51 protein-coding genes (2 of these 51 running past the window's edge) are annotated in these 56,613 nt (G+C 72.5%); 22 read left to right on the plus strand and 29 right to left on the minus strand.

Translation table 11 applies throughout. From position 1 onward, the window contains the following. Positions 1 to 484, minus strand: the beginning of a protein-coding gene (locus tag BMW99_RS01890; RefSeq protein WP_245791133.1) for an endonuclease/exonuclease/phosphatase family protein. 716 nt of this gene lie to the left of the window's left edge; 484 of the gene's 1,200 nt are visible here — the first part of the coding sequence; it begins with the start codon at positions 482 to 484; its stop codon lies beyond the left edge, outside the window. Positions 485 to 571: 87 nt separating this feature from the next. On the opposite strand from BMW99_RS01890, the gene BMW99_RS01895 reads away from it, so the two are divergent. Together BMW99_RS01895 and BMW99_RS01900 are read left to right on the plus strand one after the other, a co-directional pair. Continuing rightward, positions 572 to 1,261 carry a response regulator transcription factor gene (locus BMW99_RS01895; protein ID WP_069466906.1) on the plus strand — a complete coding sequence of 230 codons (690 nt, stop codon included), beginning with the start codon at positions 572 to 574 and terminating at the stop codon, positions 1,259 to 1,261. After that, positions 1,254 to 2,375 (plus strand): sensor histidine kinase, encoded by a 1,122-nt coding sequence (locus BMW99_RS01900; RefSeq protein ID WP_069466905.1) that lies wholly within the window; start codon positions 1,254 to 1,256, stop codon positions 2,373 to 2,375. Before BMW99_RS01895 ends, BMW99_RS01900 begins: the two co-directional genes overlap by 8 nt. A gap of 38 nt (positions 2,376 to 2,413) precedes the next feature. Here the strand turns inward: BMW99_RS01900 and BMW99_RS01905 are convergent, their stop codons facing one another. The 3 genes from BMW99_RS01905 to BMW99_RS01915 all read right to left on the minus strand — a co-directional run bounded on the left by BMW99_RS01905 (position 2,414) and on the right by BMW99_RS01915 (position 5,330). After that, a complete protein-coding gene (locus BMW99_RS01905; RefSeq protein ID WP_075016116.1) occupies positions 2,414 to 3,490 on the minus strand; it encodes an ABC transporter substrate-binding protein in 1,077 nt (358 codons plus the stop codon). Between the two features lie 107 nt (positions 3,491 to 3,597). Further along, a complete protein-coding gene (locus BMW99_RS01910; RefSeq protein WP_075016117.1) occupies positions 3,598 to 4,473 on the minus strand; it encodes an ABC transporter permease in 876 nt (291 codons plus the stop codon). After that, on the minus strand, positions 4,470 to 5,330 hold the full coding sequence (locus BMW99_RS01915) for an ABC transporter ATP-binding protein (protein ID WP_079138187.1): 861 nt from the start codon (positions 5,328 to 5,330) through the stop codon (positions 4,470 to 4,472). The genes BMW99_RS01910 and BMW99_RS01915 overlap by 4 nt, the downstream gene beginning before the upstream one ends. A 315-nt stretch (positions 5,331 to 5,645) precedes the next feature. Between BMW99_RS01915 and BMW99_RS01920 the strand changes: the two genes are divergently transcribed. From BMW99_RS01920 to BMW99_RS01930, 3 genes are all read left to right on the plus strand, one after another. After that, positions 5,646 to 7,313 (plus strand): ATP-binding protein, encoded by a 1,668-nt coding sequence (locus BMW99_RS01920; protein WP_069462061.1) that lies wholly within the window; start codon positions 5,646 to 5,648, stop codon positions 7,311 to 7,313. Continuing rightward, positions 7,310 to 7,999, plus strand: coding sequence for a response regulator (locus tag BMW99_RS01925; RefSeq protein ID WP_069462060.1), 690 nt, complete (start codon positions 7,310 to 7,312; stop codon positions 7,997 to 7,999). Before BMW99_RS01920 ends, BMW99_RS01925 begins: the two co-directional genes overlap by 4 nt. A 168-nt stretch (positions 8,000 to 8,167) precedes the next feature. Beyond that, positions 8,168 to 9,391: a chitinase gene (locus tag BMW99_RS01930; protein WP_069462059.1), complete on the plus strand. Its 1,224-nt coding sequence runs from the start codon at positions 8,168 to 8,170 to the stop codon at positions 9,389 to 9,391. Positions 9,392 to 9,514: 123 nt separating this feature from the next. Here BMW99_RS01930 and BMW99_RS01935 read toward each other — a convergent pair whose 3' ends face one another. The 3 genes from BMW99_RS01935 to BMW99_RS01945 are packed head-to-tail and all read right to left on the minus strand — an operon-like array spanning position 9,515 to position 12,064. After that, positions 9,515 to 10,693, minus strand: coding sequence for a GDSL-type esterase/lipase family protein (locus BMW99_RS01935; RefSeq protein ID WP_075016118.1), 1,179 nt, complete (start codon positions 10,691 to 10,693; stop codon positions 9,515 to 9,517). A gap of 58 nt (positions 10,694 to 10,751) precedes the next feature. Next, positions 10,752 to 11,321, minus strand: a complete 570-nt coding sequence (locus tag BMW99_RS01940) for a TetR/AcrR family transcriptional regulator (protein WP_069467090.1) — start codon at positions 11,319 to 11,321, stop codon at positions 10,752 to 10,754. A gap of 26 nt (positions 11,322 to 11,347) precedes the next feature. Then, complete coding sequence (locus BMW99_RS01945) at positions 11,348 to 12,064, minus strand: AraC family transcriptional regulator (RefSeq protein ID WP_075016176.1); 717 nt, start codon at positions 12,062 to 12,064, stop codon at positions 11,348 to 11,350. 230 nt (positions 12,065 to 12,294) lie between these two features. Between BMW99_RS01945 and BMW99_RS01950 the strand changes: the two genes are divergently transcribed. Both BMW99_RS01950 and BMW99_RS41100 read left to right on the plus strand, forming a co-directional pair. Then, entirely contained in the window at positions 12,295 to 12,963 is a 669-nt protein-coding gene (locus BMW99_RS01950) for an alpha/beta fold hydrolase (protein ID WP_069466184.1), read from the plus strand. Positions 12,964 to 13,098: 135 nt separating this feature from the next. Further along, positions 13,099 to 13,275: a hypothetical protein gene (locus BMW99_RS41100; RefSeq protein WP_176735639.1), complete on the plus strand. Its 177-nt coding sequence runs from the start codon at positions 13,099 to 13,101 to the stop codon at positions 13,273 to 13,275. Between the two features lie 48 nt (positions 13,276 to 13,323). Here BMW99_RS41100 and BMW99_RS01955 read toward each other — a convergent pair whose 3' ends face one another. Continuing rightward, positions 13,324 to 16,770: a ricin-type beta-trefoil lectin domain protein gene (locus BMW99_RS01955; protein ID WP_245791134.1), complete on the minus strand. Its 3,447-nt coding sequence runs from the start codon at positions 16,768 to 16,770 to the stop codon at positions 13,324 to 13,326. Between the two features lie 497 nt (positions 16,771 to 17,267). Between BMW99_RS01955 and BMW99_RS01960 the strand changes: the two genes are divergently transcribed. Further along, positions 17,268 to 18,035, plus strand: coding sequence for a DUF4097 family beta strand repeat-containing protein (locus BMW99_RS01960; RefSeq protein ID WP_075016119.1), 768 nt, complete (start codon positions 17,268 to 17,270; stop codon positions 18,033 to 18,035). Between the two features lie 91 nt (positions 18,036 to 18,126). Then, positions 18,127 to 18,741 (plus strand): dihydrofolate reductase family protein, encoded by a 615-nt coding sequence (locus tag BMW99_RS01965; RefSeq protein WP_075016120.1) that lies wholly within the window; start codon positions 18,127 to 18,129, stop codon positions 18,739 to 18,741. On the opposite strand, the gene BMW99_RS01970 is transcribed toward BMW99_RS01965, so the two are convergent. From BMW99_RS01970 to BMW99_RS02015, 10 genes are all read right to left on the minus strand, one after another. Continuing rightward, the gene (locus tag BMW99_RS01970) at positions 18,726 to 19,538 is read right to left on the minus strand and encodes a nuclear transport factor 2 family protein (RefSeq protein ID WP_069463269.1); all 813 of its coding nucleotides are present in this window, start codon (positions 19,536 to 19,538) and stop codon (positions 18,726 to 18,728) included. The two genes, BMW99_RS01965 and BMW99_RS01970, sit on opposite strands and share 16 nt — an antisense overlap. 45 nt (positions 19,539 to 19,583) lie before the next feature. Next, positions 19,584 to 20,468: an aromatic prenyltransferase gene (locus BMW99_RS01975; RefSeq protein WP_069463268.1), complete on the minus strand. Its 885-nt coding sequence runs from the start codon at positions 20,466 to 20,468 to the stop codon at positions 19,584 to 19,586. 64 nt (positions 20,469 to 20,532) lie between these two features. Then, entirely contained in the window at positions 20,533 to 20,781 is a 249-nt protein-coding gene (locus BMW99_RS01980) for an acyl carrier protein (protein WP_069463262.1), read from the minus strand. A gap of 48 nt (positions 20,782 to 20,829) precedes the next feature. Further along, positions 20,830 to 21,840 (minus strand): beta-ketoacyl-ACP synthase III, encoded by a 1,011-nt coding sequence (locus BMW99_RS01985; protein WP_069463261.1) that lies wholly within the window; start codon positions 21,838 to 21,840, stop codon positions 20,830 to 20,832. Continuing rightward, entirely contained in the window at positions 21,837 to 22,949 is a 1,113-nt protein-coding gene (locus tag BMW99_RS01990) for an AvrD family protein (RefSeq protein ID WP_069463260.1), read from the minus strand. The genes BMW99_RS01985 and BMW99_RS01990 overlap by 4 nt, the downstream gene beginning before the upstream one ends. Positions 22,950 to 23,081: 132 nt before the next feature. Beyond that, complete coding sequence (locus BMW99_RS01995) at positions 23,082 to 23,687, minus strand: flavodoxin family protein (protein ID WP_069463259.1); 606 nt, start codon at positions 23,685 to 23,687, stop codon at positions 23,082 to 23,084. Between the two features lie 26 nt (positions 23,688 to 23,713). After that, positions 23,714 to 24,427 carry an AAA family ATPase gene (locus BMW99_RS02000; protein ID WP_075016121.1) on the minus strand — a complete coding sequence of 238 codons (714 nt, stop codon included), beginning with the start codon at positions 24,425 to 24,427 and terminating at the stop codon, positions 23,714 to 23,716. A gap of 603 nt (positions 24,428 to 25,030) precedes the next feature. Then, positions 25,031 to 25,651, minus strand: a complete 621-nt coding sequence (locus BMW99_RS02005; RefSeq protein ID WP_069463266.1) for an L-threonylcarbamoyladenylate synthase — start codon at positions 25,649 to 25,651, stop codon at positions 25,031 to 25,033. Positions 25,652 to 25,779: 128 nt separating this feature from the next. Beyond that, positions 25,780 to 26,415 carry a DUF1345 domain-containing protein gene (locus BMW99_RS02010; protein ID WP_069463258.1) on the minus strand — a complete coding sequence of 212 codons (636 nt, stop codon included), beginning with the start codon at positions 26,413 to 26,415 and terminating at the stop codon, positions 25,780 to 25,782. Between the two features lie 114 nt (positions 26,416 to 26,529). Beyond that, positions 26,530 to 28,002: an MFS transporter gene (locus BMW99_RS02015; protein WP_069463257.1), complete on the minus strand. Its 1,473-nt coding sequence runs from the start codon at positions 28,000 to 28,002 to the stop codon at positions 26,530 to 26,532. Positions 28,003 to 28,526: 524 nt separating this feature from the next. Between BMW99_RS02015 and BMW99_RS02025 the strand changes: the two genes are divergently transcribed. Continuing rightward, entirely contained in the window at positions 28,527 to 32,237 is a 3,711-nt protein-coding gene (locus BMW99_RS02025) for a S8 family serine peptidase (RefSeq protein WP_245791135.1), read from the plus strand. A 207-nt stretch (positions 32,238 to 32,444) separates the two neighbouring features. Here BMW99_RS02025 and BMW99_RS02030 read toward each other — a convergent pair whose 3' ends face one another. Continuing rightward, positions 32,445 to 32,984, minus strand: coding sequence for a GNAT family N-acetyltransferase (locus tag BMW99_RS02030; protein WP_069463256.1), 540 nt, complete (start codon positions 32,982 to 32,984; stop codon positions 32,445 to 32,447). Between the two features lie 254 nt (positions 32,985 to 33,238). Here BMW99_RS02030 and BMW99_RS02035 point away from each other — a divergent pair, with 254 nt between their 5' ends. The 4 genes from BMW99_RS02035 (at position 33,239) to BMW99_RS02050 (ending at position 37,935) form a co-directional block, all read left to right on the plus strand. Next, positions 33,239 to 36,472 carry a GH92 family glycosyl hydrolase gene (locus BMW99_RS02035; RefSeq protein WP_069463255.1) on the plus strand — a complete coding sequence of 1,078 codons (3,234 nt, stop codon included), beginning with the start codon at positions 33,239 to 33,241 and terminating at the stop codon, positions 36,470 to 36,472. Between the two features lie 13 nt (positions 36,473 to 36,485). Beyond that, positions 36,486 to 36,821, plus strand: coding sequence for a cupin domain-containing protein (locus BMW99_RS02040; RefSeq protein WP_245791136.1), 336 nt, complete (start codon positions 36,486 to 36,488; stop codon positions 36,819 to 36,821). Positions 36,822 to 36,901: 80 nt separating this feature from the next. After that, the gene (locus BMW99_RS02045; protein WP_069463254.1) at positions 36,902 to 37,288 is read left to right on the plus strand and encodes a hypothetical protein; all 387 of its coding nucleotides are present in this window, start codon (positions 36,902 to 36,904) and stop codon (positions 37,286 to 37,288) included. 209 nt (positions 37,289 to 37,497) lie between these two features. Continuing rightward, positions 37,498 to 37,935, plus strand: coding sequence for a lamin tail domain-containing protein (locus BMW99_RS02050; protein WP_245791137.1), 438 nt, complete (start codon positions 37,498 to 37,500; stop codon positions 37,933 to 37,935). Between the two features lie 61 nt (positions 37,936 to 37,996). On the opposite strand, the gene BMW99_RS02055 is transcribed toward BMW99_RS02050, so the two are convergent. The 6 genes from BMW99_RS02055 to BMW99_RS02080 all read right to left on the minus strand — a co-directional run bounded on the left by BMW99_RS02055 (position 37,997) and on the right by BMW99_RS02080 (position 42,693). Further along, entirely contained in the window at positions 37,997 to 38,695 is a 699-nt protein-coding gene (locus BMW99_RS02055) for a rhomboid family intramembrane serine protease (RefSeq protein ID WP_245791138.1), read from the minus strand. A 196-nt stretch (positions 38,696 to 38,891) separates the two neighbouring features. Next, positions 38,892 to 39,101: a hypothetical protein gene (locus BMW99_RS02060; protein WP_069463252.1), complete on the minus strand. Its 210-nt coding sequence runs from the start codon at positions 39,099 to 39,101 to the stop codon at positions 38,892 to 38,894. Positions 39,102 to 39,225: 124 nt separating this feature from the next. Next, positions 39,226 to 40,221, minus strand: a complete 996-nt coding sequence (gene dhaK, locus BMW99_RS02065) for a dihydroxyacetone kinase subunit DhaK (RefSeq protein WP_069465222.1) — start codon at positions 40,219 to 40,221, stop codon at positions 39,226 to 39,228. A gap of 85 nt (positions 40,222 to 40,306) precedes the next feature. Continuing rightward, the gene (gene dhaL / locus BMW99_RS02070) at positions 40,307 to 40,978 is read right to left on the minus strand and encodes a dihydroxyacetone kinase subunit DhaL (RefSeq protein WP_069465223.1); all 672 of its coding nucleotides are present in this window, start codon (positions 40,976 to 40,978) and stop codon (positions 40,307 to 40,309) included. Between the two features lie 23 nt (positions 40,979 to 41,001). After that, the gene (locus tag BMW99_RS02075; protein WP_075016122.1) at positions 41,002 to 41,829 is read right to left on the minus strand and encodes an HAD-IA family hydrolase; all 828 of its coding nucleotides are present in this window, start codon (positions 41,827 to 41,829) and stop codon (positions 41,002 to 41,004) included. A 3-nt stretch (positions 41,830 to 41,832) separates the two neighbouring features. Then, complete coding sequence (locus tag BMW99_RS02080; RefSeq protein WP_069463573.1) at positions 41,833 to 42,693, minus strand: class II fructose-bisphosphate aldolase; 861 nt, start codon at positions 42,691 to 42,693, stop codon at positions 41,833 to 41,835. A 240-nt stretch (positions 42,694 to 42,933) separates the two neighbouring features. Here BMW99_RS02080 and BMW99_RS02085 point away from each other — a divergent pair, with 240 nt between their 5' ends. Continuing rightward, positions 42,934 to 44,901 carry a potassium transporter Kup gene (locus BMW99_RS02085; protein ID WP_069463572.1) on the plus strand — a complete coding sequence of 656 codons (1,968 nt, stop codon included), beginning with the start codon at positions 42,934 to 42,936 and terminating at the stop codon, positions 44,899 to 44,901. Between the two features lie 26 nt (positions 44,902 to 44,927). On the opposite strand, the gene BMW99_RS02090 is transcribed toward BMW99_RS02085, so the two are convergent. After that, positions 44,928 to 45,695: a FadR/GntR family transcriptional regulator gene (locus BMW99_RS02090; protein WP_079138414.1), complete on the minus strand. Its 768-nt coding sequence runs from the start codon at positions 45,693 to 45,695 to the stop codon at positions 44,928 to 44,930. 183 nt (positions 45,696 to 45,878) lie between these two features. On the opposite strand from BMW99_RS02090, the gene BMW99_RS02095 reads away from it, so the two are divergent. The 5 genes from BMW99_RS02095 to BMW99_RS02115 are packed head-to-tail and all read left to right on the plus strand — an operon-like array spanning position 45,879 to position 51,730. Continuing rightward, positions 45,879 to 47,474: an amino acid permease gene (locus BMW99_RS02095; RefSeq protein WP_079138413.1), complete on the plus strand. Its 1,596-nt coding sequence runs from the start codon at positions 45,879 to 45,881 to the stop codon at positions 47,472 to 47,474. Then, complete coding sequence (locus BMW99_RS02100; RefSeq protein ID WP_069463571.1) at positions 47,471 to 48,844, plus strand: glutamine synthetase family protein; 1,374 nt, start codon at positions 47,471 to 47,473, stop codon at positions 48,842 to 48,844. The genes BMW99_RS02095 and BMW99_RS02100 overlap by 4 nt, the downstream gene beginning before the upstream one ends. Beyond that, complete coding sequence (locus BMW99_RS02105) at positions 48,841 to 49,593, plus strand: gamma-glutamyl-gamma-aminobutyrate hydrolase family protein (RefSeq protein WP_069463570.1); 753 nt, start codon at positions 48,841 to 48,843, stop codon at positions 49,591 to 49,593. The genes BMW99_RS02100 and BMW99_RS02105 overlap by 4 nt, the downstream gene beginning before the upstream one ends. After that, entirely contained in the window at positions 49,590 to 50,966 is a 1,377-nt protein-coding gene (locus BMW99_RS02110; RefSeq protein ID WP_069463569.1) for an aldehyde dehydrogenase family protein, read from the plus strand. The genes BMW99_RS02105 and BMW99_RS02110 overlap by 4 nt, the downstream gene beginning before the upstream one ends. Then, entirely contained in the window at positions 50,963 to 51,730 is a 768-nt protein-coding gene (locus BMW99_RS02115; RefSeq protein ID WP_075016123.1) for a 3-oxoacyl-ACP reductase, read from the plus strand. Before BMW99_RS02110 ends, BMW99_RS02115 begins: the two co-directional genes overlap by 4 nt. A gap of 35 nt (positions 51,731 to 51,765) precedes the next feature. Here BMW99_RS02115 and BMW99_RS02120 read toward each other — a convergent pair whose 3' ends face one another. Together BMW99_RS02120 and BMW99_RS02125 are read right to left on the minus strand one after the other, a co-directional pair. Further along, on the minus strand, positions 51,766 to 52,497 hold the full coding sequence (locus BMW99_RS02120) for a hypothetical protein (RefSeq protein WP_177226046.1): 732 nt from the start codon (positions 52,495 to 52,497) through the stop codon (positions 51,766 to 51,768). Positions 52,498 to 52,749: 252 nt separating this feature from the next. After that, positions 52,750 to 53,928, minus strand: coding sequence for a polysaccharide deacetylase family protein (locus tag BMW99_RS02125; RefSeq protein WP_069467161.1), 1,179 nt, complete (start codon positions 53,926 to 53,928; stop codon positions 52,750 to 52,752). A 277-nt stretch (positions 53,929 to 54,205) separates the two neighbouring features. Here BMW99_RS02125 and BMW99_RS02130 point away from each other — a divergent pair, with 277 nt between their 5' ends. Beyond that, complete coding sequence (locus BMW99_RS02130) at positions 54,206 to 55,381, plus strand: UDP-N-acetylglucosamine--N-acetylmuramyl-(pentapeptide) pyrophosphoryl-undecaprenol N-acetylglucosamine transferase (RefSeq protein WP_069467162.1); 1,176 nt, start codon at positions 54,206 to 54,208, stop codon at positions 55,379 to 55,381. A 58-nt stretch (positions 55,382 to 55,439) separates the two neighbouring features. Further along, positions 55,440 to 56,279 (plus strand): hypothetical protein, encoded by an 840-nt coding sequence (locus BMW99_RS02135; protein WP_075016124.1) that lies wholly within the window; start codon positions 55,440 to 55,442, stop codon positions 56,277 to 56,279. A gap of 19 nt (positions 56,280 to 56,298) precedes the next feature. Here BMW99_RS02135 and BMW99_RS02140 read toward each other — a convergent pair whose 3' ends face one another. After that, positions 56,299 to 56,613, minus strand: partial view of a hypothetical protein gene (locus BMW99_RS02140; protein WP_069467698.1) — the 3' portion only. Its footprint extends 105 nt past the window's final position; the window shows 315 of its 420 coding nt (coding positions 106–420); its start codon lies beyond the right edge, outside the window — the gene reads right to left on this strand; its stop codon occupies positions 56,299 to 56,301.

Consider the following 56,613-nt stretch of genomic DNA (forward strand, 5'->3'; position numbering starts at 1 on the left):
CACCGAGCAGTCCGCCGAAGAGGTGCAGCCACACCAGGACCGGCAGCAGCAGCGCGGCCACCGCGGCGGCGGAACGGCGCAGCAGCGCCGCGGCGAGCAGCACGGGAACCAGCAGGCCGAGCCATGGCAGGAAGGTCTCCACCAGACTGCCGAGACTGCCGATCCCGTTCGGGATCTCGGCGTGCAGCAGCATGACCAGGCCGAGGAGCAGCGCGAGCGCCGCGAGGACCGGGCCGCGTTTCCAGGGCCCCGGCCGGGATCCGGCGTCGATCAGCCGGTGGACACGCGCGCGCCAGGTCCCGGCGCCGGCGGGCCCGGCACCGACGTTCCCGTGACCGGCGTGCTCGTGACCGGCGTGCTCGTGACCGGCGTGCTCGTGACCGGGCTCCTCCAGCGCGCCCCCTCGCCCGTTCTCCCCCGCGTCCGCGGGCGGACGAAAGGCGTGCGGGGGCTCGCCGCCCGTGCCCATGGCGATGTGATTCATGCCGCCAGTCGAGCCGGCGGGGTGTTGCCACCGCGTATGCGGTTGCCGATATGCCCGCGATACGCGCCGGCTCGTAGCATCGGGACCATGCGCGTGCTGATCGTCGAGGACGAGCCCTACCTGGCGGAAGCCATCCGCGACGGCCTGCGTCTGGAGGCGATCGCGGCCGACATCGCGGGGGACGGCCACACCGCTCTGGACCTGCTGGGCACCAACGCCTACGACATCGCCGTCCTCGACCGCGACGTCCCCGGGCCGTCCGGGGACGAGATCGCCGCGCGCATCGTCGCCTCCGGCAGCGGCATGCCGATCCTCATGCTCACCGCGGCCGACCGTCTCGACGACAAGGCCAGCGGGTTCGAGCTCGGCGCCGACGACTACCTCACCAAGCCCTTCGAGCTCCGGGAGCTCGCGCTCAGGGCGCTCGACCGCAGACGCGCCCACAGCCGGCCGCCGGTGCGGGAGATCGCCGGCCTGCGCCTGGACCCGTTTCGCCGGGAGGTCTACCGGGACGGCCGCTACGTCGCGCTCACCCGGAAGCAGTTCGCCGTGCTGGAGGTCCTCGTCGGTGCCGAGGGCGGCGTCGTCAGCGCCGAGGAACTCCTGGAGCGCGCCTGGGACGAGAACGCCGACCCGTTCACCAACGCCGTGCGGATCACCGTGTCGGCGCTGCGCAAACGGCTCGGCGAACCGTGGGTCATCGCCACCGTGCCCGGCGTCGGCTACCGCATCGGCGCCAGGCCCGGCGACGCGGATGAGGGAGCGGGGCGTGGATAGGGAGCCGGGCCTGAGCGTCCGCCTCAAACTCACCCTCAGCTACGCCGGATTCCTCATGCTCGCGGGCGTCGTGCTGCTCGCCGCGATGTGGGTGCTGCTGCTCCGCCACACCCATATCGGCGTGATCATCATCGTGCGCAGCCACACCGACCTGCTGCGCGACTTCGGCCCGGACACCGCCCTCGTGCTGGCGTTCCTGCTGGTGTTCGGCCTCGTGGGCGGCTGGATCCTGGCCGGCAGCATGCTCGCTCCCCTGCAGCGCATCACGGAGGCGACCCGCCTGGCGTCGTCCGGGTCGCTCTCCCACCGGATCCGGCTGCCGGGCCGCGAGGACGAGTTCCGCGAACTCGCCGACGCCTTCGACACCATGCTGGCGCGGCTCGAGGCGCACGTCGCCGAGCAGCGGAGGTTCGCCGCCAACGCCTCGCACGAGCTGCGCACGCCGCTGGCGGTCTCGAAGGCCCTGCTGGACGTGGCCCGCACCGACCCGTCGCAGGACGCCGCACAGGTCATCGACCGGCTCCACGCCGTCAACACCCGGGCCATCGACCTCACCGAGGCGCTGCTCGTGCTCAGCCGCGCGGAGCAGGCGTCCTTCACCCGGGAGCCCGTCGACCTGTCGCTGCTGGTGGAGGAGGCCACCGAGACCCTGCTCCCGCTCGCCGAGAGGCGCGGCGTCACCCTCGACGCCTCCGGCGACGTCGCCCCGGCGCTCGGGTCGGCGCCGCTGCTGCTGCAGATGACGACGAACCTCGTGCACAACGCCGTCGTCCACAACCTGCCCGGGCGGGGCACCGTGTGGGTGTCCACCGGCGCCCGCCCCGGCGCCATGTGGCTCACCGTCGAGAACACCGGTGAGCGGATCGCCCCGGAACTGGCCGCGACGCTCACCGAACCGTTCCAGCGCGGCGCCGAGCGGGTGCACGCCCACCGCACCGGCGTCGGCCTGGGGCTGGCGATCGTCGCGAGCATCGTCCGGGCCCACGACGGCTCCCTCACCCTCACCCCGCGAACCGCGGGCGGCCTCCGCGTCACCGTGGAGCTGCCCGCGGCCGCGGCCACCGCCCGGGGCCGCCCCGGTGGTGGCGGCCCCGGGCGGCCCCTGAGCGGGTGAGCCTCGGCTGCCGGCCGTTGGCTGCCGGCGCTCGGCGCTCAGCCGTCGGCACCGGCCGGTGCCGTGGTCGTGGTGAAGCCCTCCTTCTTGTTCGCGCTGAGGGCGAAGGCGTTGGTGAACGTCGTGCTCAGGTCCACCGGCGACGTCACCGCGCCGACCATCTTCTCGGTGGCCAGCGCGGTCTTCGGGCCGCCGGCGGGCATGATCCCGTCGGGCAGGAACTGCCCCTTGTCCTCGTTCAGCGCCGTGATGTAGTCGGCCTTGGTGACCAGCTGGTTCTGTACGAAGGACTGCGGCAGCCGGTCGGCGATGTCGGCCGCGCTGTGGGCGTTGATCCAGTGCATGGTGGCCACCAGCGCGTCGACGACCTTCTGCGCCGCGTCCTTGTGCGCGGTCACCCAGTCGGTGCGGGCGAGGACGCCCGCGGCCGGGAACGCGCCGCCCAGCGCGGCCTTGGCGCCGTCGGTGGTGGCCAGGTCGACGGCGGAGGTGCCGACGCCCTTCTTCTGGATCGCGGCGACGGTCGGCTGCGTCGTCATGACGCAGTCGGCCTTGCCGTTCTGCAGGGCGGCCACCGCGGTGGACCCGGCACCGACCGCGAGCCGGTGGAACTCGCCGGGCTTCACGCCCTTCTGCGCGGCGATGGCCTGGGTGAGGGTGTCGGTGCCGGAGCCCAGGTCGGTCACGCCGAGCGTCTTGCCCTTGAAGTCGGCGCCGGACTTCACACCGCTCCTGGCCGTGCACATCTCCCGTTCGCCGGGCGCGCCGGACAGCTGGACGATGTCCTCGACCGCCTTGCCCTTCGCCTGGAACTCGATCGTGTGGTTGTACCAGGCGCCGGCCATGTCCACCTGGCCGGAGGCCATGGCCTCCTCGGCGCCGACACCGCCGTCCTGCTCGGTGCTCAGCTCGACCTTGACGCCGTACTTCCGGTAGAAGCCGAGGCTCTCGGCGAGCTGGTACGGCAGGTAGATCTGCTTGTCGATGCCGCCGACCATGAGCCTGACGGTCGGGGTGCCGCCGGACGCGGACGACCCGGAGTGCCCGGAGCACGCGGAGACGGTGCCGAGGGCGAGGACGGCGGCGAGCGTTGCGGTGAGGGTTCTCTTGGACATGGCGGGGCGTGCACCTTTCGGGGAGGAGCGCGCGCGGAACGGGGCGCGCGTAGGGGACGGGAGGGAGCGAGAGGGGAGTCGGCGGGGACGGCGGACGAGGGCGCCGCTCAGAGGGAGTTCGCCTCGGTGGGAGCGGGCGGCCGCCAGGACAGCAGCCGGCGTTCGAGCTTGCCGATCAGCCATTCCGCGCCGAGCACGATCACCGCGATGACGAGCATCGTGGCGAACACGCCGTTGGGATCGAAGTTGTTCTGCGCGGTCTTGATGACCAGGCCCAGTCCGCTCTGCGCTCCGAGCACCTCGCCGACGAGCGCGCCGACGATGGCGAAGCCGAAGGCGCTGTGCAGGCTGGCGATGATCCAGGTCAGCGCCGAGGGCACGATGACGTGCCGGGTGATCTGCGTCCGGGAGGCCCCGAGCACCCGGACGTTGGCGAGGACGCTGCGGTCGACCTCGCGGACGCCCTGGAAGGCGTTGAAGAAGACGATGAAGAACACCAGCACCGCGGCGAGCAGGATCTTCGGGGTGACGCCGATGCCGAAGGCCACGATGAAGATCGAGCCGAGGACGATGCGCGGAACGGCGTTGACCATCTTGATGTAGGGACCGAGGACGTCGGAGAGGTAACGGCTCTGGCCGAGCGCGACCCCGAAGACGATGCCGGTCACGGCACCCACGGCGAAGCCGGCGAGCGCTTCCTGGATGGTGGTCCAGATGTTCTGGTAGAAGGAGCCGAACTGGGTTCCGTGCTGGAAGAGTTCGATGAGCCTCTTCCAGATGCCGGAGGGCTGCCCGTAGAAGAACGGGTCGACGATGCCCCACGTCGTGGACAGCTGCCAGCCGCCGATGACGACGGCCGCGAGGGCGATCCGGCCCGCCCACACCAGGGCGGTGCGGCGACGCGCGGCCCGCCGGGCGGCGCTCGCGGCCGCGCCCTTGGTGACGTCGGAGAGGGCGGCGGAAGCGGTGGACGTCGTGCTCATGCCGTGCCTCCCGCGGTGAGGGCGTAGGCGCGTTCGACCTCTTCGCGCAGGGTGTCCCAGATCTGGTGCTGGAGTTCGATGAACCGTGGCTGGAAGCGGATCTCCTGGACCGAGCCGCGCGGCCGCGGCAGGTCGATGTCGAAGACCGCCTTGACCGAGCCCGGGCCGGACGTCATCACGACGACCCGGTCGGCGAGTGCCACCGCTTCGTCGAGATCGTGGGTGATGAAGATGACGGACGGCCGGATCTGCTCCCACAGGTTCAGCAGCTCGGTCGACATGATCGCCTTCGTCTGCACGTCGAGGGCGCCGAACGGCTCGTCCATGATCAGGATCCTGGGTTCGTTGATCAGGGCGGCGGCCATCGCGACGCGCTTGCGCATGCCGCCGGACAGCTGGTGCGGGTAGCGGTCCTCGAAACCGGCGAGGCCGACGCGGCGCAGCCAGTCACGGGCCGACGCCTGCGCCTGGCGCTTGGGCACCCGGCGGAAGACGGGACCCATCAGGACGTTGCCGAGGACCGTCTTCCAGGGCAGCAGCGCGTCGGTCTGGAACATGAAGCTGACGCCGTCGGTGATGCCGTCCACCTCGCGGCCGCCGACGCGGACGGACCCCTCGCTGGGCCGGTCGAGGCCGGACACCATGCTCAGCGTCGTCGACTTGCCGCAGCCGGTGGGACCGACCACCGCGCAGAACTGGCCGGGTTCCACGGTGAACGAGACGCCGCTCAGCGCCGTGAACACCTCGCCTGCGGGGGTCAGGAATCGTTTCGTGAGCCCGGATATCTCGATGCGTGCGTCCGCCTGGTCCGCCGCACCGGTGCCCGGGCTCGTCGCGACATCGTTGCGCGAGGCCATGGGGGGACCGCTTCCTTCCGTCGTTCGGGAATCCCCGGCCGTTCCGCGCGGTCCGCCGGGCGGTGTGCCCGGGGTTCCTCGCAGGCCGAGGAAGGCAGACGCTAGAGACGGCACCGCGTTACGTCGCTGTTTCCGAGCTATCCCGCGAAAGCCGCGTAACCCGGAGTTCTGCTCGTTTTGCTCAGCGGGCGGAGGGTGGGCAGCGGCCGGTGGGTGCGGCACAATCGCGCCACCCGCGCATTCAGGAACGCCTGTCCAGGAGCGGGCGTCCGGCGGACGCCCGGCGCGAGGCGCCACCGCAACGAAGAGGTACCTGTGACACCCATCCGCTTCCGGGCAGGACGCGGCGGAAGGCGCCGGCTTTCCACCCGGATCCTCGCCAACGAACTGGCCATCCTCGCGCTCACCGGCCTGATCGGCTTCGTCCTGTTCGCGTTCGCGCAGCGGGCCGAACTCGACCGCTCCTACGAGCAGCGGGCGCTGGCGATCGCCCGGATCGCGGTGGCGGATCCGCAGATCCGGCAGGCCACCGAGTACGGGGACCGCGACCACGTCGTGCAGTCCGTCGCCCAGCGCATCGGCCAGGCCGCCCACGCGTCGTACGTGGTGGTGATCGACCTGCACCGTATACGGCACTCGCACCCGATGGCGGCCCTGATCGGGAAGCCGGTCGCCGAGCCGATCGTGGTCAGGGACGGCCATTCGCACGTCGGCATCGACCAGGGCGCGTTGGGGCGCTCCGCCAACGCCAAGGCTCCCCTGTACGGTACTTCGGGCGCCCTGGTCGGCGAGGTGTCCGTCGGCATCCCGGAACGCGCCGTGCTCAGCGAGTTGTGGTCCGAGCTGCCGACCTTCGGGCTCTACGCCGCGCTCGCCACCGCGATCGGCGCGGCCGCGGCCTCCCTGCTGGCCCGCCGGCTGAAGCGGACCACGTTCGGCCTGGAGCTGGAGGAGATCGCCTGCCTGTTGCAGGACCGGGAGGCGATGCTGCACGGCATCCGGGAGGGCGTGGTCGCCGTGGCCCCCGATGGGCGGGTTACCGTCATCAACGACGAGGCCCGGCGCCTGCTCGGCGTCGGCACGGCGCTCGGCCACCGGCTGGACGAGGTGCTGCCCGACGGCCGGCTGCGCCGCGCCCTGGACGGCACCCTGACCGGCACCGACGTCAGCGTCCTGACCGACGACCACTGCCTCGTCGTCAACCGCATGCCGGTCAGCCTGCAGGGACGCGCCCTGGGCGCGGTCGTCACCGTCCGCGACCGCACCGAGCTGATCGGCCTGCTGCGCGAACTGGACTCCGTGCGCGGGCTGACCGACGCGCTGCGGGCCCAGCAGCACGAGTTCACCAACCGGATGCACACGCTGGCCGGACTCCTGGACATCGGCGAGCACGAGTCCGCGTACGACTACGCCATCGAGACGGCCCGCTCCGGGCAGGCCCTGACCGAGGCCGTGCGCCGCCACATCGGCAACCCCCTCATGGTCGGGCTCATCGTGGCCAAGACCACCGTCGCCGCCGAACGCGGCGTGACGATCGCCCTCACCGACGACTCGGCGCTCGGCGACGACCCGCCGCACCTGCGGCGGCTGCTGACCATCGTCGGCAACCTGCTCGACAACGCGGTCGACGCGACGGCCGAGGCGCCACCCACCGGGGAAGGCCGCCGGATCCTGCTGACGGTGACGGAGGCCGACGACCTCGTCGTGGTCCGCGTCGCCGACAACGGCCGGGGCATCGCCCCGGGCACCGCCCAGTCGATCTTCGAGGACGGCTGGTCGACCCGCCCGGGACGGGGCACCGCGCGCCGCGGGCTGGGGCTCGCGCTGGTGCACCGCCTGGTGCAGCGGCACGGGGGCACCATCACGGTCAGCGAGGGTCCCGGCGCGGTCTTCACCGTCGTCCTGCCGCAGCCGGGCACGGCGGCGGCCCGTCGGGGCGCACTACTGACGCACGCGTCCTCGAGGGGAAGTGAGCTCGGATGATCCGGACCCTCGTGGTGGACGACGACTTCCGGGTCGGCCAGATCCACAGCGACTACGTGCGCCGCGTCCGGGCGTTCGACGTGGTCGGCAGGGCCGCGAACGTGGCCGAGGCCCTGGCCGCGGTCCGCACCCTGCGGCCGGATCTCCTGCTGCTCGACATCTTCCTGCCCGACGGCAGCGGCCTCGACGTCCTGCGGCGGCTGAGTCAGGACCGGGCCGACACCCGTCCCGACGCCCTGGTGATCACCGCCGACCACGACATCTCCTCCGTGCGGGCCGCGATGAAGCTCGGGGCCGTCGGCTACCTGGTGAAGCCGTTCGGATCCGCCGACCTCGCCGAACGCCTGCACGCCTACCGTGAGTTGCGAGACCGGGCGGACGCCCTCAGCCGGACGGCGACGGCCGACCAGGCCGACGTGGACGCGCTGTTCAGCGCGGCCCGGCCGCCCGCCGTCCCCCGCATCCCGGCCAAGGGCCACTCCGCGCCGACACTCAGCGCGATCCACCAGGCCCTGCGCGCCAGCCGCGGCGCCCTGTCCGCCGCCGAGGCCGCCGAGGCGACGGGCGTCTCCCGGGCCACGGCGCAGCGCTACCTGTCCTACCTCGTCAAGGAGGGCACGGTCCGTCTCGAACTCCGCTACGGCACCAACGGCCGCCCGGAGCACCGCTATCGCGTCGCCCGGTGAGGTCCCGCCGGGGTGCCCGCGGCCCCTGGCGGGGGCGGCGGGAGTGTGGGGGAAACGGGGAAGTTGGTCTAGTCCTCTTGACGCGGCACGGCTGCGCGCTGTTTGGTACGTACCAACTCAGGCCTGAGACGCACGCTCCCCCCACCACTTCACGCTCGAGGGGCTTTCATGCACCTTGCGAAATGGGCGGCCTCCGCCTCCGCGCTCACGCTCGCGACCGCCGGTGCGGTCTTCGCCCTGGCCCCCGACGGCAACGCCGCGGCGACCAGCGCCTACGCCGTCGCTCCCTACGTCGACATGTCGAACAGTCAGGAGGGCATGCTCGACACGGCCCTGACCGGGCACGGCCTCAAGGCCTACACCGCGGCCTTCGTGCTCGGTTCCGGCTGCAACCAGATCTGGGGCGACACCCTCCCCATCGGTGCCGACTCCTTCACCGACCCGCTGATCGCCAAGGCGAAGTCCGAGGGCGCCTCCCTCATCATCTCGTCGGGCGGCGCCAGCGGCCTGCCACTGGCGTGGACCTGCTCCACCCAGAGCTCGATCGACGCCGGTTACCAGGCCCTCATCAACGACTACGGCGTCACCCAGCTGGACTTCGACATCGAGGGCGCGGCCGTGGCGGACACGGCGGCCACGGCACGCCAGATGCAGGCGATGAAGGACCTCAAGGCGTCCAACCCCGCCCTGCAGTTCTCCGTGACGCTGCCGGTCCTGACGAGCGGGCTCACGAGCGACGGCGTGAACATCCTCAAGGCCGCCAAGACGGCCGGCGTCAAGATCGACGTGGTCAACATCATGACCATGGACTTCTACGCGGGCACCGGCACCGAGATGGGGCAGGGCTCGGTCTCCGCGGCCCAGGCGACGCTGTCGCAGATGCAGTCGGTCGACTCCGGCTACACCTACGCCAACCTCGGGATCACCCCGATGATCGGCAAGAACGACGACGGATCCACGTTCACCCTGGCGGACGCCCAGACCGTGGAGAACTTCGCCGCCCAACACGGCGTCGGGCGGCTGGCGTTCTGGTCGGTGAACCGCGACCAGCCGTGCAGCGGGAGCGCCAACTCGCTCTCCACGTGCACCCAGATCAGCCAGAACAGCCTGGCGTTCACCGACACCTTCCAGCAGTTCGCGGGCGGTTCGGGCGGCACCACCGGCGGGACGACGACGGGCGGAACCACCACCGGCGGGACGACCGGCGGGACCACGACCGGCGGGGGCGGGACGACCTGCACCGTCGCCTCGTGGAGCTCCTCGGCGATCTACACCGGCGGCAACACCGTCTCGTGGAAGGGACACAACTGGCAGGCCAAGTGGTGGACGCAGGGCGAGGAGCCCGGCACCACCGGCGAGTGGGGCGTCTGGCAGGACCTCGGCGCCTGCTGAGCGGCAGCGCTCCCGGGCCGCCGAGCTCCTGATCTTCTGAGCTGCCCGGCCTTCGACACCCCACGGCCCGGCCCCGCTTCGGGGGCCGGGCCGACCGCTGTCCGGCCGCGTGCTGCCGTGTGGTCAGGCGGCCGTGACGGCGAACGCGCCCCCGTCCCCGAACGCGAGCCGCGCGAAGTTCTCGGCGATGCGACGGTGTCCGGCGGGGTCGGGATGGATCTCGTCCGGCAGCGGGAACTCGGCGTAGTCCTTCTCGCCGTACAGGTCCCGGCCCTCCAGGTAGTGCACGTGCGGGTCGTCGGCGGCCCGTTCCGCGACGATCCGCGCGAGTTCGTCCCGGATGACGTTGAGCGTCAGGCGCCCGAACGCCCGCTCGGCGGGATCGCCCGTCGCCCTGAACCGCAGGGTCCCGTCGGCGAACTCGGGCGCGAGCGGCCCGGGCGTGTCCTCCTGGACCGGGCACAGGATCGGGGAGACGACGAGCAGCGGCGTCCGGGGATGCCCCTCGCGGATGGTGTCGAGGAAGCCGTGGACCGCGGGAGCGAAGGCCCGAAGGCGCATCACGTCGGCGTTGACGACGTTGATGCCGATCTTGACGCTGATGAGGTCCGCGGGCGTGTCCCGCATGGCGCGGGCGGTGAACGGGTCGAGCAGCGCACTGCCGCTGAAGCCCAGGTTGACCAGGTCGACGGCGCCGTCGGCGGCGGCCAGGGCGGGCCATGTGGCGGCCGGGCTGGCCGCGTTCGACCCGTGGCTGATGGAACTGCCGTGGTGCAGCCACACCCTGCGCCCGCTGTCGGGCACCGGCTCGACCGGGGCGTCGGTGCGCAGCGCGATGACCTCGGTGACCTCCGTATGCGGCAGCCAGATCTCGACGTCCTTCTCGCCCGCCGGCAGATCGGTGAACCGCGCCGTGCCGGGCGGCCCCGGGGTCAGCTCGAAGGCCTGGGTGAACATGTCCGTGATGGTGCGCACGTTGCCGCCGGTGACGGTCGCCTGCGCGGCCGGAGTGCCGTCGACCAGCAGGTCGTACACGCCGTCCGGCGGGGGCGGGAAGCCCTGGTAGACCCGCTTGGTGGGCAGCGTGTCCAGCTCGACGGCGGTCGCCCGGGTCCGGAAGACCACCCGCACGCCGGAAGGCTGCGCCTCGGCGACGGCGAGTTGGTCGTCGGGGATCTGCCGCCGCGCCCGGGCGGGCAGCCGGTGCGGCAGCAGTCCGTGGGCGGTCGCTTCCACCTCGAGGTGGCCGCGCAGCATGTCCGCGGTGACGGGTGTGGTGATCCAGCCGTGTTCGAAGGTCATTGCCTCAGCCTGGTGTTCGGAATCCGATGGACCGTTCGGGGCCGCGGGCCCCGGCGGGTCAGGGGGTGGCCCTGTTCCGCAGCAGCACGTCGAGGGAGTCGATGATCCAGTCCCAGGACTGCTGCGCGTCGGGCGCGCTGTGTGCGAAGCCGCCGGCCAGCTCGAGGCTGACGTAGCCGTGGAAGACGCTGCCCAGCATCCGTACCGCGTGGGTCTGCTCCGGCTCGGGCAGGTCGTAGCCGCGCAGGATCGCGCGGGTCATCTGCGCGTGCCGTACCCCGGCACTGGCCGCCGCCGTCTCGGCGTCGAGCCGCAGGCGCGCCGCGTCGTAACGGCCCGGGTGCTCCCGGGCGTAGTCGCGGTAGGCGTTCGCGAAGGCGGCCAGGGCATCCCTGCCCGCCCGCCCGGCCACGGCGTCGGAGACCCGGTCGGCGAGCTCCTCGAGCGCGAACAGGGCGATCCTCGTCCTGAGGTCCTGCGAGCTCTTCACGTGCGAGTACAGGCTCGCGACCTTGACGTCGAAGAGGCGGGCGAGCGCGGAGACCGTCACGTGCTCGAACCCGGCCTCGTCCGCCAGCTCCGCCCCGGCTCGCGTCAGCCGCTCCGGGGTCAGTCCCGCTCTCACCATCACACTCCTCCGATTTACCGAAGAGCCTAGCACATTTGCCTAAAGCCTTTAGGTTGCTCGGCACGGTAGCGGCCCGGGGTCGTCCCGATGAGGTGGGTGAACGCCGCGATGAAGCCGCTGGGGTTGGCCCACCCGCAGGCGTACGCGGTGCGGAGGGTGTCATGGCCCTCGGCGAGGAGCACGAGCGCGTGGTGGACGCGCAGTTGGGTGCGCCACTCGTAGAAAGTCATGCCGAGTTCGGCGCGGAACAGCCGGCTCAGGGTGCGGGCACTGGCTCCGGCCCTGGACCCCAGTTCGGCCAGCGTGGCGTTGTCCGCCGGGTTCTCGTCGAGCATCCGGGCCAGGGCCCGCAGCCGGTCGTCCCGCGGCTCGGGCAGGTGCAGGGGCTGCTCGTCCGCGGCGCGGAGTTCGTCGACGAGGACGCGCAGCAGGCGGGCCCGGGCGGGGCCGCGGTAGGCGGGGGCGGGATCGCCGTCGCGGGGGCCGGTCAGCGCGAGCAGCACCTCGCGGGCGAGGCCCGAGGTCGGGAACACCGCGGGGCGGTCGGGCACGAGCCGGGCGAGGGAGGGCGGAAGGAAGACGATCCGCATGTCGGTGTCTCCGTGGGCGCGGTGCCGGTGCGTGAAGCCGGCGGGCGTCCAGGCGACCCGGTTGGAGGGAACGATCGACGTGCCGCGCTCGGTCTGCAGGCTCAGGACACCGCGGGCCGCGTGGACCAGATGCCCCCGCGCGTGCTCCTGCACGTCGCTCGTGCCGCCGGAGAGCCAGAGGTGGCGCCCGCCGGACGGCCACACATGTGACGTCGGGCCGGCGTTCCGGGCGGCTCGGGGAGCTTGGCGGCGAACGGGCATCGGTTGGCATCCTATCGGTGGCCCGCCATGGCGTGATCCGGCGACACTGCCTGCGTGGACGGGGCCTTCCGCCGCGTGCGGCGCCGCGGCCACGACCCGTCGAGAACAGAGTGGAGACTCGCATGGCGACATTCGTCCTGGTGCCCGGCGGCTGGAAGGGCTCCTGGTCCTACGAGGCGGTGGTTCCGCTGCTGGAGCACGCCGGTCACACCGTTCACGCCCTGACCCTGACCGGTCTGCGGCCGGAGGACGACGCGGCGACGGTCGCGACCGCCGACCTCGACACCCACGCCGGCGACGTGCTGCGGCTCCTCGATCGGGCGCACCTCAGCGGCGCGACCCTGGTCGGCCACAGCTACGCCGGGATGGTGATCGCCGCCGCCGCCGATCGCGCCGGGGGCCGGGTCTCGCGACTGGTGCACCTCGACGCCTACGTGCCGCGCGACGGCGAGTCGTGCTGGTCGTCGGCGAACGACCACTTCCGGAAGGTGTTCGCTGCCGGCGCCGCGAGCACCGGCTACTCCGTCCGGCCGCCGGACGGCGGCGATCCCCGCCGCCGTCCCCATCCCCTCGCCTCGTTCCTGCAGGCGGTCCGGCTCACCGGTGCGCACGCCCGGGTGCCCCGCCGGGAGTTCGTCTTCTGCTCGGGATGGGAGGACCGGACGCCGTTCACCGGCCTCCGCGCCCGGCTCCTTGCCGATCCGGAGTGGCGGGTCCACGACCTCCCGACCGGCCACGACGCCCTGCACGAGGCCCCGGAGGCGGTCGCGGCACTCCTGCTGGCCGAGTGACCGCGGACGCGCCGCCGCCCTCTGCGCGGGGCCTTGGTGAGGGCGCCTGGCGGGGCGGCGGCGCGACGGGCGAATCGCCGGAACGCACGGCGAGCGCTGCGTCATGACCGGCCGCAGCTCGGGCAGCATGACAGCATGACGACTTCGAAAGTGGCCCTCGCCGCGCAGCGGTACGAAGAGGCCGAGAAAGCCAGGCAGGCCGCCGCGAACGACCTCAAGGCGGAGAGCGCGGCGGCCCTGGCGGGCGGCGAGGACGAGGAGAAGGTCGCCGAGGCGATGCACTGCTCCCTGGAGGAGGTCAAGCAGCTCTGACGCTCCGGCGGGACGGCCCCTGCCGCGGACGCGGCAGGGGCCGCCGGGTCACGTGAGGGCGAACTGCTGGGCGCTGGTGGTGTTGCAGTCGTAGATCTGCAGCAGGTCCCCGGCGGTGTTCTTGTTGTCGGGGTCGTCGAGGCAGCGGCCCGACGCGGAGTTGGACAACGTGCCGTCCGGGCGGCTCACCCAGCTCTGGGCGGCGGAGCCGTTGCAGTCCCACAACTGGACGGACGTGCCGTTGGCCGAGGCGCCGTGGGCGACGTCCAGGCATTTGCCGAAGGTGCGCAGGGTGCCGTCGCCGGGAGCCGACCAGCGCTGCGCGTCGGAGGAGTTGCAGCCCCACAGCTGGACCGCGGTGGCGGACGCCGGATCGGCGTCGGCGACGTCGGCGCACAGCCCCCCGGCCCTGGTGATCGGGCCCGGCGGCAGCCGCCACTGCTGGGCGGTGGTGCCGTCGCACGCGTAGACCTGCAACGGGACCGCGCCGGGCGAGGTGTTGCCGTCGGGCACGTCCAGGCACCGCCCTGAGGCGGAGTTCACCAGGGAGCCGTCGGCACGGCGCGTCCACGCCTGGGCGGAGGTGCCGGCGCAGCCGGCGATGCCGACCACCGCGTGGTCGGCGGTCCCGGTCGCGGTCAGGCACTTGCCCAGCAGGCGCAGCGTCCCGTCGCCGGGGTGCGCGACCTGCTGGGCGGCGCTGTGGTTGCAGCCGTAGAGCTGGACCGGCGTGCCGTCGGCGGTGGCGCCGCCACGCACGTCCAGGCACAGCCCGCCGGCCCCGATCGTCTCGCCGGAGGCCGGGTTCGCGGTGGCCGAACCCGACAGCGTGACGGTGTGGGAGGAGGCCAGCGGCAGTGTGGCGGTGGTGACGGTGACCGTCCGCCGGTTGGCGTTCCACGCCCACGCCGTCTCCGGGAGCTGCACGCCGTCGACGGAAACCGCCGTCGGGGCATCGGAGTCGGACAGCCGCAGGGTGTACGCGCGGGAGCTGGGCGCCCCGCTGTAGGCGCCGGTCTGCGCGCCGATGGTCAGCGTGCGGGAGGAGTCGCTCCACGACAGCGGCGCGGACGTGGACTGGCCGCTGGTGTAGCCGCTGCCCTCGCCCGCGTCCTGGTAGAGGGAGAACGAACCGTCCGCCCCGGCCGCCACGTTGACGGTGAGCTGGGTCAGCGGGCTCTGCCCCTGGTTGTCGACGTAGTCGGTGCGGGTCGGCAGGATGCCACCGGCCTTGACGAACACCGGCATCTGGGAGAGCGGGTCGGTGACGGTCGCCGTGCCGGGGCCGGTGTAGGTGTGCCCGGTGAAGTAGTCCGTCCAGCTCCCCGGGGGGAACCACACCGGCACCGAGCCGTTGCCGTTGGCGTCGTCGGGCGTCGTGATCGGCGCGACCAGGACGTTGTCGCCGTACAGGTACTCGCCGGGGTTGGTGTAGGCGGCCTGCTGGTCGGGATAGTCGAGGTACAGCGGCTGTGCCACGGGCACACCGCTGGTGTTGGCCTGGCGCGCGAGGGTGTAGGTGTACGGGACCAGCGACTCGCGCAGCCGCAGGAACGAGCTCGCGCTGGCCGCGGCGGCGCCGGTGTAGTTCCACGGCAGCCGGTCGCCGTGGTCGGAGTGCATGCGGTCGACGGGCTGGAAGGCGCCCAGCTGCATCCAGCGGGCGTACAGGTCGTCGGCGAGGTGGCCGCCGTGGAAGCTGCCGATGTCGTCGCTCACGTTGCTCAGGCCGGCGGCCGCCTCGTCGGGCGTGAACCGCGCCTCGAAGGCGAGCATGTCCCACGTGGCGGGCGTGTCCCCCGTGAACTGCATCGAGTTGCGCCGCTCCGACCACGGCCCCTGCGGGTAGTTGCCGTCGTCGTCGCCCTGCTGCGAGCCGCCGACGCGGGCGAAGGAGAAGCCGCGCAGTCCCCGGGCGGCCGCGTCGTCGGCGTACGCCTGGTTGATGAAGTTGTCGGGCGCGACCTGCGGGTCGGAGGTCGTCGACGAGCCGCAGCCGGTGCAGTAGTCCAGCCACCACTCGCGCACGCCCTGCTGCTCGAACGGCTGGTGCAGGGACAGGTAGGCGGCGAGCTGGCCGGACTTGGACCAGTCGAAGTCGTAGCGGGTTCCGCCGCCTTCCTGGGTCAGGCCGCCCGCCTGGGAGTTGGCCGCGGCGAACCGGGGATCGCTGCTCTCGATGGCCGGGTGGATGTTCATCGACACCGAGAGGCCCTGCTGCTTCGTCCAGTTCAGGAAGCTCTGCGGGTCGGGGAAGAGGCTGGAGTTCCAGTTCCAGCCGTCCCAGGTGCTGGGGCTCTTCCAGTCGGTGTCGACGACGAGCCAGTCGACGGGGGTGAAGTCGGCGCGGAAGGCCGGCAGCAGCGTGTTCTCGTAGTCCGAAGTGGTGTAGGCGTAGTACCGCGAGTACCAGACCCCGTAGGCCGATTCGGGCAGCAGCGCCGTTCCGCCGGTCAGCGCGTTCAGATCCGCCAGGCCCTGCTTGTAGTTCTGGCCGTAGCCGAAGAAGTAGCCGTCCTCGTAGGGCTGCGAGCCGTGCGAGGGCCGGTCGCTCGTCTGGTGGGCCGAACTGAACAGCGCGGTACGGGTGTCGTCCATCAGGTACCAGCCGTCCCGGTCCAGAACGCCGGGGTGCTCCGTGACGGGCAGCGTCCAGGGATTGTCCAGCGACCGTGACCAGCCGCCGAGTTGGCTGGCCGGGCCGGAACCGTACCCGGTCGTGGTCAGGGTCGTGGCGGCGGGCGGGAACGAGGTCGCGGACTGCGCGGTGACGCCGAAGCTGTCGATGTTGACCTGCCCGGTGTCGCCCGCGTTCTGCAGCAGCGAGACGGCCGTGGTGCCGGCACTCAGGCTGATCGGGACCGAGGTGACCGCCCAGGTGTCCCAGCTCGACGTCGGCGCGAGGCTGAGCGACGGGCCCGCGGTACCGCCCAGGCGGGTCGACAGCGTCCCGGTGCCGGTGCCCTTGGCGTTGGAGTAGCGCACCCACAGCCGGTACTGGCCCGCGGCCGGCACCAGCGACACGTTCTGCGTCAGCGCCGACCCCGTGCCCTCGTACCCGGCGACGAAGCCGGTCCCGGTGTGTCCCGCGTGGTCGTACGCGGTCTTCGCCTGGCCGGCGAACTGCCCGTCCTCCGCCTCGCAGGAGGCGCCGTACGGGCACAGCGACGGGAACGCGGGCTGCGCCGTGACACCCGTCCCGGCGAGCGTCACCGACAGGTTCGCGGGCGTGAAGGGTCCGCTGCCCTGCTTGTAGCGCAAGGTCAGCCCGCTCGTCCTGATCTCGCGGTAGCCGTCGGAGCTGACGTCGGTGGTGTACGACGGCACGGCGAAGGACCGGTTGACGGCGTTGAACGTCGTCCCGTCCTGGAACGCGCCGTCACCCGCGTACTCCAGGCGCACCAGCGTGGGCGTGAGCACCTCGAACCGGGCGTTGCCGTCGACCACGACGGCGGTCGCGGCGGCGGCCGTGGGGGCGGCCGTGACACCGGCCACCGACAGCCCGGCCAGCATGCCGAAGCCGGCCAGGCCCGCCAGGAGCCTCCTGGGGCCGGTGACGCGCGGCGCTCTGCGGCGGAGGAACCCGCCGCGCGTTCGCTTCCTGGCGGGTTCCCGTCCGGGTCGTAAGGCGAACGGAAGTGGTGTGGGGTCCACTTGGGGTACCTCCGGTCTGGGCGGCTGTGCGGTCAGGGGCACGGCGGCGCAGCGCCCCGCCCGGCACGCCCGCCCGACCACCCGGCCCGCCCGCCCGACAACGCTGTCATCCCGCCGCACCGGCATGACAGCACGCCGATGCTGACATGTCCACACCCGCGATGGCCGGAGGGTCGGAAAGTCGCCTGACGGCGACGAGCGGGCAGACGACGCGTATGGGAGCCACTGACACCCCGCCGAAGCCGCCCCACCCGCCCTTCGCGGTCCAGCCGCCCGGCGCTCCCCCACGGCCCGGTGGCCGACCGCATCCGCCGGGACCGCGGCCGCCGTCCCGGCGGATGATGCTCGGGCTGCTCGGCGGGGCCTCGGCGGTCGTGCTGCTGCTGGTGGTGACCGGCCACGCGGGACGGCACCGCGACGCGGGCCTCCCCGGCCCGGGCCCGCGGCTGGACACGGGTGCGCCGGCCACTCCCCCGGGCACGTACGCCCTGCGTGCGGGCGACACCTCGCTGGTGGTCCTCGACGGCGTCTCCGGCCGCATCCAGGTGACCGCCGACCCTCGGGCGCACGCCGTCACCGGCACGTTCCACCCGGCGGACGGCCCAGGTGCCACCCGCGGCCTGCGCGGTGCCGTCGTCCACGACGCGGCCACCGGCGCCGACGCGCTGGCGGTGGGCTGCCGGGACGCCGCCGGGGCGCAGGTGCGGTGCGCCGGCGACCTCGTGCTGACCGTGCCGCGGCACACCGGACTGAGGCTCCGTCAGGCGTCGGGGCAGACCGTCCTGGACGGGCTCGGCGGCGACGTCACCGTGGACGCGTCCTCGGTCCAGCTCACCGCGACCGGGCTGGAGCCCGTACGGGCGCGGTTCACCGTCGCCTCGGGCAGCGCGGACGTCGCCTTCTCCGGCGTGCCCCAGGACGTCGATCTTCAGGAGGTGTCCGCGTCGGTGGCCGTGCGGCTGCCCCGCTCCCCCGACGGGTACGCCGTGACGACGGCCGCGACCTCGGCGAGCACGCAGGTGGCCGTTCCCCGCAACGCCTCCTCGGCGCACCGGATCTCGGTGTCCGTCACGTCCGGTTCGCTGGACGTGACGGCGGAGGGCTGAGGCGGGACGGGGAAGGGGACGGGGAAGGGGAAGGGCGGAAGGCGTCCGCGGGCCGGCGATGAGTTCGGGCGGCGGACCGGGTCTGACAGGTATGACGCACATCATCGCGGACATCTCGATGTCCCTCGACGGCTTCGTCACCGGCCCCGACGCCGGCCCGGACCGTGGTCTGGGCATCGGCGGCGAGGCCCTCCACACCTGGGCGTTCTCGGACGACCCCGACGACCGCCGGGTCCTGAGCGAGGGCACCGCCCGTTCCGGCGCCGTCGTCCTCGGCCGCCGGCTCTTCGACGTCGTCGACGGGCCGAACGGCTGGGACGACACGACTGGCTACGGCGCGCGGGAGGTCGGCACACCCGCGTTCGTCGTCGTGACGCACGCACGCCCGGTGTCCGTGCGCCTCACCGACCTCGACTGGACGTTCGTCACCACCGGCCTGGCCGACGCCGTCGCCACCGCCCGCGCACGGGCGGAGGCGGCGTCCGCCGAGAGCGGCAGGGACCTCGACGTGGTCCTCATGGGCGGCGGCGCCACCGTCGGTTCGGCGCTGGCCGCGGGACTGGTCGACGTGCTGTCGCTGCACCTCGCGCCGGTCGTCCTGGGGGCGGGAACGCCGCTGTTCACCGGGGAGGCGCCGCGCACGCTGGTGCAGCGGAGCGTGCTGGCGACCTCGACCGTCACGCACCTGACCTATGACGTCCTCTGACGGAGGGCGTCGATGACCTCCCCGAAGGGCCGCGGGGAGAACGCGTCGCGGTAGTCGCTGACCAGCCCGTCCCGGAACCGCAGGACGGCCGTGTGGTTGTTGGTGTACACCGCCCCGGTGGCGAGCTTCGCGTGCAGCGTGTACTGGACGCAGACCGCGTCGGAGTTCACGGCCGGGTGGACGCCGGTCAGTTCGGCGTCGAAGGTCTCGCACGCCGCGAAGAGCCTCCGGTACGCGGCGACGATGTCGTCCCGGCCCTCGATGCGGGGCCGGAGCCCGGCGACGGGCTGCGGCAGGGAGACGGTCCCGCGGTCGTGCCAGAGTTCGCCCCACGCGTCGATGTCCCGGTCGTGCAGCAGCGCGAAGAAGCGTTGCGCCGTCGCGGAGTTGGCGGCGAACAGCCCCAGGAACGCGGCCGTGTCGACGTACTCCGTGTACTCGGCGATCCGGTCGCCCGCCGTCCGGAAGATCGACGCGCCCCGGTTGCGGTAGGTGCCGCCGGCGAGCAGGTCGATCTCCATCGTCCAGGTGGCCAGCACCTTCCGGGAGTCGGCCATCGGCTCGGCGTCCCAGGTGATCCGCGTGTCCCCGAAGAGCGTGAAGAACTGGCCGACGGCGGCCGCGATCGTGTCGCGCCCGGTGAACTCGCCCGGGACCCCGTCCGGGGTGACCGGGACGCGGTACACGGCGTCCGGCTCCCACAGACCCGCGAACGCGTCGACGTCCTTGGCCTGGAGTGCCGCGTAGAAGTCGTGCGCGACGCGCAACGCGCGTGTCCCCTCGGTCTGTTCGGTCATGGGCTCGGTGCCTTCCTTGTCGTCGTCGGGGCGCACGGGTGCCGCTCACGCCCGCTGGTCGAGGAACGCGCGGAACAACTCCACCTGCAGCGGCCCGAACCGGTAGTACGAGCCGCCGTTGAACCACACGCCCTCCGGCGACCACTTCACGATCGAGATGCTGAAGCGGTCGCCGTCGTACGTGTACGGGGTGCCGGTCATGAAGCGGGTGAACTCCGGTTCCCTGGCACGGATCAGGGGCAGGTCCAGCGGCCGGGCGAAGCTGATCCGCCGGATCGCCGGGGAGTCCCAGCCGAGCGTGAAGTAGACCCGGAACGTCGCGCGGGCGGACTCCACCAGCTCCGGTTCCGGCTCGGGCAGCCCGAGGCCGCGGACCAGCGAGCGGATGGTGTCCGGGGCGAGGCCGCCGGGAGTCGGGACGTACAGGTTGGTGGTGTGGCTCCGGTAGTCGATCGCGACCATCGCGACGTGCTCCAGGCCGTGGCGGTCGAAGTAGTCCGCATTGCCGGCGAGGGCGCCCGGCATGGACGGGAGCCGGGCCAGTCGCGAGATCCGCTGGACGTCGTGCGGGAAGTGCGCGTAGACCTTGTTGAATCCGCCGGACACGCCGACGTCGATCAGGCACTCGTCGACGGAGCACGCCTTCCGGAGGTCCGGGAGCAGCGAGGCGACGGGATGGTCCGTCCCGGGGACCAGGCCGTGGGACACGGCGTGGGCGTAGGGATCGGTGATGCCGGCCGGCACCTGGATGGTGAGGTCGAGGTCTCCCCCGCGCTCGCCGGCGGTCGCGCTGAAGATGAACCCGCCCTCGAACGGGGTGAACGCGCTCAGGACCGGCCAGAGTCCTTCCCGCGAGCAGGGCACGCCCAGCAGGCCGGACGCCTCCTCGACGGCCGAGTACGCCTCTTCGATCCCGAGGTTCGCGGACATCCACACTCCCAGTTCTCCTCGTCGACGCCGGCGTGGGCCGGCGCTTGCCACGGCGTTCCCGGGCTCAGCCGGTCGCCGCCTTCGCCGACACCAGCTCGGCGACCTTGGCGACCGTGCCGGCGGCGGCGACCTCCTCGCCCGTCATCTCGACGCCGTACCGCTTGGTGAGAATGACCGCCAGCTCGATCAGGGCCAGCGAGTCCAGGTCGAGGCTGTCGAAGCCGGTCTCGGCGGACGTGCCGTCGGGGACGTCGAAGTGGGCCCGCAGCGCGTCGAGGACGGTCTCGGGTCTTACGGAGGTGCTGTGCGTCATGGCGCTTCTTCCTTCCGGGTTCGGGGTGCGGCCGGGTGCGGCCGGTGGTCACTCTGGGGTGAGTCCGGGCCAGGTGAGCGCGGCCGAGCCCCACGTCAGGCCGGCACCGAAAGCGGTCAGCAGCAGCCGGTCGCCCGTGCGGAACCGGCCGCGTGATCCGGCGTCGGCCAGGGCCAGCGGGATGGACGCGGACGAGGTGTTGCCGGCCTCCTGGATGTGGGAGACGACGCGCTCCTGGTCCACGCCGAGGTGCACCGCCAGCGTGCGCAGGATGCGCAGGTTCGCCTGGTGGCCGACGACGTGGTCGACCTCGTCCGCGCTCCACCCGACCCGGTCGAGCACGGCCTGCGACGACTGGCCCATCCGCCGGACCGCCTCGGCGAAGGTCTCCTGGCCGCGCATGTGGATGTACCCGGCGTCCGGCTGCGGCGGCCGGCCGGTGGAACGCTGCCGCGCCCCGCCGCCCGGGATGGTGATCAGGTCCTTGCCGGTGCCGTCCGCGCCCAGGTCGAACGCGAGCAGGGCACCGGGCTCGTCGGCCGTTCCGGCACGCAGCACGACGGCGCCCGCGCCGTCGCCGAAGATCACCGCCGTGGTGCGGTCACCGGGGTTGAGGACGGTGGAGAAGACCTCCGCGCCGATGAGGAGGACGCGCGTGGCATGCCCGGCGGTCAGCGCGGCGGAGGCGGTCGCGATCCCGTAGAGGAAACCCGAGCAGCCGGCCTGCACGTCGAAGGCGGCGGCGGTGCCGAGGCCGAGCCTGGCCGCCACGTCCGGCGCGGTGGCCGGTACGGGCTGGTCCGGGGTCGCGGTGGCCACGATCAACATGTCGACCGCGCCCTGCCCGCCCCCGGCGGACTTCAGCGCCCGGTGACCGGCCTCGACGGCGAGGTCCCCGGTGCTCACGCCCGGATCGGCGACGTGCCGCCGCTCGACGCCGGTCCGGGTGCGGATCCACTCGTCGCTGGTGTCGAAGCGGCGGGACAGTTCCTCGTTGGTGACGGTGCGGGGCGGCAGGTAACCGCCGAGGCCTGCCAGGACGGCGGCACGGGCGCTCATGACCGCCACCTCTCCAACGGGGTGCTGCGCGGCCGGGACGCCGGCAGCAGGTGCGCGACGCCGGCCCGCGACTCGACGCCGTGCAGGCTGCCGACCACGTCGGCGCTGCGCCAGGTACCGGCCGAGGACGGCAGGAGCATGGCCCGTTCCAGCCGTGCGGTCACCTCGTCGCCCGGCCGGGCAGGCGCCGGGCCGGCCGTGACGCGGGTCCGCCGCATCCACAGGTTGTTGCTGCCGGCCCGCTCGATGCCGTCCAGCGTGTAGAGCAGGACCTGGCCGAGCTGCATGGCCGCGATGAAGGCGTCGATCATGGTCGCCGGGGAGTCGGGCGGGGCGCCCTTCGGCGCACCGCTCGACGCACCGCCCGGTTCGCTGCCCGGTTCGCCGGCCGGGCGGGCGCCGAGGCGGCCGCGGCCCGCGTCCCGGATGCCGTCGGGGGCGACCGGGGCGCGGCCCGGTGCCAGGGTGACGTGCGCTGACGCCTGCAGGTCGCCCGCGCCGTCCGCGGTCACGCGGACCGCGGTGAGCAGTTGCTCGCGGGTGCGGTGCGGGATGCCGAACGGGGCGTCGTTCCAGGGGCCGGGCAGTTCCTCGGCCCGGCGGTACAGGTCCGCGGTGCGGGCCGGGGCGCGGCCCGCACCGTGCCGGGCGCGCACCCTGGCCGTCATCGATCCGATGCGGCACTCCAGTGTGGTCGACCATGCGCCGCCGGTGCGGTCGGCGGCCACGAGCCGCCCGCTGACGGGGAACATGTCCAGCTCGTCCTCGTCCGGGCTGGAGCCGGCCTTCAGGTCGACGCACTCCACCGTGAACCCGGCGTCGGGTGCGAGGGTGAACGCGTGGGCCGCGTACAGGCCGGTGAGCCGGGTGGCGAAGAGCATCGCGTCGATGGTGCTGAGATGGGGCTTCTGCCGCCGCGCGCCCTTGCGCGACCAGAGGCCCACGACGTCGATGCCCGCGGTGGCTTCGATTCCTCCGACGCCCGGGGCTCCGGGCGACACGGTGAGTTCGCTCAGCGAGTGCTCGACCCGCTTGAACCCCTCGCCGAGGAACCGTCCCTCGCGTGGGCCGAGCAGGTCGTCCACGGAGGCGACTTCCAGAATGGGCACAGGTCCTCCCCGTCCCGCCGAAGGACGTCCGTTCCGGGCCCGCCGCTTGGACTCGCGCCCCGGAACGGGTCGTTCGGCGAATGCGTGCTTCTGCTGCGGAGCTGCTGCTGTCTTCGTGCGCGTGGGGTGCGGCTATCGGGCGGCTGCGGCCGCCAGCGCCGCGCGTCCCGCGAGGACGATCGCCGTCTGCTCGGCGACGCGCTGCCCCAGGTACTCGGCCGTGGCGATGTCCGCCTTGTGCACGGCGTCGGACGGCAGGTCGCCGGCGACGGTTCCCGCGGCGCCGTTGAAGTACCCCAGCCGGTTCAGGTCGTTCTCGCTCTCATGGCTGAGGTGCCAGCCGGGCAGCAGGCCGAGGCTGACCCAGAGCATCCCGTGCTGGTGGCCGAGGGTCGCGAAGTAGCCCAGGGTGGAGTCCTTGTCGCCCGCCTTGCAGGCGCCGATGGTGAACCCCGAGCCGAGCTTGTCCTTCCACGCCTGGCGTCCCCAGCGCTTGTTGGTCGACGCGGCGAACATGTGGAACTGGCCGGACGCCGAACCCATGTAGGTGGGCGATCCGAAGATGATCGCGTCGGCCGCGTCAAGGGTCTCCCACTTGGTGTCGTCCATGGACTCGACGGTCACCATGGTCACCTCGGCGCCCGCGGTCCGGGCACCGTCGCGGACGGCCTGCGCGAGCACGTCGGTGTGTCCCCTGCCGGAGTGGTGGGCGATGGCGATTGCGGGCGGCTTACCCATCGGTCGTTCTCCTCGTGGTGGGCCGCTCACGCTTGAGCGGGAACGCGTTCGGTCTCCATGCGGAAGTCCTGCCGGCCGTACTCGTTGCGGGCCAGTTCGATGGCCTCCGCCGTGCTCATCACCGGTTTCAGGTCGAAGATCCCCGCGATGGCCTCCAGGCGCTCCGGCATGGTTCCGCCGACGACGTGGTACGGGATCTCCAGTTCGTCCAGCGTCTCCAGCAGCATCGTGTCGATCGCCGCGCGGAACGCCTTGTTCATGGGCCGGTGGCCGTCCGCGGTGATCGACAGTTCGTGCCGCAGGTGGACGTAGGCGTCGTAGGTGTCCTTGACGTGCTTCTTGAAGGCCTGTCCGTACTGGTCGACGACCTTGGCGAAGAAGGCCATCTCCTCCGGGGCCACTTCGGCCCGGCCGCCCTCGTTGCCCGCGGTGGCGTTGGGGTTCATCGTGTTGAACCTGACGCGGCCCGCCCCGTACAGCCATTCCTGGAGGGACGATCCGTCCGAGACGAAGGTGTCCCCCAGGAGTGCCTCCTGCACCGCCCGGCCGGTGTGCCGGCGCATGGTGAGCTGCAGGAACTGCGCCGGCGTCACGTCCACCAGCTTCAGGCCCGGGAAGGTCTCGGGCATGATCTCCCGGATGGTCCGGGCGAGGCTGCGGGGAACGCCGGTGTAGTGCGACAGGGCCATCACCGTCGAGGTCTTGCCCGAGGAGTACGTGCCGGATACGGCGATCTTCACTGGGTGCTCCTGATTCCTCAGCGGCGCGCCCGAACTCCCGGTCCGGGACGCTCCGCTGACTTCAATGGCCCGGCTCGGCCGGCCATGCGACGCCATGGGTTCCGGTCACGGAACGCCACGAAGGACTCACGGGACGCGTTCGATGTCCGGAAAGTCTCTGGATGCCGCGCCCCCGGTGGAGCAGTGTGGAGCTGACACGCACTTCCGCCCCCGTCGCCGCACGGCGGGACGGGGGCGGGCCGAACGCCCTCGACGCATGGGCACGTGAGGAGGGGTCCTGTGCGATCGCGGCGCCTGAAGGGCTCGTTGCCGAGGCGTCACCCGGGCGCCGCCGACGAGTCGGCGCGGCCATGCGGGGCGGTCATGAGGGGCGGCTGCAAGCCACCTCGCCCTGCCCGTGGCTGATTTCGGGCAGGGTGTGTGTGCGGAAATCGTGACACGGGCGAAGCCGCGCGTTAAGGCCAACAGGGATGTGACCCCCGTCACACCGAAAACGGAATTCCCGCTACCACAAAGGGAGTCGACGGACCGTCCGCACTCCCCTGCCTGGTCGGCGCGGTGCGGCGACGTCCGCGGGCCGTCACGGCGGCCCCGGCTGCCGGGCTACTCGAACCGCGCGGTGGGGCCCGCACCGCGGCGCAGGATCTCCGCCTCCCCGCTGGAGAAGTCGACGACCGTGGTGGGCTCGGTTCCGCAGTCGCCGGAGTCGACCACCGCGTCCACCACGTGGTCGAGGCGCTCCTTGATCTCCCAGCCCTGCGTCAGCGGCTCGGCCTCGTCCGGCAGCAGCAGGGTGCTGGAGACCAGCGGGGAGCCGAGTTCCGCGAGCATCGCCTGCGTCACGACGTGATCGGGGATGCGGACGCCGACGGTCTTCTTCTTGGGGTGCAGCAGCTGGCGCGGCACCTCCTTCGTCGCCGGAAGGATGAACGTGTAGCTGCCCGGCGTCGCCGCCTTGACCGCGCGGAACACGTCGTTGTCGATCTGCACGAACTGGCCCAGCTGCGAGAAGTTCTGGCAGACGAGGGTGAAGTGGTGCCGGTCGTCGAGGTTCCGGATCGACCGGATGCGGTCGATCCCCTCGCGGTTCCCCAACTGGCACCCCAGCGCGTAACAGGAGTCCGTCGGGTACGCGACCAGCGCACCGGACCGAATGCTGTCGACCACGCCACTGATCAGGCGCGGCTGAGGGTTTTCCGGATGTACGTCGAAGTATCGTGCCACCGCCCAAGCGTAGGGCCGCTTTCCGGTCGGCGAGTCCATCCCCTGGCCGATTCACGGCATCGGGTGCGTTCCGTACCGCTCCGGGCGACGCGGCCACGGATCCCGTGGCGTCACGGCGGCGGGCGGGGTCAGCCGCTCACGATGCCCACCACGAGGTTGATCGCGGTGGCGAGGATGCTCGTGCCGAAGACGTACGAGAGCAGGGTGTGCCGGAGGACGATCTCGCGGATGGTCGGGCTGGAGACGTCGGTGTCCGAGACCTGGTAGGTCATGCCGAGGTTGTAGCTGAAGTAGAGGAAGTCGCGGTACGTGGGCGGCTGGTCGCTGTTGAAGTCGATGCCGCCCGACGCCGCGTGGTAGACGTAGGCGTAGCGGGTCGCGTACATGAGGTGGAGTGCGGCCCAGGCCGTGAAGACGCCGCACAACGCGGCGACGGCGGCGGCGTTGCCGTTCGCGGACCGGCCGCGCAGGAGCAGCAGGACGATGGCGACGAGCCCGCACGACGCGACCGCGACCACGACCAGTTCCTCGGTGAGCGGCCGGAAGTCCTCGCGCCGGGCGTTGCGGTGGGTCGCCGTCCCGTCCATCGGCCACAGCACGAGCCAGCCGGCCACGACGAAGGACAGTTCCATCACCGCGATCCCGGCGAGCACGGCGAGCGCGGCGTCCGATGTCGGCAGTCCGACGGCGAGACCGGCCAGGACACCGAGGACGACGGCACCGGCCAGCCGCGGCACCGCGTCCAGGGGCATCGAGATCCTCATGCGCCACCCCAGCCATCCCGTTGCGTCACCCGGCGGAGCGACGGTCCGACACCTGTCCACGCATCCGCCGCTCCGCGCACCCTCGTTCCGTCCCGGAGGTCCGGACGACCGACCCTAGGGGCAGTAGTCCTCGGGCTCCTTGTCGTGGCGGAAGCGCGCGAAGAGGGCCGGGGAGAACCAGCCGGGCTCCTGGCCGCCCATCCACGTCTCGACCGCGGGCGTCGGCAGGTGGCGCACACCGCCGACGACGTAGAAGGCGACGCCGAGGACCGCGCCCGCGACCGAGATCCCGAAGCAGATCCAGAGGGCCGTCCGCGTGCCCTCGTCGATGCCGCCGCCGACGTGGGCGGCGATGTACAGCAGGACCGGGGCGATCAGGAACGCCGCGACCGCGCGCATCAACTCGATGATGGCGAAGACACGTTGCACGTTGCTGGAGCGCAGCGAGAAGCCCGCGATGAACAGGGCGGGGACGACCGAGGCGCCGACACCGACGCCGATCAGTCCCGAGCCCACCCCGATCATCACGCCCATGGGCGGGGCGGTGGAGTTCATGACCACGATGCCCGCGATCAGGAAGCACATGCCGACGAGGACGTAGGTGTGCAGCAGGCGGGTGCGGAAGACGTATCCGAAGACGGCCGCGGTGATCACGGCGCCGCCGAACTCGGGGAGGTACAGCAGTCCCAGGTGCAGCGGGCTGTAGTGGGGGGCGAGCGAGGTCAGGGTCAGCGAGATCGCCGAGACCGACGCGGCCGCCGCGCAGATCGCGGCGACGATGCCGGCGACCGGGAGCGTGCTGACCAGGCTCCTGACGCACAGCAGCGGGTTCTTCGACGTGTACTCGTGGACGAACAGGACGATGATCAGCAGCAGCCCGCCGAGCAGCGGCGCGCACGCCGTCGGGTCGAGGAAGCGGTGGGTGAGCAGCCGCGACGCGCCGAAGAACGCGGCCACGCAGCCCAGGGTGGCCAGGCCGAGGGCGATGTAGTCGATGGGTCCGTCCGGGTTGGCCGGCGGGGTGTCCCGGAAAGTGAGGAGGGACAGCACGAGCGCCGCCGCGGCGATCCCGGCGATGATCCAGAACAGCGGCCGCCAGCCGTGGGAGTTGGCCTGGATGCCGCCGACCACCGGTCCGAGGGCGACCGCGCCGAAGATGCAGACGTTGAGGATCACCGCGGTCACCCGCAGCCGGTCCGGCGGGTAGTCGATGATCAGCGGCGGTACGGCGGCGATCAGCAGCAGGCTGGTGCACAGGCCCTGCAGGACGTGCCCGACGATGAACATCGCGGGGTCGACGGCCGCCGCGGTGAGCACCGAGCCGATCACCAGCAGGCAGCCGTAGACGATGAGCATCCGGCGCTGGTGCACACGTTGCGCGAACTGCACGGCCAGGACCGTCCCCACCGCGTAACCGGCGTTCGCCATGCCCGTCGTGACGTTCATCGCCTGCAGGCTCATCCCCAGCTCTTGGGCGATGTGCGGCGTGAGGGGCCCCAACGCGGCGGAGAGGGCCAGGTAGGGCACCAGGGCGAACACCACCATGGTCGCAACGACGGGATAGCGTCCGGCCAGCGGACCTCGCATCGGTCGTTTCTCCTGTTCGGCGGGAACGGCGGGAACGGCGGGTTCGACGGGAACGGCGGGTACGGCGGGTTCGGCGGGAACGGCGGGTTCGACGGGAACGGCGGGTTCGACGGGAACGGCAGGATCATCACATTCACGGCATTACGGCATCACATCACCATGATGGCCGCGGACCACCGCACCGACGTCCGGCTCAGCCGCCGATGTCACCCGATCGACCCTCAAACGCGCGCGCACCCGCCCCGCGGGCCGGTCGCCCCGACCGCCGCCGCACGGCAACCGCACCGCCGCCGGCGCCCCGGCGAGCGGCGGCCCGCACCCCCGTCCCCTCTCACCATGACGAGCCGTTCGAAGACCGGACACCTGTGCGGCGATTCGCCGCGGTCCGTCCCCGCACGCGGCAACTGTGCCGTGGCACAACCGCGTCATGGCACGACGGTGCCAGTCCGCGCCCATTGTCCGGTGCTCCAGGTCAGCCCATGATCCGGGAGGTCTTCCGCTCTTCCATCAGCTGGGGAGTCTCCTTGCCACTCGTTCCCGTCCCCCGGACCTGGCCCGTCGCGCTCGCGGCGATCACCGCCCTGGCGGCCGGCGCCCTGCCGGCCACCGCCGCGGCGCCCCTCGCGGCACCGCGGGCACGGCCGGCGGTCTCCGCCGCCGCGCCCCAACCCCACGGCACCGCCCGCACCGTCACCCTCATCACCGGCGACAAGGTCACCCTCGGCACCGCCGCCGACGGCAGCCCCGTCAACTCCTTCCAGAGCCCGAGGGGTGCGTCCGCCGGATACCACCGCGCGGTGGTGGACGGCGCGACCTACGTCTACCCCGACGCCGCCCTGCCGTACGTCGCCGCCGGCACGCTGGACAAGCAGCTGTTCAACGTGACGCGCCTGATCGCGGACGGCTACGACGACGCGCACTCCGCGCGGCTGCCGCTGATCGTCCGCTACACCGACGCCGCGGCCCGCGCCCGGACCCGGCCGAAGGTGGCCGGCTCCTCGGTCGTCCGTGCGCTGAACAGCATCCAGGGCGCGGCGCTCGCGCAGGACCACGCGCAGGCCACGGCCTTCTGGTCCGCGCTCACCGGCGGGACCGCGGCCTCCACCGCCCGTTCGGCGCACCCGGCCCTCGGGGGCGGCGTCGCCAAGGTCTGGCTCGACGGACGGGTGACGGCCGACCTGGCGGACTCCACCGCACAGATCGGGGCGCCGCAGGTCTGGGCGCAGGGGAACACCGGCGCGGGCGTGAAGGTCGCGGTGCTCGACACCGGCGTCGACTCCGAACACCCCGACCTCGCCGGTCAGGTGGGCGACACCAGCAGCTTCGTCCCCAGCGAGCCGGACACCACCGACTGGAACGGCCACGGCACGCACGTCGCCTCCACGATCGCCGGCACCGGCAGCGCCTCCGACGGCAAGGAGCGGGGTGTGGCGCCCGGCGCCCGGCTGGAGATCGGGAAGGTCCTCAACTCCGAGGGCAGCGGGCAGGAGTCCTGGATCATCGCCGGCATGCAGTGGGCCGCCCAGGACGAGCAGGCGAAGATCATCAGCATGAGCCTGGGCGGCGGAGGCGACGCCGACGACCCGATGAGCCAGGCGGTCGACCAGCTCAGCCGCGACACCGGCGCCCTGTTCGTCATCGCGGCCGGCAACGGCGGCCCGCACTCGATCGGCAGCCCCGGCGCGGCGGACGACGCGCTGACCGTCGGCGCCGTCGACTCCTCGGACCACCTCGCCGACTTCTCCAGCCAGGGACCGCGGGTGGGTGACGACGGGCTGAAGCCCGAGATCACCGCCCCGGGCGTCGACATCGTCGCGGCCCGCTCGCACTACACCCGCGGCGCGGGCTACTACACGACGATGAGCGGCACGTCGATGGCGACGCCGCACGTCGCGGGAACGGCCGCGCTCCTGGCCGCCGCCCACCCGGACTGGACCGGCACGCAGTTGAAGGAGGCGCTGGTCAGCAGCGCCCACGCCACGCCCGCGTACACCCCGTACCAGGCGGGCGCGGGCCGCGTGGACGCCCTGGCGGCAGTGCACGCCTCGGTGTTCGCCACCACGACCGCGTTCGCCGGCTTCCACACCTGGCCGGTCACGCCGGGCGGGACGGACGTCCGCAAGGTGACGTACACCAACACCGGTGACACGCCGGCCGACCTGGACCTGGCGGTCGACGCGGCGGGCGCGCCGGCCGGGCTGTTCGACCTGTCCGCCGGCCACGTCAGCATCCCCGCGCACGGCACGGCCTCGGTCGACCTGACCACGCACCTGGACCGCCTGGTGCCCGACCAGCCGGTCAGCGGCATGGTCGTCGGCACCGACGCCGGCGGCACGGTCCGCGCCCGCACGCTGATCGGCGGTGCGCAGGAGGGCCAGCGCCAGACCCTGACCGTCACGGCGAAGGACCGCTCGGGCAACCCGCTGTCCGGCACGGTCATGCTGACCACGCCGCACCTGTGGACGACACTCGAACTCGACGCGTCGGGAACGGGCAAGGCACGGATGCCGGTCGGCAGCTACAGCGGCTGGCTCATCTCCGACGTGCAGGGCGCGAGCGGGCCGCACTCGCGCGGCATGGCACTGCTCAGCTTCAACGACGTATCGCTCGACCAGGACCGGACCGTCACGCTCGACGCGCGCCAGGCTCGCCGGATCGCGGCCCGGGTGCCCGGTCAGACCACGCCGGTCGCGCCCCGGCTGGAGGTCCTGCGGTCCTTCCCGGACACCCTCGTCGAGACCACCATGCTGCCCAACGAGTCGTACGACAGCATCTGGGCGCTGCCCACGGGCAAGAAGGTGACCGACGGCACCTTCGAGTTCGGGGCGCGGTTCCGGCTGGAGGAACCGGCGCTCACGCTGGCGACCGGCAAGCGGGAGTATGTCGATCCGCTGGTCAAGCGGGCGGCCGTACCGCTGCCCGCGGGCACCAGGAAGCTGGCCGCCGTGTACGCCGGTGACGGCTCGGCGCTGGCGTCCCGTCACGACCTGGGCGGAAAGGCCGTGGTGGTCCGTGCCGACGGCGTCTCGGACATCCAGGCCCAGGCGGAGGCCGCGGCCGCGGCGGGCGCCAGGCTGCTCGTCGTCGTCAACAACGGCACCGGCCGGATGGACCCGTGGGACGAGAGCCCGTGGAGCCCGCTGAGCCCGGCGCCGCTGACCGTGGCCACGCTCGACGCCGACCAGGGCGCGGACCTGATCGCCGCGATCGGGCGCGGTGACGGAACCCTGACCGTCGACTCGCACCCGACCACGGACTACCTCTACGACGTGGTCCACCACTGGTCCGGCGGCGTCCCGGCCGACCCGACCTGGAGCGAGACGCGGGACAGTCTCGCCCGGGTCGACGTGTCCTTCCGGAACTACCGGCAGGGCAAGGCGATGGAGTACCGCACCGACGTGTGGCACGGCTGGGTGGACGGCAACCAGCTGACCGCGCCCGCCCAGGGCGAGCGGACCGACTGGGTCACCTCCGGCGTCGACTGGGTGGACGACGCCTTCATCGTCTCGGAGACCGGGCAGCACGCGGTCGACGTCCTCCACTACACGGCCGGCAGGCCCGCGAAGGTCACCTGGTTCGGTCCGATCCAGCGGCCCCGCATGGGTCCCGCCTACCAGCCGGTGCGGTATCTCGACACGATGTACGTCGTCGCGCCGGGCTGGGGCGACTCCGGCCACGGGCACGTCGGAGAAGCCGGCGGCAACTTCGACGTGAAGGACTGGGTGTCGCTCTACCAGGGTGACCGGCAGCTCGACTGGGGCAACGCCGAGTGGCTCCAGGTCCCCGGGCTCGCCGCGGACCGCCTGCCGTACCGGCTGGTGGTCGACAACGACCGCGCGGCGTGGGCCGACCCGTACTCCACGCACACGCTGACCGAGTGGGACTTCACCTCGGCCGGGACCGGCGCGGACGCCGCCGTCGCCCTGCCGCTGATCCAGCTCGACTACGCGGTGGACACCGACACCGCGGGCCGCGCGGACCGGCACGCCGACCTCACCGTCACCGCCTCGCAACTGCCGGGCGTGACCGCGGCCGTCGGCAGGCCGTCCGTCGACATCTCGTACGACGACGGCACGACGTGGCAGCACGCCGGCCTGGACCACCGTGGTGACGGCTGGCGGACGTCGCTGCATGCGCCGAAGTCGGCCGGTTTCGCCACCCTCCGGGTGACGGCCCGGGACGCCGCGGGCGACACCGTCTCCCAGACGATCACGCGGGCGTTCGGCCTGCGCTGACGCCCTTCGGCCGAACCGGCCGAACCCGCACGACGACGTCGGCCTGCAGGACCCGGTCCGGGTCCCGCAGGCCGACGTTCGTGCCAGGCGCCCGGGTCGGGCCACGCTGCCTTCCGATCCCGGGGGTTCGGGCCGAGGACCTGGACGACGTCCACGCTCGCAGGGCCGGCGAGATCCAGGTCGTCCACGGGTTCCGCTGAGGAAGCCTCACACGGACCGCGTCGCCGGGGACCGCATGCCGAGCCACTGCTCGGCGTCCCAGGCGTGGAACCGCTCCACCTCGGTGAACCCGAGCTTCGCCGCGAGCCGCATCGAGCCGGCGTTCGCGGTCTGGGTGGCGAGCACCACCGGCTCGCCGGGAAGGACGCCGTCGAACCAGTCGAGCGCCGCCGTGCACGCCTCGGCGGCGTACCCCAGCCCCCACGCCCGCGGCAGGAACAGGTAGCCGAGATCGGCCTTCCCCGCGGCGGCCGGGCGATGGCGCTCCGACGCTCTCCTGATCAGGATCTGGCCGATCATCCCCCCGTCGAGCTCCACGACGAAACTCCCCGGCCACCGCTCCGGCACCGCGGGCAACTCGCGTTCGAGCTCGTCCCGCGGGCGAGGCCCCCCGAGGTAGGTGTGCACCTCCGGCGACGCCAGCAACTCGACGAACGCCGCGCGGTCCCGGGCCTCGGACGCGCGCAGCACGAGTCTTCCGGTCGTGATCGGGGCGGGCGGCCAGGCAATGGATCCCAGTTCGGACATCTGCGCACCCTAACAAGGCGGCCGGACGCCGGTCGACGGTCCACCGGAGCGGGCCTCCGCTCCGACGCACCGTCACCGCGGGAAACGCGTGGCCGCGGTGGACGTCGGGGGCCGGCGTCGGCGCAACCCCTTGCCACGCGCGGGCCCCCACTGTAGGTTCCCGGAATCGCGTGACAACGATGTCATGGCGGTGTCAGGTGAAACGGCGCGCCAAGAGGGGCAACATGCGGCGGCGAGTTCTGAACGTCCATCCCATGCGGGCTGCCCTGCGCGCCGTCGTCACGTCGGCGCTCGTGCTCGCCGGCCTGACGGCCGTGCCCGGCGCAGCCGGCGCCGCCGACACGGCCTCCGCGCCGGCCGACCCGGCAGCGCTGGTCGCGCCCCTGGCCGGCACCGCGGCGGGCGGCGGGACGTACCCCGGCGCCGCACTGCCGTTCGGCATGGTGCAGTTCAGCCCGAACACCGAGTCGGCCGAGGGCGGCGGCTACGAGTACACGAACCCGAAGACGTGGGGGCTCGGGCTCAACCACCTCTCGGGGCCGGGGTGCGCCGCCATGGGCGACGTGACGTCGCTGCCGGTGACCGGTGCCGTCAAGTCCCTTGATCCGCACGCCGACGAGGTCACGATCGACCACGCCACGGAGGACGCGCACCCGGGCTCGTACGCCGTCGACCTGGCGGGCGTGCACACCGAGGTGACCGCGACCACCCGTACCGGCTGGGCGCGTTACACGTTCCCGGCCGGCTCGACGCCCGGCGTGCTGGTGAGCCCCGGCGGCGGCTTCCGCGGTGCGTCCGCCGCGAACGTCGACGTCGTCGGCGACCACACCGTCGAGGGATCGGTCGGGACGTACGGGTACTTCAACACCTGCCCGTCCAAGAGCTACAACCACTACACCGTCTACTTCTCGATGCAGTTCGACCAGCCGTTCAGCTCGTTCGCCACGGGCAGCGGCACCGCCGTCAGGACGGGACAGGCGTCCGCCACCGGCGCCGGCAGTGGGGCCTACCTCTCGTTCGCGGCTCGCGACGTCGTCGCCAAGGTGGGCATCTCGTACGTCTCGCTCGACGGCGCGCGGGGCAATCTCGCAGCCGAGGGAACGGCGGGCTTCGGCTTCGACGGAGTCCGCGCGGCTGCCGCGGCGCAGTGGAACACCCTGCTGTCGCGGGTCGGGATCCAAGGCGGCACGGACCAGCAGCAGTCGACGTTCTACACGGCGCTGTACCACTCGCTGCTCGACCCGAACGTGTACTCGGACGCGGACGGCGACTACACGGGCTTCGACGGCGCAGTGCACCACGAGCCGGGCGGGCACGCGCACTACACGGCGTTCTCCATGTGGGACACCTACCGCGCGCAGCAGCAGGTCCTCGACCTGGTGGCGCCCGAACGCGTCGCCGACATGGCGCACAGCCTGCTGGAGGACTCGCAGCAGGGCGGGTGGATGCCGAAGTGGCCGTACGCGCAGTACTACACGAACGAGATGGTGGGCGACCCGGCGGCGAACCTCCTCACCGACGCCTATCTGAAGGGCCTGGTGCGTCCCGAGGACGTGCGCCCGATCTATGACGCGCTCGTCAAGAACGCGACCCGGTTGCCCGACCCCGCGCAGACACCGTTCGAGGGCCGCACCGGACTCGCCGAGTACCTCAACGCGGGTTACGTGCCGCTGGGGAGCACCGGCGACTACTCGACCGCGGTGTCGGACCAGCTCGAATACGGTGTCAACGACTGCGCGTTGTCGCTCTACGCCGGCAGGCTGGGCGAGCACGCCGACGCCGCACGGTTCCTCGACCGGTCGCAGCGGTACCGGAACGTCGTCGACCCGCAGACCGGCTTCGCGCAGCCGCGCCGGGCCGACGGCTCGTGGCTCACGCCCTTCGACCCGGCGAGCGAGAGCGGGTTCAAGGAGGGCTCCGCCTGGCACTACACGTGGCTGGCGCCCCAGGACGTGACGGGACTGGCGAACGCGCTCGGCGGGGTCGGCCCGACGGTCGCGAAGCTCGACCGGTTCTTCTCGTACGGCCGGCTGGCCGCGGACCCCGCGGGCGTCGCGGCCACCACGTGGGGTGCCGAGGACCAGTACAACCCGGACAACGAGACGGACCTGCAGGCCCCGTACCTGTACACGTACCTCGGCCAGCCGTGGAAGACCGCGGACGTCGTGCGCGCCGCCGAGACCCTGTACGACACCAGCCCCACCGGGGTCACCGGCAACGACGACCTCGGCACGATGTCCAGTTGGTACGTGCTGTCGTCGCTGGGGCTGTACCCGTTCCTCGCCGGTTCCGACCAGTACACGGTGACGAGCCCGCTGTTCACCCACGCCGTCGTGCATCTGCAGCAACCGTGGTACCACTCGCCGGAGTTGGTGATCGACGCGCCCGGCGCCTCCGCCGCCGACCGCTACGTCCAGGGCCTGACCATCGACAACGCGCCCGTGAACACGAGCGTCGTCAGCCATCGCGCGATCCAGGACGGCGCCACGCTGCACTTCGACCTCGGGGACCGGCCGAGCGACTGGGCCACCGGGACCGGCACTCCGGTGTCCGCGTGCGCGGCGACGCCGCACACGGCCGATGTCCGGGTCACCGCGGTCACGTCCACGCCCGGTGCCGCCGGCGATGCGGGCACGATGACGGTGCGGCTCACCAACGCCGGTGACTCCGCCGCCACCCACGTGACGATCGGCGCGCAGGGGCCGTGGCCGGTGCCCGCGGCCACGCTTCCCGCGATCGCTCCCGGCCACTCGGCAACGGTCACCCTCCAGGTCGCGCCGCCGCCGGACACGAAGCCCGGCAGCTATCCGGTGACGGTCACCGCGGACTGGGCGGGCAACGGTGGGAGCGGCAGGGCCCTCACCACGTTCTCCACCGCGCGGTACCAGGTGGCCGCGAACTCGCTGCCGCAGTTGTTCGACACGGTGGGCACCAGCCCGGACGCCGACCGGAGCGTCGGCAACCTCGACGGCGGCCACAACAGCCTGTCCCGGGACGCGCTCGCCGCGGCGGGCCTGACTCCGGGTGCGACGGTCAACGTCGGCGGGGCCGCGCTCACGTGGCCGGCGAGTACGGCGGGACAGCCGGACGACGTCGTGGCCGCGGGTCAGGCGATCCGGCCGGCCGCGCCGGGAAGCGCGGACACCCTCGCGTTCCTCGCGACCGCCGGCTCCGGCGGTCCGGTCACGGCGACGGGGCAGATCGTCTACACCGACGGCACCGTGCAGCCGTACACGCTCCACGTGAGCGACTGGACGATGCACCACGACCAGGACCAGCTGCTCGCCGGGGAGACGGTGGCGGCCAAAACGGCGTACCGCAACCTGGCGTCCGGACCGCAGCAGACGAGCACGTACGTGTTCGGCGTGACGGTGCCGGTCGACGCGTCGCGGACCGTCGCGTCGGTCGTGCTGCCGTCCGGCTACTCGGGGCGGCTCAACCTCTTCGCGATGGGCCTCGCCCACGCGCAGGCCGCTCCCACCCCGTGACGGAGGAGTCGAGGTGAAGGACGAGCACGAGTTCCGTCCGACGGACGCCATGCCGTGGCACCCGGGGCCGGTGCCCGGCACGCACGAGAAGGTCCTGAGCCGCGACGAGGCGGATCCCGGCATCCTGACCCGCCTGGTCCGCTGGGAGCCGGGGTTCGCCACTCCGGCCGCCGTGATCCGCCACGAGTGGGCGGAGGAGGTCTACCTGCTCGAGGGCGCGTTGCACGATCTCACCCTCGGCGAGACGTTCTCCGCCGGCTGGTTCGCCTGCCGTCCACCGCTGATGCCGCACGGCCCGTACCGCACCGCCGAGGGGTGCGTGATGCTGGAGATCCGCTACCGCGCCTGAGAGCGCGACTGCGACGGTCGTCCCCGAGCTGGGCGGCACACCCGTTCCGGGGACCCGGAGCTCGCCGCGCAGGAGGCCCGATGAGTTACAGCGTCTTCGTCCAGCGCTTCGCGCACGGCGACGCGGCCCCGATGGACGACGCGCTCGCCCAGGAACTGCTGGCGCCCTATGTCGTGCGCAGCGAGCCGGAGTTCGGGTTCGTCCGGATCGCGGCGAGCGACGGTGGCCGAGCCGACGTCTACGCGAGCCCGGGCAGCCTCATGGTGAGCCGCTTCTCCTGGGGCGGGATCCTCGACGTCCTCGCCGGACTGGTCGAACGCCTCGACGCGGTCCTCCTTCTGCAGGAGGGCGTGGCCGTCCTGGCCACCGCCGGGCAACGCGCCCACCTCCCGCCGGAACTCCAGCCCGACGCTGTCGTCGTCGACCTCACCGGCGCCGCCGTCCGGGCGGTCATCGAAGGACTCTGACGCGCCAGGCGGCGGCAGCACCGGGGCCGGGACGGGGGCCGCACGTGTCGTGCAGGCCTCCCCGTGTCCCGCAAGGGCCGCCTCGGAACGGGTTACGCACCGTTTGGCCGTTTCCCTGGGGGACGGCACGGTTTCCCCTAGGATGGCGCTCTCGCCGGCCGCTCGAGGCCGGCCAGTGCCAGGGGGGCACCGTGTTTCGCTTCAGGGGAGTGGCTGCCGCATGCCTCGCGACGGCCGGCGCCGCCGCGGTCGTCGTGACGGGGAGCCCGGCGCAGGCCGCCGGGACGTTGCACATATCGGAGATCTACTACAACAGCCCGGGGACCGACACCCGCAGCAACACCAGTCTCAACTACGAGTGGGTGCAGGTCACCAACTCCACGACGAAGGCCGTGAGTCTGACCGGCTGGACGCTCACCGACTCGTCCCGGCACGTGTACACGTTCGGCTCGTTCTCGCTCGGCGCGGGGAAGTCGGTGCGCGTGCACACCGGGAAGGGCACGAACACCGCGGCCAACCGCTACCAGGGCCGCGCGGCCTACGTGTGGAACAACGACCGCGACACGGCGACGCTGCGGCGTTCGACGGGCTCGTGGGCCGACGCGTGCAGCTACAACGACGCGACGCGCAGCTACGTGTACTGCTGAACAAGACGGAGCGCCCCCGTACGGCCGTCGGCCGGGCGGGGGCGCCTCGCCGCCGGGGCCGTCACAGCAGGCCCAGGTCCTCGAGTTCCTGGTGGAGGTCGGCCCGGGGGTTGCCCTTCCCGCGTGGCGCGGACCCCTGACGCGCTCGGGGGCGCGGGCCGGAACCGCTCCGGCGGTTGCGCAGGAGCCATGCGCCGGCGACTCCGCCGGCCAGTCCGCCGAGGTGCGCGAGCCAGCTCACGCCGGGCGTCCCGGGGACGGCGACGGTCAGCATGTAGGCGAAGGACGCCGCCATCACCAGGCCCACCAGGGTGTCGACGAGGTGCCGGTCGAAGAGCCCGCGGACGACCACGTAGCCGAAGTACCCGAAGATCAGACCGCTCGCGCCGACCGTGTCCAGGTCCCCGCGCTCGAAGAACCACACGGCCAGGCCGCTCGTCGTCGCCACCAGCAGGGTCAGGGCCAGGAAGCGCGCCACGCCCCGGTACGCGGCGAGGAAGCCGAAGACGAAGAGCGGGCCCGAGTTGGCCTCGATGTGTGCCCAACTCCAATGCAGGAGAGGGGCGGTGACGACGTCGGGGAGCCGCGCGGGGTCCCCCGACAGCAGCCCGTAGTCTTGGGAAAGGGCGTAACCGTCAGCCCAGTTGGCGCACTGGATGCCCCACACGATGGCGAGGAATCCGACCATGACGAAGAGGGCCTTACGGGCCTCCGCGATCATCTCCTCCGCACCGACCGGACCCGGCTCGGTTCTCTCCACCCCTCTACCTCCCGCTTGGACCTCCCCCCGTGGTTCGTCGGCATCCTAGGGCACGGATCTGGCCGGGAATCGACCCTCGGCCGAGTCATGACGAGAGGCGGCGGCACGCCGTCACGCAGCGCTTCCGCGCGTCAGGCGCGCGCCGCGCGAAAAGGACGAGTTCAAGCCAGGGCGGACCGCCGGGCCGAGGCCCGGGTCAGGTCCAGAGGTCGGGGCCACCGCCGCGCCAGTCGATCACCATGGGGTCGTCGAGACGTACCTCGTCGGGCTCGAGGCCCGCGCGGCGCAGGAACTCCACGACGTCGGCGGGCGAGTAGGCGACGCCCAGGATCTCGCTGCCCACCCGGACCCGTCGTCCCGCGCCCACGACCGGCTCGACCACCACACGCACCCGCGGCTGCTCCATACCCCCAGCCTGCCCCACATCGCCCCCGCCCGCAGCCGACTGCGGGCACCGGCGTCACGGCCTCAGGGACCCGCGCCCGTCCCACCGGGGCAGGCCGAACCCGGCCGGACCCGATCCGGCCCGGTCAGAAGACGCGGATGGGGATCTCGGCGGGCGCGCCGAAGAGGTCGATCAGCTCGTCGTCCAGGCGCACCAGGGTGACCGACACCCCGGCCATGTCGAGGGAGGTGCAGTACTCCCCGACGTAGGAGCGGTGGACCTGGATGCCGAGGTCCGCGAGCTGCTTGTGGGCCAGGCCGTAGACGAGGTACAGCTCACCGATCGGCGTGCCGCCCAGGCCGTTCACCATCAGGGCGACCCGGTCGCCGGACGCGAACGGCAGGTCCTCGACGACGGCGGTGACCAGGTCCTTCACCATGTCCTTGGCCTGGCGCAGCTTCTCGCGGCGGCGGCCGGGCTCGCCGTGGATTCCGACGCCCATCTCGACCTCGTCGGCGGGCAGTTCGAACAGCGGGGAGCCCTTGGCCGGCGGGGTGCAGGCGGTCAGCGCCATGCCCATGGTGCGGGCGACGGAGTTGACCTTGGTGCCGATGCGGTGCACCTCGTCGAGGTCGGCGCCGCGCTCGGCGGCCGCGCCGACCGCCTTCATCACGAAGAAGTTGCCCGCGACGCCGCGGCGGCCCACGGTGTACGTCGAGTCCTCGACGGACACGTCGTCGTCGATGAACAGGGTCCGCGCCTCGATGCCGTCGGCCTGTGCCAGCTCCTCGGCCATCTCGAAGGCCATCCGGTCACCGGTGTAGTTGTTCACCAGCAGCAGGACGCCCTTCGGGGAGGCCACCCGCTTCACCGTCTCGTAGACGAAGTCGGCGGGCGGCGCGGCGAACACGTCGCCGGGGCAGGCCGCGTCGAGCATGCCCTTGCCGACGCTCATCACGTGGGCGGGTTCGTGCCCCGAGCCCGACCCCTGGACGATGGAGACCTTGGCCTCCTGCGGCGCGTCCGCCCGCATGATCAGGTTGTACTCGGGGACGTAGCGGAGCGTGTCGGGATTGGCCAGGGCCAGCCCTTCCAGCATCTCGGCGACGAAGTCCTTCGGGTCGTTGACGAACTTCTTCATGGCGTGGCTCCAGGTGGGTCGGTCGGGTGCGGAGAGGTGGCCCCGGGGACGCGGGGAACCCGGGCGGCGGCCGTCGCCGGCGCGGTCAGTCGCGGGCATCCCAGGTGTCGGCGATGCGTTCCGCCATCACGGCGACCGCCACGGCCCCGGGGTCCGGCGAGCCGATGCTGCGTTCGCCGGTGTAGCTCTGACGCCCCCGCATGGCCTGCATCGGCGTGGTGGCGTCGGCGGCGGCCCGCGCGCTCGTGGCGGCCACCCGGGCGACGTCAGCGGCTTCCGCCGCCCCGCCGTCCCCTCCCTCGCCGAGCCGCTGCTCCACCGCGTCGGTCATGGGGATCAGGGCGTCCAGCAGTGTCTTGTCGCCGATGTCGGACCGGCCGCGGGCCTTGATGCCCTCGGCCGCCGCACGCAGCATCGCCACCGCGTCACGGCCGTTCAGCGCGGCCCAGTCGGGCTGGTCCTTGACGGCCGCCGCCGCGCGCAGGAACGCCGTCCCCCACAGCGGCCCGGACGTGCCGCCCACGCGCTTGGAGATGACCATCGCGACCCGCTTGAGGAAGTCCGAGGGGGTCGCGCGGTCGAAGGTGTCCCAGTCCGCGAGGACGATCTCGAAGCCCCGCGCGAGCGAGTACCCGAAGTCGCCGTCACCCGCGACGGCGTCCAGATCGCCGAACTGCTGCTCGTTGTCGACGGCCGTCCTCGCGATCGTCCGGACCACGAACTCCAGATCGCTTCCCTGCGTCGATGGCGATGACATGTCTCTCCCTCAGCGGCGTGACGTCAGTGCTGCTCCGTGCCCGGACCGCCGGGGCGCCCGGCCGCACCGGCCGCTCCGGACTCGAGGGCGCCCTGCAGGTGCCCCAGGCCGACGAACGGTCGCGGATCGAGTCCGAGCGGGTCGCTCAGGACCTCCGTCACGATCTCCTGCGGCTCCGGGTCGCCCAGGGACGTGACCACCAGCGACGCCCCCGCGAAGTCCTCCTGCCCGGTGTAGGCGCTGACGGTGACGACGCACGCCAGGCCGGCGGCCAGCGCCGCCAGCATCCCGTTGCGGCTGTCCTCGACCACCACGGTCGCGGCGGGGTCGAGGCCGAGCCGGTCGACGCACAGCCGGTAGATGTCGGGCGCCGGCTTCTTGTGCTCCACGACGTCGCCGGCGAACACGTGGACCGCCGGTGCCAGACCGGGGCCGGCGGCCAGGTCGAGCACGCTGCGCACGGAGCGTTCCGCGGAGGTGGAGGCCACCGCGAGGGTCCAGCCCGCCTCGTGGGCGTCGGCGATGATCCGCCGTACTCCGGGCCGGGGCGGGATGGTGCCGCTGCCGATGATCCCGGTGTAGATCTCGGTCTTGCGGCGGTGCCAGCGCGCCACCTCGTCGGCCAGCGCCGCGGGGTCGGAGGGGAGCCCGGCCTCCTTGACGAAGTCGGGGGTCAGCAGCGTCTTCATGCGCTCCTTGCCGCCGCCGACCTTGACCTTCTCGGCGTACTCGGCGTCCGACCACCGCACGGGCAGGCCGAACTCCTCGAAGGTCTGGTTGAAGGCCGGCAGGTGGCCGTAGCGCTCGGTGTCGGCGAGCACGCCGTCGCAGTCCAGGACGAGGGCGGGCATCGGTCAGGCCGCCCGGCCGGCGCTGCCGAACAGCGTCATGAGGGACCCGGCCATGTCGACGACGTCCTCGCGCACGGCCCGGAACAGGGACGGCGGGTCCCACTTCCCGCGTTCGTCCGCGATCCGCAGGAACGCGAGGTTGGACTTCATGTAGGTCTCCTTGAGAGCGGTCGAGATGTTGACCTTGGCGCACCCCCGGGAGATCAGCTCGCGGAACTGCTCGTCGGACATGCCGCTGCCACCGTGCAGCGCGATCGGCAGCGGATGGGCCGCCACGATGTCCGAGACGCGCTGGAAGTCCAGCACCGGCGCCTGCTTGTACGCCCCGTGGGCGTTGCCGATCGCCGGGGCGAAGACGTCCACCCGGGTGGTCCCGAGGAACTCCAGGACGACGTCGAGGCTCTGCCGCTGCGCCTCGGTGTCGGAGCCGACGCCGTCCTCCACGCCGGTGATGGACTCGATCTCGCCCTCGACGTGCGCTCCGTATCCGCGGGCCTCCGCGACGACCTCCACGGTCTGCCGCATGTTCTCCTCGACGGGCATCGTGGAGGCGTCGAACAGCACCGAGTTCCAGCCGCGGGCCAGGCACTCCGAGATGACCTCGCGCTCGGGGCAGTGGTCCAGGTGCAGCGTGACGGGCACCTCGATCCCCGCGGTCATCGCGGTCCACATCGCGTGCAGCACGTCGCTGCCGATGGACCGGACCGTCTTCACGGACGTCTGGACGATCAGCGGCGACGACTTCTCGACCGCGGCGGCCAGCACGGCCTCCAGCGTGAGGTCGTTCACGATGTTGATGGCGGGAACGCCGTACCGCTTCTCGAAGGCGTCGGACACGATCGTGCTGAGGGGTACAACAGGCACGGTGCCTCCAGTGCTCAGTCTCCCGTCCCATTGCACGCCCCCGGTGCACGCCCCGCCACTCGGCCCGCCGGGCCCACCGGGCACGGAAGGCGGCCGCCGCTTCACGGAAAGTGACGAGGGCCGTCGCGCCGGCGGCCCGGCAGCGCGCCTTCGGCGGACCGTTCGCAGGCCACGGCGAGCACGCCCGGTAGTGTCCGGCACGAGACGCCAGGCATCCGGCCGGCGCCGAGGAGGATCGCAGTGACCAATCGTCAGCACTCGCCCGGCCCTGACGACGCATCAGCACCGGGACCAGTGACGACGCACGGCGCCGGGCGCGACGCCGCGCGCCTGGCCGTGGTCGTCGGCGCTCTGGGCGTGGTCTTCGGCGACCTCGGCACCAGCCCGCTCTACACCCTCCAGACGGTGTTCAACCCGAACGATCCGCACCCGGTCCCGGTGAGCACGCAGAACGTGTACGGAGTGCTGTCGCTGGTGTTCTGGTCGGTGACGATCATCGTCTCGGTGACCTACGTGCTGCTGGCGATGCGCGCCGACAACGACGGCGAGGGCGGCATCATGGCGCTGATCACCCTGCTGCGCCGGATGAACGGGCAGCAGGGACGGCGGGCCGCGGCCGTGCTGACCGGCCTGGGGATCTTCGGCGCGGCGCTGTTCTTCGGCGACAGCATGATCACCCCGGCGATCTCGGTGCTGTCGGCGGTCGAAGGCATCAAGGTCGTGCAGCCGTCGCTGGAGAGCGCGGTCGTCCCCATCACGGCAGTGATCATCGTGCTGCTGTTCCTCGTGCAGCGCAGGGGCACCGCGGCGGTCGGCCGGCTGTTCGGGCCGGTGATGATCGTCTGGTTCACGGCGATCGGGGCGTGCGGTGTGTCGGGCATCGCCGACCACCCCGGCATCCTGAAGGCCCTGTCGCCGACCTATGCGCTGGGGTTCCTGTTCGGCCACTTCGGCACGGCGTTCTTCTCCTTGGCCTCGGTCGTCCTGGCGGTCACCGGAGCCGAGGCGCTCTACGCCGACATGGGGCACTTCGGCCGCCGGTCGATCACGCGGGCCTGGGTGTTCGTCGTGTTCCCGGCGCTCGTGCTGAGCTACTTCGGCCAGGGCGCGCTGATCCTCAACGACCACCACAACGTCAGCAGCCCGTTCTTCCTGCTGGTCCCCGGCTGGGGACGGCTGCCGATGGTCCTGCTGGCCGCGGCCGCCACGGTGATCGCGTCCCAGGCGGTCATCACCGGCGCGTACTCGGTCGCCTCGCAGGCCGCGCAGCTCGGCTACCTGCCCAGGCTGCGGATCGCGCACACCTCGGAGTCGACGATCGGCCAGATCTACGTTCCCTGGATCAACTGGCTGCTGATGGTCTCCGTGCTGACCCTGATCTTCGCCTTCCGCAGCTCCGCGTCGCTGGCCTTCGCGTACGGCATGGCCGTCACCGCGACCATCACCATCACCACGCTGCTGTACTTCTACGTCGCGAGGGCGCGGTGGGGGACGCCGGTGTGGCTGGTCGTCGGCGGGGCGACGGTGCTGCTGGCGTTCGACCTGCTGTTCGTGGGGGCCAACCTCACCAAGCTCGTCCACGGCGCGTGGCTGCCGCTGCTGATCGGCCTCACCGCGTTCGCCATCATGACCACCTGGCAGCGCGGCCGGCACATCGTCACCGCGGAACGGGCCCGGCGCGAGGGCTCGTTGCGCGAGTTCGTCGACGAACTCCGCAACGACCGGCCGTCGGTGCTGCACGTCCCCGGCACGGCCGTCTTCCTCAACCGGGACAAGCGGACGACACCGCTGGCCATGCGGGCCAACGTCGAGCACAACCACGTCCGGCACGAGCAGATCGTGATCCTGTCCATCGAGACCGAGCCCGTGCCGCGCGTCCCGGTCGAGGAGCGCATCGTCATCGACGACCTCGGCTACTCCGACGACGGCATCATCCATGTCACGGGCCGTTTCGGGTACATGGAGACGCCGGACGTGCCCGGCACGCTGGCCCTGCTCGACCCCGCCAGGACCGAGGGCCCGCTGCAGCTGGACCAGGCGTCCTACTTCCTGTCGACGATCGAGCTCCGCCGCGGGAAGGCGCCGACGATGACGCCGTGGCGCACGAGGCTGTTCATCGCGACCTCCTACATCACCGCGGACGCCGCCGAGCACTTCGGGCTCCCCCGCGACCGCACCGTCATCATGGGCGCGCACATCGAGGTCTGAGCCCCGGCCGGATCGTCCGGCGGTGGTCAGCCGAGGAAGCCGCGCAGGAGTGCCGCGGTGGCTTCGAGATGCTCTTCGGTGGCGCGGCGGGCGGCCTCGGCGTCGCCCGCGAGGATCGCCTCGGCCATCGCCCGGTGCTGCACGGCGGAGTGGTCGATGTTCCGCTCGAGTATGGGGATGGCGTCGAGCAGGTCGTTCAGGCGCAGCCGGGCCTCGGCGAGGCTCGCCACCAGCGAGGGGGATCCGGTGAGTTCGGCGACGGCCAGGTGGAACCGGGTGTCGGACTGGCGGTAGCGGTCGGCGGGGACGGACTCCAGGTCCGCGAGGTGGCGCCGCAGGCCGCTGCGCTGGCTGTCGCTCAGCGTCCGGCGGGCCGCGGCCTCGGCGGCACCGGTCTCCAGGACGAGGCGGTAGGTGAGCGCGTCCTCGAGGTCGCCGCTGCCGAGGCCCTGCACGGCCTTGCGCAGGGCCCCGGGCTGCGGAGCGGGCTGCCGGTAGGTGACGAAGGTGCCGCCGTACCGCCCGCGCCGCGACTCCACGTACCCGGCCCGCTGGAGCGAGTGGAGGGCTTCGCGCAGGGTGTCCCGGCTGACGTTCAGGCGCCCGGCGAGGTCGCGTTCGGAAGGGAGCCGCTCGCCGTGGGCCACCAGTCCCAGCTTGATGACCTGCAGGACGCGTTCGACGGTCTCCTCGAAGGCGTTTCCCGCGCGCACCGGCCGGAACGCGGCCGAACCGAGCAGGCCGCCGGCCGCCTCGGGCTCTGGCCGCGCGCCGAGCGTGTCATCCGGGTCCACGGCGAAAGCGTAACCGCGGTGTAACCGGAACGGGTGACCGGACTCTTGACGCCCCGTCACCAGGCCGACACAGTGGCTCACACCGCAATGGACGTCCACTCGTCCATTGATCGTCGAAGGGCCCCGCCGTCAGGGTGGGGCGCGCCGGGCTCCGGTCCACCTCTACCCACGGAGGGGTGCCCCATGACATCCGCCAGCTCACCCGACCACGCCGGCAGAGTGCCCACGCCGAGGACGGACACCGGCGCCACGCCCCCTGACCTCGCCGACGACGAACGGCGCCTCCACGAACTGGGCTACGCCCAGGAGCTGGCCCGCTCCATGTCGGGGTTCTCCAACTTCGCCGTGTCGTTCTCCATCGTGTCGATCCTCTCCGGTTGCCTGACCCTGTACGGAACCGGCATGAACACCGGCGGCCCGGTGCTGATCACCTGGGGCTGGCCCGTCGTCGGGCTGTTCACCCTGTGCGTGGGCCTGGCCATGGCCGAGATCTGCTCGGCGTTCCCCACCGCGGGCGGCCTCTACTACTGGGCGGCGCGGCTCGCGCCGCGCAACGCGGCGGCCTGGAGCTGGTTCACCGGCTGGTGCAACTTCATGGGCCAGGTCGCGGTGACGGCCGGTATCGACTACGGCGCGGCCTTCTTCACCAACGCCCTGCTGGACCTGCAGTTCGGCTTCTCGTCCACGCCCGGGCACACCGTGGAGATCTTCGCCGTCATCCTCGTGCTGCACGGTCTGCTCAACACCTTCGGCGTGCGCCTGGTCGCGCTGCTGAACAACGTCAGCGTCTGGTGGCACCTCCTGGGCGTGCTGATCATCGTGGGCGCGCTGGCCGTCGTGCCGTCCAAGCACGCCTCGGCGTCGTTCGTGTTCACGCACTACGTCAACAACACCGGCTTCGGGTCGTCGTTCTACGTCGCGATGCTGGGCCTGCTGCTGGCGCAGTACACGCTGACCGGGTACGACGCGTCGGCGCACATGACCGAGGAGACCAAGGGCGCGGCCGTGTCAGGTCCGCGCGGCATCGTGAACGCCATCGTGGTGTCGCTCGTCGCCGGCTGGGTGCTCCTCATCGGCCTGACCTTCGCCATCCAGGACTACAAGGGAGAGCTGGGCAGCAAGACCGGGGTCCCGCCGGCCCAGATCTTCATCGACGCCATCGGCACGACCGGCGCCAAGTTCCTGCTGCTGATCGTCATCGGTGCCCAGTTCTTTTGCGGCATGGCGTCGGTGACGGCCAACTCACGCATGATCTACGCGTTCTCGCGTGACGGCGCGCTGCCGGGCTCGCGGTTCTGGCACCGGATCAACCCCCGCACGCAGACGCCGACCAGCGCCGTGTGGCTGGCCGCGGGCGGCGCCCTGGTGCTCGGTCTGCCCGCGCTGTGGAACACCACGGCGTACACCGCGGTGACCTCCATCTCGGTGATCGGGCTGTACCTCTCCTACGTCATCCCGGTGTTCCTGCGGCTGCGGCACGGCGGGACCTTCGAGCGCGGCCCCTGGCAACTGGGCCGCTGGAGCGGGATCATCGGCACCGTGGCGGTGGTGTGGACCGTCTTCATCAGCGTGGTGTTCATGCTGCCGACCGCGAGTCCCATCACGGCGAAGTCCTTCAACTACACACCGGTCGCCGTCGCCGTCGTCCTCGGCTTCTCCGCGCTGTGGTGGGCACTGTCCGCGCGACGGTGGTTCACTGGCCCCCGCATGGCGCAGGCCGCGGCGGACCGGACCGACGACGGCTCCAACCCGTCGGAAGACGCACTGGAGAAGCGATGACCAGTCCCCGTCCCACACCCCGCCTCAGCCTGGAGCAGCTGCGCCTCGACGTCGCCGACGGCACGGTGGACACGGTCGTGCTGGCCATGACGGACATGCAGGGACGTCTGCAGGGCAAGCGCGTGGCCGCCGACTACTTCCTCGCCGACGTCGTCGACGCCGGCGGCGCCGAGGGCTGCGGCTACCTGCTCGCGGTGGACGTCGAGATGAACACCGTCGACGGCTACGCCATCTCCTCGTGGGACAACGGCTACGGCGACCTCGTGCTCTCCCCCGACCTGGCCACCCTGCGCCGCCTGCCCTGGCACCCCGCGACGGTGATGGTCCAGTGCGACGTCCTGCACCACGACGGCGAGCCGGTCGGGATCTCGCCGCGGCAGATCCTGCGCCGCCAGCTCGACCGCCTCGCCGCACGCGGCTGGCACGCCCACGCCGGTACCGAGCTGGAGTTCATGGTCTTCCGCGACAGCTACGAGCAGGCGTGGCAGAGCGGCTACCGCGGCCTGACCCCGGCGAACCAGTACAACGCCGACTACTCCGTGCTCGGCACCGCCCGCATCGAGCCGCTGCTGCGCCGTCTGCGCAACTCGATGGCCGGTGCGGGCATGACCGTGGAGTCCGCCAAGGGCGAGTGCAACCTCGGCCAGCACGAGATCGCGTTCAAGTACGCCGAGGCGATGGCCACCTGCGACAACCACGCGGTGTACAAGACCGGGGCCAAGGAGATCGCCGCGCAGGAGGGGTACGCGCTCACCTTCATGGCGAAGTTCGACGAGCGCGAGGGCAATTCCTGCCACATTCACCTGTCGTTGCGGGACGCGGCCGGGACACCCGTGCTGGCCGGGAGCGGGAATCACGGCTTCTCGCCGGTGATGGAGCACTTCCTCGCCGGGCAGCTCGCCTGCCTCGCGGACTTCTCGCTGCTCCTCGCGCCGAACGTCAACTCCTACAAGCGGTACGCGCCCGGCAGCTTCGCGCCCACCGCGATCGCCTGGGGGCGTGACAACCGGACCTGCGCCCTGCGGGTCGTCGGGCACGGCCTGTCGCTGCGCTTCGAGAACCGGGTGCCGGGGGGCGACACCAACCCGTACCTGGCCGTGGCCGCGCTGGTCGCCGCGGGGCTGCACGGCGTCGAGCACGAACTGCCCCTGCCGCAGGAGTTCACCGGCAACGCCTACGCCTCCGACGGCGCGCGGGTGCCGGCCACGCTGGGCGAGGCCGTCGCGGCCTTCGCCCGCAGCGAGGCCGCGGAACGCGCCTTCGGCAAGGGTGTCGTCCAGCACTACACGCACGCCGGCGAGGTGGAACTCGCCGCGTTCAACCGGTCGGTGACCGACTGGGAGCGGCAGCGAGGGTTCGAGCGGCTGTGAACGCCTCGCCCGCCTCGCCCGCGGCGCCGGTCCCGGGTCCCCGTCCCGTCGTCGGGATCTCCTGCTACACCGACGACGCCGCCTGGGGGGTGTGGGAGCAGCGGGCGGCGCTCCTCCCCCAGGGCTATGTGGACGGTGTGACCCGCGCCGGGGGCGCCGCGGTCCTGCTGCCGCCGCAGCCGGAGACGGACTCGGCCGCCCGGATCGTGGCCGGGCTCGACGCGCTCGTCCTGGCCGGTGGTCCCGACATCGACCCCGCGCGCTACGGCGCGTCACCCCATCCCCGCACCGGGCCACCCCACCCGGAACGCGACGCCTGGGAACTGGCCCTCGCCCGCGCGGCGCTGGACCGTGACGTGCCGGTGCTCGGCGTGTGCCGCGGCCTGCAACTGCTCAACGTGGCCTGCGGCGGCACGCTCCGGCAGCATCTGCCCGAGGGCAGCCACCAGCGGGTCCCCGCGCGCTTCGTGCGCCGCACCGTCCGCGTCCGGCCCGGGACCCGGCTCGCCGGGGTGCTGGGCGCCGGCGCGGAGGTGTCCTGCTACCACCACCAGGCCGTGGACCGGCTCGGTGCCGGGCTTCTGCCCACCGCCTGGGCGGACGACGGGACCGTGGAGGCCGCGGAGGCCGACGCGTCGCTCGGCCACCGCCACGTGCTCGGCGTCCAGTGGCACCCCGAGACCGACCTCACCGATCTCCGGCTCTTCGCCTCCCTGGTCACCGCCGCCCGCAAGGAGACTGCCGTATGACCGACGCGCCCGACCTGTTCGAGGTGCGCAACCCGGCCACCGAGGAGGTCATCGCCTCCGTCGCGATGGCCTCGGTCGCCGAGACCGACGCCGCGATCGCCCGCGCCAAGGCGGCGTACGCGACGTGGCGCGCCGTGGCTCCGGCCGACCGGGCCAGACTGCTGCGGGCGTTCGCCGCGGCGGTCGACGCCGACCGCGACCACCTGGCCGCGCTGGAGGTCGAAAACGCCGGCCACACCCTCGGCAACGCCCGCTGGGAGGCCGGCAACGCCCGGGATGTCATCGAGTACTACGCCGCCGCGCCGGAGCGGCTGTTCGGCCGGCAGATCCCGGTGGCCGGCGGCATCGACCTCACGTTCCAGGAGCCGCTCGGCGTCGTCGGCGTGATCGTCCCGTGGAACTTCCCGCTGCCCATCGCCGCGTGGGGTCTCGCGCCCGCGCTGGCCGCCGGCAACACGGTCGTCCTCAAGCCCGCTGAGCTCACCCCGCTCACCGCCCTGCGGCTCGCCGAACTGGCCCTGCGGGCGGGGCTTCCCGAGGGTGTGCTGACCGTGCTGCCGGGACGCGGACCCGTCGTGGGCCACCGCTTCGTCACCCACCCGGACGTGCGGAAGGTGGTGTTCACCGGCTCCGGGCGGGTCGGCAGGTCCGTCATGGCGGGCTGCGCCGAGCAGGTGAAGCGCGTCACCCTCGAACTCGGCGGCAAGAGCGCCAACATCGTGTTCGCCGACGCCGACCTGGAACGGGCCGCGGCCACCGCCCCGTACGCGGTCTTCGACAACGCCGGCCAGGACTGCTGCGCCCGGTCCCGGATCCTGGTGGAGCAGTCCGTCCACGACCGGTTCCTCGGCCTCCTGGAGCCGGCGGTCCGCGGCGTGCGGGTCGGCGACCCCGCCGACGAGAAGACGGAGATGGGCCCGCTCATCTCCGCCGCGCACCGCGAGCGGGTGGCGTCCTACGTGGACCGGGTGGCCTTCCGGGGCACGGCGCCCGAAGGACCGGGCTACTGGTACCCGCCGACCGTGCTCGCCGACGTCGGCCCGGACGACCGGGCGTTCACCGAGGAGATCTTCGGTCCCGTGGTCGTCGTCGTGCCCTTCCGCGACGAGGCCGAGGCGGTCCGCATCGCCAACGCCACCGACTACGGCCTCGCCGGCTCCCTGTGGACCCGCGACGTGGGCCGCGCCCTGCGGGTCGCCCGCGGTGTGGAGGCGGGCAACCTGTCCGTCAACTCCCACTCCTCGGTGCGCTACTCCACGCCTTTCGGCGGCTTCAAGCAGTCCGGGCTCGGGCGCGAGCTCGGACCCGACGCCCTCGCCGCGTTCACCGAGACCAAGAACGTCTTCATCGCAACGGAGGAACCTCCAGCATGATCACGCGACTTCAGGGGCGGACCGCCGTCATCACCGGGGCCGCCAGCGGCATCGGCCTCGCCACCGCCCGGCGGCTGGCCGCCGAGGGCGCCCGGGTGGTGTGCGTGGACCTGGACGCCGAGAACGGCGCCAAGGCCGCGGCCGAGGTGAACGGCCGGTTCATCCAGGCCGACGTCACCGACGAGGAGGCGGTCCGCGCGGTCTACGAGGAGGCCGTGGACGCCTACGGGCGGCTCGACATCGCGTTCAACAACGCGGGCATCTCCCCGCCGGACGACGACTCCATCCTCACCACGGGCCTGGCGGCGTGGCGCCGTGTCCAGGAGGTCAACCTCACCTCGGTGTACCTGTGCTGCAAGTACGCGATCCCGCACATGCGGCGGCACGGGAAGGGGTCGATCATCAACACCGCGTCGTTCGTCGCGGTGATGGGCGCGGCCACGTCGCAGATCTCCTACAGCGCCTCCAAGGGCGGCGTCCTGGCGATGTCCCGTGAACTGGGCGTGCAGTTCGCCCGCGAGGGCATCCGCGTCAACGCCCTGTGTCCCGGGCCGGTCAACACCCCCCTGCTGCGGGAGCTGTTCGCCAAGGACCCCGAGCGGGCGGCCCGCCGCCTGGTGCACGTGCCGATGGGACGGTTCGCCGAGGCCGACGAGATCGCCGCGGCCGTCGCGTTCCTCGCCAGCGACGACGCGTCCTTCATCACCGCGAACACCTTCCTCGTCGACGGCGGCATCTCCGGGGCGTACGTCACCCCGGAGTGAGCCACGTGGCGCCGGCCACCGGACGGCGGCTTCGGTCAGGAAGGGGTGGAGCCGCCGCCGGGCGCGGTCCCGCGCGCGGCCGGGCCGGGCGACGCCGGTGCGGACGCGTCCCGTTCGGGATCGCCGAGCGCGTCGAGCCGGTCCAGCAGCGCGCGCAGCACCTCGTGCGGGATCGCGGGCCGGGGAGGCGGCTGGGAGGGGTCGATCCAGGGCCACAGCTCGTCGCCGATCAGCGCGCGGGCCCGCTCGGGGGCACCGTGCAGGTCCGTGCCGTGGCGGGCCCCGAGCCGCGCGTCGAAGAGCCGCTGCAGCTGGGGCCGCAGGCGCGGGGCGAAGTAGGCGTGCCCGTCGGCGCCGAGCACGTTGTGGACCAGCCACGGCCAGCCGCCGAGCCCGGGCTCGGTGCTGCCGAGCAGGCGGGCCGGCCTGCGGCGGCCGCCGTCGCGGGCACCCGTGCCCGCGACGTGGCGGGCGACGCACAGCCCGGCGCTGACCGCCACGGCCAGCCCCAGGGCGGCGGCGGCCACGCCGTCGGCGATGCCGAGCAGCACGACCGCGGTGGCGGCGACGCCGACGAGCGTCCGCACGGAGTGCCGGACCGAGCCGGGTGCGGAGCCGCCGCGCGCGGCGCGCGTCCCGGGCGCCGGACGCCGGGGCGCCGTTGCCCCCTCCTGGTTGCCGAGGACCCCGGGCAGCTCCAGTGCTCTCCGTGCCGGGGAACGCCCGGCGTCCCCCGCGGCCGCCTCGCGCGCGTCCGAACCGTTCATGGGGTGCCGTCCCTTCCAGGTCCGCCGGGTGCCGCACCGAGGTGTTCCGCGAGGCCCGCGAGTGCCGAGGCCGCGCCCCACCGCCTCGTCGGCAGCCTCCCACGGAGTCCCCGGCCCACGGTAGGTCCGCTCGGGCCATCGAGTGTCCCGGGCCCGGGCGGGGTGCTTCCGCGGTGGTGCACGGGAGCGGCGGCGGAGGCACCCGGGCCGCTGCCGTGGGTCCGGGTGTCTCGCCCTGACGGCGGGCGCGTGTCACACGGACTTGGTGAACTCGGCCCAGCCCTCGGTGGGTTGCCGGCCGACCTCGAGGGTGCGCAGCCGTGCGAGCAGCGCCGGGTCCTGGGCGTCGAGCCAGTCGACGTACTGCTTGAACGAGACCATGCGGACGTCGTCGGCGTTCTGCGACGAGATGTACTCCAGGACGCCCTGGACGGCGTCCATGTAGATCCCGCCGTTCCACTGCTCGAAGTGGTTGCCGATGTAGAAGGGCGCCCGGTTGGTGTCGTAGGCCCGCTGGAATCCGGCGATGTACGACGCGGTCGCCTGCTCGCGCCAACCGGGGTAGTTGCCCGGATCGGACGTCGTCGCCGCGTGCGACTGGTTGGCGAGCATGTTGTAGTCCATCGACAGCACCTCGAAGCGGTGCCCCGGGAAGGGGATCAGCTGCAACGGCAGATCCCACAGTCCCTGCTTCTTCGACGGCCAGATCTGCGAGCCGCCCGGCCCGCTGGCGTCGTAGCGCAGACCGAGTTTGGCGGCGGTGGGCAGCCACTGCTCCTGCCCGAGCAGGCAGGGGGTGCGACCGCCGGTGAGCTCCTTGCGGTAGTCGAACGGCAGCGAGGCGACGTCGGTGAAGCCGGTGGCGGTCTTCCAGGTGCTGACGAAACCGATGGCCTGCTCGATCTCGCTCTCCCACTGCTCCGGCGTCCAGTTCGCGACGCTGCCGTAGCCGGAGCAGAAGTGACCGTTGAAGTGCGTGCCGATCTCGTGGCCCTCCAGCCACGCCAGCCGGACCTGTTCCAGCGTCGTCCTGATGTGCTCGTCCTTGAAGTACCCGATGTCGGAGGCGCCCACGGGGTTGTTCGGGGGCCGGTACTGGTCCTTCTTGGCCTCGGGCAGGCAGTACAGGCCCGACAGGAAGAACGACATCTTGGCGTCGTGCTCCTTGGCCAGCGTCCGGAAGCGCGTGAACAGCCCGTTGTCGAGTTCCCCGGCGCCGTCCCAGGAGAAGATGACGAACTGCGGCGGCTTCCGGCCCGGTTCCAGCCGCTCGGCCGCCGTCTGGTGCGGTTGCGGGCCGGTGTCGGACATCGAGCCGTCACCGATGGGGACGTCCTTGGTCCCGTCGCCGACCAGCCCGCATCCCGCCGCGGCCCCGAGGGTGGCTCCCGCGGTCAGGCCCAGCAGGCTCCTCCGGGTGATCGGGCGCATGGGTGTCCCCCCATCCGTAACGGCCGGCGTCCGGGGCACCGGGCATCGTGGCACAGCGCTGCCCCGCGGGCAGCTGCAGGAGATATCCGGATCATCCACCGCCCATCCCCTCACATCGGTGGACAAGGTCATACTTTCCGCAAACTTGGTGACAATGAACCCTGACGGGTGAGTCGGATGAGTCGGGTGCGTACGGACCCGGACGGCCAGGTGACGTCGTCGTCCTCGGCGGCGGCCCCGCCGACGGCGGGAAGCGGAATCCACTAGGGTGCGCCGGGTGAATGCCTACGCAGCTGCCTCGCGCCCCTTCCGTCTGATCGTCACGGGGGGAGGGACGGGCGGCCACACCTACCCTGCGCTGACCGCGGTCAGGACGCTGCAGAACCGCCTCGCGGCGGACGGCGGATCGCTGGACGTGCTGTGGATCGGCACGCCGGAGGGGCTGGAGGCGCGGGTCGCCCCGGCGGAGGGCATCGCGTTCTCGACCGTGGCGACGGGCAAGATCCGCCGCTCCAGCAACCCGATCGAGATGGTGTCGCCGGCCAACGTCCGGGACATGGCGCGGGTCCCGCTCGGCGTCCTGCAGGCCCGCAAGGTGGTCGCCGACTTCCGGCCCGACGTGGTGCTGGCCACCGGCGGGTACGTGGCCGTGCCGGCCGGAATGGCGGCGCGCATGTGCAAGGTGCCGCTGGTGCTGCACGAGCAGACCGTGCGGCTGGGGCTGGCGAACCGGAAGCTGGCGGGCTCGGCGACGCGCATCGCCGTGTCATCGGAGTCCTCGCTGCTCCTGCTGCCCGAAGCGGTGCGGCACGTCGCGGTGGTGACGGGCAATCCGGTGCGGCCCGAGGTGCTGTCCGGCCACCCCGACAAGGCGGTCCACGGGCTGGGACTGCACGGCTTCGACCTGCGGCTGCCGACCGTCTACGTGACCGGCGGGGCGCAGGGCTCGCAGCAGATCAACGAACTGGTGCGCGGCGCCCTGCCGTGGCTGCTGGAGCGGGCGAACGTCATCCACCAGGCGGGCCCGGCGAACGTCGACGGCCTGCGGCACGCCGCGGCGGCCCTGCGGCCGGACCTCGCGGCCCGTTACCACCTGACGGGGTTCGTCAGCACCGAACTGCCCGACGTCCTGGCGCTGGCCGACGTGGTGATCTCCCGCAGCGGCGCCGGGACGCTCGCCGAGCTGACGGCGCTGGGCAAGCCCGCCGTGTTCGTCCCGCTGGCCACGTCCGCGGGCAACGAGCAGGCGCACAACGCGCGCCATCTCGAGGAGGCCGGCGCGGCCGTCGCCCTGGTCGGCGAGGTGACGCCCGAGTCCCTGGTGCGGGCGGCGGGCCCGCTGCTGACGGATCCGCGACTGCGGGCCGCGATGGCCGAGCGCGCGCGGGCGCACGGGCGGCCGGACGCGGCGGACCGGCTCGTCGACGTGGTCCTTTCCGCGGCGTCGCGCTGAACACCCGCCCGGCGCAACCCCGTTGCCCGGGCGGGACCCGTGTGCCGACACTGGTGCCATGATCCGGGCGACGCGGGAACCTCTGCCGGGCGGCGGCCTCGTCCTGGCCGTACCGGACGGAACGCCGTCCCCGGCCGCGCTGCGCTTCGAGCGTGCCGCGCCTCACCGGTGGGTGCTGCGGCAGGGCGAACGGCTCCTGGTCCAGGGCCGATCCGAGGGTGACGGCTGCTGCCGTGAGCTCCACCTGCACCGCGAGTCCGGATACCGCTCGCCCCTGCCGCCCGTCTCCGCGGCGGCGATGCGCACGCGCCCGGACTGGCCCCACCGGTACGCGCGGCAACTGGAGGAGACGACACTCGGTCCGCTGCACCGCGGGCGCTGGCGGCTCGGCCCGGTCACCACGTTCGCGCCGGGCATCTGGTCCACCGACCTCGTCCGCACCTGGCCGGACGCCACGCTGGACCTGCTGTGCGGGGGCGGCTGGCACGGTGTCCTCCCGTTGCGCCCGCTGCCGGTGCCGGACGCTCCACGCGTGAAGGCGTTCCGCAAGCACGCGCGGGAGGGCACGCTCGCGCCCGTGCTGGTGTGGTGGGTCTCCTTCCTCGACGGATGGATCGTCCTCGACGGCCACGACCGTGCCGCCGCCGCCCTGGCCGAGGGCCTCCAGCCCCCGTGCGTCGCACTCGTCCGGGTCGTGGACGACGCCGACTGGCGGGCGACCGCGGAGACGATCGGGGCGGCGCACCGGGAACGCCTCGCGGACCTGGGCGCACGCCCGCCCGGCCCGAACGACGCCCACCGACGCCGCACCCTGGACCGGTACTTCGCGGAGACGATCGCCGCCCTCCCCTACGAGGCCGCGACCACGCCGTGCCACGAACCGGGCGGCCCGGGCTGACGCCCCTCGCTGCGACCGGTCAGCGGTGGTGGTGCCCGTGCAGGTGGAGGTGGAGCAGGCCGTGCAGCGGGGCGCCGGGGTGCTGCAGCGGAGGCGGGACGGAGGCGGCCGGAGCCGGGGCCGGCGTGGGGTGCGCGGTGACACGGCTGGCGGGAAGCATGCCCTCCTCGGAGTACGGCGTCGTGGCGATCGTCTCGACCGTCTGGGCGTCGGTGAAGTCCTCCGAGCCGGGGACGTGCGGGACGAAACCGATGAGGGTGTTGTCGCGCAGCACCTCCGCGTCGAGCCCGCCGGCACCGCCCATCGTCCACAGCGCCTCGCTGCCGTCGGGGAT

It is taken from the genome of Actinacidiphila rubida, from assembly GCF_900110255.1.
Classification (GTDB): domain Bacteria; phylum Actinomycetota; class Actinomycetes; order Streptomycetales; family Streptomycetaceae; genus Actinacidiphila; species Actinacidiphila rubida.

What these genes read in the sequence shown, in the direction of transcription:
- BMW99_RS01895 (WP_069466906.1), top strand. Translation starts at nt 572, where the DNA reads ATGCGCGTGCTGATCGTCGAGGACGAGCCCTACCTGGCGGAAGCCATC.
- BMW99_RS01905 (WP_075016116.1), bottom strand. Translation starts at nt 3,490, where the DNA reads ATGTCCAAGAGAACCCTCACCGCAACGCTCGCCGCCGTCCTCGCCCTC.
- BMW99_RS01910 (WP_075016117.1), bottom strand. Translation starts at nt 4,473, where the DNA reads ATGAGCACGACGTCCACCGCTTCCGCCGCCCTCTCCGACGTCACCAAG.
- BMW99_RS01915 (WP_079138187.1), bottom strand. Translation starts at nt 5,330, where the DNA reads ATGGCCTCGCGCAACGATGTCGCGACGAGCCCGGGCACCGGTGCGGCG.
- BMW99_RS01925 (WP_069462060.1), top strand. Translation starts at nt 7,310, where the DNA reads ATGATCCGGACCCTCGTGGTGGACGACGACTTCCGGGTCGGCCAGATC.
- BMW99_RS01930 (WP_069462059.1), top strand. Translation starts at nt 8,168, where the DNA reads ATGCACCTTGCGAAATGGGCGGCCTCCGCCTCCGCGCTCACGCTCGCG.
- BMW99_RS01935 (WP_075016118.1), bottom strand. Translation starts at nt 10,693, where the DNA reads ATGACCTTCGAACACGGCTGGATCACCACACCCGTCACCGCGGACATG.
- BMW99_RS01940 (WP_069467090.1), bottom strand. Translation starts at nt 11,321, where the DNA reads ATGGTGAGAGCGGGACTGACCCCGGAGCGGCTGACGCGAGCCGGGGCG.
- BMW99_RS01950 (WP_069466184.1), top strand. Translation starts at nt 12,295, where the DNA reads ATGGCGACATTCGTCCTGGTGCCCGGCGGCTGGAAGGGCTCCTGGTCC.
- BMW99_RS41100 (WP_176735639.1), top strand. Translation starts at nt 13,099, where the DNA reads ATGACGACTTCGAAAGTGGCCCTCGCCGCGCAGCGGTACGAAGAGGCC.
- BMW99_RS01960 (WP_075016119.1), top strand. Translation starts at nt 17,268, where the DNA reads ATGATGCTCGGGCTGCTCGGCGGGGCCTCGGCGGTCGTGCTGCTGCTG.
- BMW99_RS01965 (WP_075016120.1), top strand. Translation starts at nt 18,127, where the DNA reads ATGACGCACATCATCGCGGACATCTCGATGTCCCTCGACGGCTTCGTC.
- BMW99_RS01970 (WP_069463269.1), bottom strand. Translation starts at nt 19,538, where the DNA reads ATGACCGAACAGACCGAGGGGACACGCGCGTTGCGCGTCGCGCACGAC.
- BMW99_RS01975 (WP_069463268.1), bottom strand. Translation starts at nt 20,468, where the DNA reads ATGTCCGCGAACCTCGGGATCGAAGAGGCGTACTCGGCCGTCGAGGAG.
- BMW99_RS01980 (WP_069463262.1), bottom strand. Translation starts at nt 20,781, where the DNA reads ATGACGCACAGCACCTCCGTAAGACCCGAGACCGTCCTCGACGCGCTG.
- BMW99_RS01985 (WP_069463261.1), bottom strand. Translation starts at nt 21,840, where the DNA reads ATGAGCGCCCGTGCCGCCGTCCTGGCAGGCCTCGGCGGTTACCTGCCG.
- BMW99_RS01995 (WP_069463259.1), bottom strand. Translation starts at nt 23,687, where the DNA reads ATGGGTAAGCCGCCCGCAATCGCCATCGCCCACCACTCCGGCAGGGGA.
- BMW99_RS02010 (WP_069463258.1), bottom strand. Translation starts at nt 26,415, where the DNA reads ATGAGGATCTCGATGCCCCTGGACGCGGTGCCGCGGCTGGCCGGTGCC.
- BMW99_RS02015 (WP_069463257.1), bottom strand. Translation starts at nt 28,002, where the DNA reads ATGCGAGGTCCGCTGGCCGGACGCTATCCCGTCGTTGCGACCATGGTG.
- BMW99_RS02030 (WP_069463256.1), bottom strand. Translation starts at nt 32,984, where the DNA reads ATGTCCGAACTGGGATCCATTGCCTGGCCGCCCGCCCCGATCACGACC.
- BMW99_RS02035 (WP_069463255.1), top strand. Translation starts at nt 33,239, where the DNA reads ATGCGGGCTGCCCTGCGCGCCGTCGTCACGTCGGCGCTCGTGCTCGCC.
- BMW99_RS02045 (WP_069463254.1), top strand. Translation starts at nt 36,902, where the DNA reads ATGAGTTACAGCGTCTTCGTCCAGCGCTTCGCGCACGGCGACGCGGCC.
- BMW99_RS02060 (WP_069463252.1), bottom strand. Translation starts at nt 39,101, where the DNA reads ATGGAGCAGCCGCGGGTGCGTGTGGTGGTCGAGCCGGTCGTGGGCGCG.
- dhaK (WP_069465222.1), bottom strand. Translation starts at nt 40,221, where the DNA reads ATGAAGAAGTTCGTCAACGACCCGAAGGACTTCGTCGCCGAGATGCTG.
- dhaL (WP_069465223.1), bottom strand. Translation starts at nt 40,978, where the DNA reads ATGTCATCGCCATCGACGCAGGGAAGCGATCTGGAGTTCGTGGTCCGG.
- BMW99_RS02075 (WP_075016122.1), bottom strand. Translation starts at nt 41,829, where the DNA reads ATGCCCGCCCTCGTCCTGGACTGCGACGGCGTGCTCGCCGACACCGAG.
- BMW99_RS02095 (WP_079138413.1), top strand. Translation starts at nt 45,879, where the DNA reads ATGACATCCGCCAGCTCACCCGACCACGCCGGCAGAGTGCCCACGCCG.
- BMW99_RS02100 (WP_069463571.1), top strand. Translation starts at nt 47,471, where the DNA reads ATGACCAGTCCCCGTCCCACACCCCGCCTCAGCCTGGAGCAGCTGCGC.
- BMW99_RS02110 (WP_069463569.1), top strand. Translation starts at nt 49,590, where the DNA reads ATGACCGACGCGCCCGACCTGTTCGAGGTGCGCAACCCGGCCACCGAG.
- BMW99_RS02115 (WP_075016123.1), top strand. Translation starts at nt 50,963, where the DNA reads ATGATCACGCGACTTCAGGGGCGGACCGCCGTCATCACCGGGGCCGCC.
- BMW99_RS02120 (WP_177226046.1), bottom strand. Translation starts at nt 52,497, where the DNA reads ATGAACGGTTCGGACGCGCGCGAGGCGGCCGCGGGGGACGCCGGGCGT.
- BMW99_RS02125 (WP_069467161.1), bottom strand. Translation starts at nt 53,928, where the DNA reads ATGCGCCCGATCACCCGGAGGAGCCTGCTGGGCCTGACCGCGGGAGCC.
- BMW99_RS02135 (WP_075016124.1), top strand. Translation starts at nt 55,440, where the DNA reads ATGATCCGGGCGACGCGGGAACCTCTGCCGGGCGGCGGCCTCGTCCTG.